We start from the raw sequence: 52424 nt of genomic DNA on the forward strand, positions 1-52424 counted from the left end.
GCTCGAAGCCGTCCGGAAGCGCGGGACCCTGCGTCGCGGCGGCGCTGTCGGCCTTGCCCGCGGCGCCGCTCTTCCCGGTGCCGCCCACCGTGAGGGCGGCGACTCCCCCGCCGATCGCCGCGACCGCGACGGCCGCCGCGAGCACGGGCCGCCATCGGCCGCGCAGACGACGGCCGAGCAAGGTGCCGGCGGCCCCCTTCCCCGAGCCGTCCGTGGCGGCCGGCGTGGGTGTCGCGAGATGGTGCTGGGTGATCATGTCGCGGGTACGGCCCGGGCCGGCCCCGCTCTCGCCGGCCCCGCCCAGATCGGCCGGCAAATCGCGCAGCAGCACGAGGAGTTCGTCCGCCGAGGGGCGCCCCTCGGGATCCTTGTCCAGGCACGACTCGACGACCACACGCAGAGCCGTGGGCACGGCGCCCAGCGACGGTTCCTCGTGCACCACCTGATACGCCGTCATGTAGGGGCTGTCCGCGTCGAACGGCCCGTGGCCCGTCACCGAGTAGACGAGCAGCGTCCCGAGCGAGAAGACGTCGGACGGCGGCCCCACACCACGCGGCGCCTGCAACTGCTCCGGCGACATGAAGGGCGGCGTGCCGATGACCCGCCCCGTCATCGTCAGTGTCTGCTGGTCGGCGGCGCGCGAGATGCCGAAGTCGATGACGCGCGGGCCCTCGGGCGAGAGAACGACGTTGGAGGGCTTGAGGTCACGGTGGACGACCCCGACCCGGTGGATGTCGCGCAGCGCCTCCGCCAGCCCGATGGCGAGCCTCCTCAGTTCCGCTCCGTCCAGCGGGCCGTCCGCGGCGATGCGCTGGGCGAGTGTCTGGCCCTCGATGTAGGCCGTCGCCATCCATGGCTGCTCGGCCTCGGGGGCGGCGTCGACCACGGCGGCGGTGAACGCGCCGCTGACCCGCCGCGCCGCTGCCACCTCCTGCCGGAAGCGGATGCGGAACTCGTCGTCCCCGGCGAACTGCTGGTGGATCAGTTTGATCGCGACCGGTCGTCCCGAACTCGTACGGGCCAGAAAGACCGTGCCCATGCCGCCCGAGCCGAGCCTCGCCTCGAGTGGATAGCCGCCGATCTCGACGGGATCGCCTCCGCGCAGCGACACTCTTCCCGACCTCCCGTCCCCCGTGCGCCTGTGCCACCACGGGCCTGCCTGTCTGTCCTGCACACAAACTAGTCGCAGGGTGGTACGACAGGGCGAGGCGGGTGACGAACGGGCGGTCCGGGCGGCTCGGTTCCGCACGGACGCACAGCCCCGCTCCCGGTACGTGCCGGGCCCCGGGCCCTCAGGGTACGAGGAGCGCCGAACCCTGCTGTGAGCCCTGTCGACAGGTGAGGATCTGCGGCATCATCATGCCGAAGCTGATCCACAGGCCCGGTCCGTCCGGCCCGGCGGAACCGCACCCCGCCCTGACCACGAGGCCACGAAGCCACGACCGGGCAGGCGGTGGACCTGCGGAACGAGGAAGGTCCCGTGAACCACGTGTCCGACGCCCCGCTCTTCCGTGACCCCGTGTACGACGGCGCCGCCGACCCCGTCGCGGTCTGGAACCGCCGGCGCCGCGAGTGGTGGCTGGTGTACACGAACCGCCGTACCACCGCCCCCGGCCCCGGTGTCGCCTGGGTGCACGGCACCGATCTCGGTGTGGCCGCGTCGGCGGACGGCGGCCGCACCTGGACGTACCGGGGCACCCTCACCGGCCTGGAGACCGAGCCGGGCAGGAACACCTTCTGGGCACCGGAGTTCATCTGGCACGACGGGCTCTACCACCTGTACGTGAGCTACCTCCCCGGCGTGCCCGGCTCCTGGACCGGCTCCGCCCGGATCCGTCACTACACCAGCCCCGACCTGCTGGAGTGGCGGCATCACGGCGCCCTGGACCTCGGCTCCGACCGGGTCATCGACGCGTGTGTGTACCCGCTGCCGGGCGGCGGCTGGCGCATGTGGTTCAAGGACGAGTCCCGGGGCTCACTCACCTACGCCGCCGACAGCCCCGACCTGTACCGGTGGCGGCCCATCGGCCCCGCGGTCGTGCACCGGCCGCACGAGGGCCCCAATGTCTTCGAACTCGGCGGCTCCTACTGGATGCTGGTCGACGAGTGGCGCGGCCAGGGCGTGCTACGTTCGGATGACCTGGCCACCTGGGAACACCGGGGAATGATCCTGGACAGGCCGGGCAGCCGGCCCGACGACGGGACCGTCGGACTCCACGCCGACGTGGTCGTCCAGGACGAAACGGCCTACGTCTTCTACTTCACCCACCCGGGCCGCGTCGGCACCGCCGAGGACGACGACACCTACGCCACCCGCCGCTCCTCGCTCCAGGTCGCCGCCGCGCGGGTCGTCGACGGCACGCTGCACTGCGACCGTGACGAGCCGGTGCGACTCGGCCTGGCCCCCGGCGAGCGGTGATCCGTGGCTCCGGCGTCGCAGGACGTCTCCGGGACCGCCCCGCCGTCCGATCGCAGGTGCGTGGCGGGAGGACGTCCGCCGTCGAAGGACACGGTCGGCCGGCCGTGCGGGTTCACTTCCCCGTCGGCCCACGCGAGGCGGTCGAGTCCGCCAGCCGTTGCCCGAGAAGGTCCAGTCCGTACCGGAGCCGACGGAAGTAGGTGGCCCGGCTCATGTGGAGCCGCCGTGCCAGCTGTTGATGGGTCTGCCGGCGCCCGAGGTAGTAGTGCAGGAGGATCTGCCCGGCTTCGGCGTCTTCGAGTGCGTCGCTGTCCGCAAGGGTGGCCACCCCGTCCCGCAGTGCCTTCCGCAGGTCCTCCGCCGTCTGCGTGCCCGGGGAGCGCAGCAGCGGGCTGTGTGCCAGCCAGGCGAGGTCGGAGAGGTGCGCGAGGGCCTGTCCCACATCGCGGCCGGTGGCCGAGGGGCCGCCCGGCCCCGGCACGAGGGCGAGCCGTTCCACCCACTCGGTGATCGCGTCCTGTCCGAAGTCCTGGCTGTAGATCTCGGGTTTCCGGCCGCACCGGTAGACGTCGTCGGTGGTGGTGCCGTGCTGGTGGAAACGTAAGTTCGTCAGGAGCTGCTGGTAGCGCGGGCTGGGCGTGGAGACCGTCAGCAGCAGGCTGTTGGCCATGACGTGGTGCAGCAGGTCCCGCAGCAACCGTGCGTGCAGTCCGCGCTCCGGGCAGTACGCGGCCCCCAGGACCAGGGACCGGGTCCGCTGCCCGCCCATCAGCCGGTCGGTGTGCTGCTGGAGCAGGGGTTCCATGCTGCCGACGGTGCGGTCGGCGACGCTGACCAGGCCCATGACGCCCACGGCCCGGCCGTCGCGGTCCCGGGCCATCCGGAAGCCGGCGGGATCGTCGTGCAGCCACCGCTCCACCAGGCGTTCCGTGCGCCGGGTGTCCATGCCTCCCTGGCGGGCCCACTGGTGCATCAGCCCGCCGATGTCATCGGCGTCGCCCGGGGTCGCGGTCTGGATCGCGCCGTCGCCGGCGCTCGCCGGGAACAGCGTCTCGCGTACGACGGTGTCGTCGATGAGAGCCATGGTTCCCTCGGCGAGCCGCCCCCTGCGGGCGACGCTCGCCTCCGCGGCCAGCTGCCGCCTCCGATGGGTGTGCGCCCGGGACCGTAAACCGTGGTGGGCGGCGGGCTGCCGCCACCGGTGGGCCTGTTCGAACACGGCGCGGAACGGTTCCTGGACGGTCAGACCGAGTTCCGTGCGGGTCACGAGGCTGAGCCCGCCCAGCGTTTCGAAGAGCTCCCGGCTCTCTTCGAGGAGTTCCCGGTCCCCGCCCCAGACGGTGGCGAGCTTGTCCAGGGCGCGCTGCCACCCGGGGGTGAGCCGCTCGCGCGAGAGCCGCTCGGTGATCTCCTGCACGACCTGGTCAGCCACGGCCCCGGGGACTTCCGGCGAGGCGCCCGCGTGCAGGGCCCGGCAGGCCGCGCAGGCGATCAGCGGGTTACCGCCTGCCATGCGGACGACCAGGTCTCTTGCCGCCGGGGCGGCCAGTTGAGCGCCGGCCGCCAGCCGGGCGATACGGTCGTCGGACCACGGTGCGGTCTCGATGACGGCCGCTCCCGAGAGCGTCCAGCCGGGCTGGGCCAGTAAGGAACGCCGGCTCACCACGAGCAGGGGCACGGCGGGAGCTTCGCGCGGGAGCCGCGCGTGCTCCAGCGCCGCGAGGGCCTCCGGGCCGTCGGCGCCGTCCAGCACGAGCGGCCGGGTGGTGGACTCGGCGAGCGCCGCCCGCACGGCGTCCGGGGCGTCGCCGCGGGACAGGTCCAGCACGGATGCCGGCGAAAGACGGGACACCAGCCAGGACTTGCCGCTCCCGAGCGGCCCCGTCAGGTTGACCAGCCGGTGGCGGTCCATCGCCACGCGCAGCACATCGGATGTCGCCAGAGCCGGTGCACCGGCCGCCGCCTCGGTCATGAGGTCTCCCACCACGCTTCCCGCGGGCCCGTCGTCGATCACGGCGACACCCTATTGACCGGGCTTCGCGGCGAGAAGACCGCACACCGGATCGGCCTCTGAGACTCCTGTGAGACCGCTGTGGGACTCCACCGCCCCGGGGCGCTGGCTAGCGTGGGTCGGTGATCGCACCGGCGACCGGACCGGACCCTCAGGGAGGCCATATGAGCACCAACAGCATGCACGTACTCGGTCTGACCAGCACCGAGGAGGACGTCTACCGCCACTTCCTGCGGAACCCCGGGACACCGGACGGTGAGGTCCCCGGGGCTTCACCGGGCGAACGGGCGAGCGGAGTGCGGGCCGTCGCGCGGCTCCGGGAACTGCGCCTGCTGCACGGGGACGACGCGAGCACCTGGGCCGTGGACCCCGTCGTCGCCGTGCCCCGGCTGGCCGGGGAGCAGCTGGACACGGCGCACCGGACGATGCGTCAGCTCGTCGACATACGGCCGATCCTGCGGTCCCTGCGGCACGAGAGACCGGTGCTCGGGACCGCCGCTCCGGGAACTGGCGCCGCCACCCTGTTACGGCTGGAGGGTCTGCGGGAGGTACGCACCCGGGTGGGCCAACTGGCCTTCGGCGCACGGTCGGAGGTGCTCACGGCCGACCCCTGCGACGCGTCGACGCCGGAGAGCGCGGGCTATGCCCGGCACCTCGACCTGGGGCGGCTGAGCAGGACGGTGCGGGTACGCGTCCTCGTGCGGGTGACGGCGCTCGCGGACGCCGGGAGTCTCGACCGGATGCGGCACCTGCACGCCGGCGGGGCGGCCATCAGGGTCGCGGACGAACTGTCCGAGACGGTCCTCGTCTACGACCGGCACGCGGCGCTGGTGCCCATCGACGCCCGCGACACCGGGCGCGGCGCCCTGTACACCGAGGAGAGCGGGCTGGTGAGCAGCCTGGTCGGCCTTTTCGAGCGGTTGTGGGCCACCGCGACCGACTTCGCCGACCTGGTGGCGGCGGACACGGGGCAGGTCGCCCGGCTCACCGACACCCAGCGCCGGGTGCTCACCGCCATGTGCGCCGTCAGCAAGGACGAGACGGGCGCCCGTCAGGCCCGCATGTCCCTCCGCACCTACCGGCGGCACATCTCCGACGTGCTGAGTCTGCTGGGCGCCGTCAACAGGGCCCAGGCCGCGCTGCTCGCGCGTGAGCGCGGCTGGGTGTGAGCGTGCCGCCCCGGGCCGGACGACCGTCCGGGACGGCTCTCGCGGAGCCCGTCCGCCGGACGGTCCGCAGGTCGGCCCGGACCGCCTGCCGCAGGACCCGTCCCGCCGGCGCGGTCGCGCGTGACCGCCGACGACGGCCGTACGACCTGGCCCGTGCCCGCGGCTCCTCCGTGAGGCCTCACCCGGCGGCCGCTCCGTCCCGGTCGGCGTCGCCGGCCCCTGCCCCGGTCCGCTCCAGCGACGGCACCCGCAGGCCGAACTCCCGGCGCAGGGCGGTCCGGGCGGCCAGCAGGCCGCACATCCCGTGCACGCCGGGGCCGGGCGGGGTCGCGGCGGAGCAGAGGTAGACCCCCGGCAACGGGGTGCGGTACGGGTCCCAGCGGGCGACGGGCCGGAGGACGGACTGCCGCAGGCCGAGGGCCCCCGTCGCGATGTCCCCGCCGACGTAGTTGGGGTTGTAGCGGGCCAACTCAGCCCCGGAAACGCCGCGTTCGGCAACCACGGTGTCGGTGAAGCCGGGGGCGTACCGCTCGATCGCCGCCCGCACCAGCGGGAGCGGGTCGCGGGTGGAGCCGTGCGGGAGGTGCGCGTACGCCCACACCGGACGGCGCCCGGGGAGGGCGCGCCCCGGGTCGGCGACCGCCGGGTCCACCACCAGCACGAAGGGCCGTTCGCCCGACGTGCCCCGGGCGTTGGCCGTCTCCTGCCGGAAGACCTCCCGCGCCGTCCCTCCGAGGTGCACGGTCACCGCCCGGCCGACACCGGGGGCGGACCAGGGGATCGGTTCCGAGACGAGGAAGTCGGCCTTGCCGGCCGCCGGACCGTAGCGGTAGCGGCGCAGCGCCCGGGCGTAGCGAGGGGGCAGCCGGTCCCCGGCCAGGGATGCCAGCGCGGTGGGAGAGAGGTCCAGGAGGACCGCCCGGACACTGTCCAGTTCCCTCAGGTCGGTGATCTCCCGGCCGGTGTGCAGGACACCGCCGTGCGCCCGGATGTCGGCGGCCAGGGCGTCCGCGATGCTCCGGCTGCCGCCGCGCGGTACCGGCCAGCCCGGTCCGTGGGCGAGTTGTGCGAGCAGCAGCCCGACGGCGGCGCCGGGCAGCGACGGCAGCGGGCCGGTCAGGTGCGCGGCGGCACCGGCCAGCAGCGCCCGGGCCTCCTCGCCGCGAAAGGCGAGCGGCCCGAGCCGGGTCCCGTGGAGCAGGACCCGGCTCAGCAGGGCCGGGGCGGCCCGGAGCCCCGGAGGTCGCCTCAGGTCGGACAGGAGCAGCCCGGCCAGGTCCGTCCCGTGCGCCAGCAGGGGTTCCATCAGCCGGCGCCAGCGCGGTCCGTCCGGCCCGAGCCCGGCGCAGGTCGCGTCGAGGTCGTGCCAGGCCAGGGCGGCCCGCCCGTCGTCGAGGGGGTGGGCGTAGCTGATCTCCGGGCGGAGCATGTCCACCCGCTCGGCGAGGCCGAACTCCCTGAAGAACGGGGAGGACATGCCCATCGGATGCACCGCCGAGCAGATGTCGTGGACCACGCCGGAGCCGAACAGGTCGGCTCCGCGGAGCCCGCCTCCCAGGGTGCCGGCGGCCTCGTACACCTCCACACGCAGCCCGGCCCGGGCCAGGACGGCCGCGGCGGCGAGGCCGTTCGGACCGCTGCCGACGACGGCCGCGTCAGCTCCGCTCACCGGGGGCGGCCCGAGCCGTCGGCGGACGGCCGGCCCTCGCGGGGGCCGGGCGGGCGGTGCCGGGCCCCCGGCGGCACGGGTCGGTCGGGTGCGGGGATCATCCGGCCACCCCCGCGGTGGGCTGCCCGGACGGTACGCCGGTGGCCGCCTCGGCCGCGGCCTCGGCACGGGCGCCGTCCGCGAACTGCGCGGCGGCCAGCCGGCCGTAGAGGGCGTCGTCCCGGATGAGTTGCGGGTGGGTGCCGACGGCGCGCACCCGGCCGTCGTCGAGGACCACGATGCGGTCGGCCTCGACCACGGTGGAGATGCGGTGCGCGATGGCGACGACCGCACAGCGGCGGGCGATGCGCCTCAGGCTGTCGCGCAGGGCCGCCTCCGCCTCCGAGTCGAGGTGGGCGGTGGCCTCGTCGAGGAGGATCACGGCGGGCTTCTGCAGCAGCGCCCGGGCCACGCAGAGCCGCTGCCGCTGGCCGCCTGAGAGGCCGACGCCGTGGTCGCCGAGGGGTGTGTCCAGGCCCTCGGGGAGGGCGGCGACCACGTCGGTGAGCCCGGCGAGTTCGACCGCCTCCTCGATGTCGGCCTCGGTGGCGTCGGGTGCGGCGTAGACGATGTTCTCCCGCAGGGTGCCGCGCATCGCGGCGCTGTCCTGCTGAACGTAGCCGACACCGCTGCGGATCTCGGCGGGTGACAGGTGCGCGATGTCCCTGCCGTCCAGGAGCACTGCTCCCCTTCCGGGGCGGTAGAACCGCTCGATGAGCTGGAAGACCGTGGTCTTGCCCGCCCCGGAGACACCGACCAGTGCGGTGAGCCCGCGCCGGGGGACGGTGAAGGAGACCGCGTCCAGGACGGGCCGGTCACCGTAGCCGAAGCGGACGTCGCGGAACTCGACGGCCGGGTGTCCGCCCTCCGGAGCGGCCGGCGCCAAGTCCCGCGCCCGGCCGGGGGCGTCGGGTTCGGGTCCGGGGTCCGCCGTGGGAGCGGGGGCGTCCTCCTGCGGGATGCCGGCCAGTTCGTCGACGCGCTGCACGGCGGCCCGCCCCTGCTGGTAGGTGCCGAGCGAGAGGAACACGAGGACCAGCGGGGAGACGAGGTAGAAGAGGTACATCGTGAAGGCCGTGAAGTCGGCGACGCTCAGGGAGCCGGTCGCCACCCTGGCCATGCCTACGCCCATCACAGCGGCCAGCGAGGCCTGCAGGCCGACGTTCAGGACCGGCGAGAACAGGGCGTTGAGCACGGTGACCCGGTTGCCGGACCGGCGGACCTTGTCCGCGCGCGCCGCGAGCCGGTCCTCCTCGCGGCCCTCGGCGCCGGCGGCCTTGACGGTGGTCAGGGCGGCGAGCACCCGCTGGAGGTCCGCGCCGAACTCGCCGGTGTCCGCGCGGTTGACCAGGGCCGCACGGCGCAGCCCGCGGGCGACCCCGATGGAGGCGACGCTGGCGACACCGAGGCAGCCGACGGTCACCAGCAGCAGCCAGACGTCGATCAGGGCCATCATCACCACGCCGCCGAGCACGATCAGCCCGTTGAGGAGGATCTGCGCGAGGCTCTGGGTGAGCGCGATCTTCATCAGCGCGGTGTCGCCCACCAGCCGGGTGTGCACATCGCCCTGCCGCTGGGTGTTGAGGTACGAGAGGTCGGCGCGCAGCACCCTGCCCGAGAGCAGGACCCGGGCGTCGCGGACGATGTTCTCGCCGGCCCGGCCGATGAGGCATCCCTGGGTCGCGGAGAGCGCGGCGTCCGCCACGAACAGGACGGCCAGCAGGGTGATGAAGAAGGCGACCGGTTCGTGCCGGCCGACCGCCTCGATGAGATGCGCGACGAGCTTCGGCTGCACGAGGGTGGAGGCCACGCCGAGGATCCCGAGCAGCACCCCGCCCGTCAGGAGTCGGGTCTGGGCACGGGTGAGCTCCGCGACAAGGCCGCGCGGCGCAGCCGTGGTGCCGGTCACGACTGCTCCGTACGGTCGGCGCGGACGAACCGGCTGATGTGGACGGGGCTCTGGGCGGCGATGAACGGCCCGCCCGACCAGTCGCCGTGCAGGCTGACCCGTTCGAGTCCGGCCTCGGCCGCGTAGGCCTCGATGTCCTCCGGGGTGGTGAGCCGCGTGATCTCGGTGCCTATACGGGTGCCGCCCGGCTCGTGCAGCAGGTGCGAGGTGTGCCAGAGCCCCTGTTCGGCGAGGAGCGTGGAGTAGGTCTGGAGCCCGGTCCCGGGCGCGGGGTAGGGCGCGAAGAACGAGGTGCGGCTGAGTCCCTCGTGCAGAGTGTGGACGAAGCCCGGGTTGTGGGTCTCCACCACGAGGGTTCCCCCCGGCGCGAGGTGCCGCGCGGCCCCGGCGACGGCGTCGCGCTGTCCCGACGGGTCGAGGACCAGCGACATCGTGCCGCAGACGCAGTAGACGAGTCCGTGGCGTTCGCCGTCGTCGTAGGTGCGGATGTCGCCGTGCACGGGGGTCACGGCCACTCCGGACTTCTCCACGGCGATCCGCAGCTGTTCGAGCATCTCCGGGGACGAGTCCACTCCGACGACCTCGCCGGTGAGACGCGCGAGCGGTACGGCGATACGGCCCGTGCCCACACCGAGTTCGAGGGCGGAGCCGCCGGGATGCCAGGCGGCCAGCGTCGAGGCTGTGCGGTCGGCGGAGCCGTCCTGGGGGAAGAGCCGGTCGTAGAAGTCGGCGAAGACCCTGCCGTAGCCGATGTCCGCGATCGCGGGGGCGGCGGTGTCCGACGGTGCGGTCGCGGTGCTCATGCCTGCTCGCTTTCTGCCGCCGGAGCGGACGGGTTGCGCATCGGGGTGTAGGGGGAGACGAAGATGATCTCCGGCTCCTCGGAGTCGTCGTAACCGGCGTTGCGGACCAGCGTGAACTGGAAACCCTTGATGCCGGTGGCGCCCGAACGTTCGATGCCGGCCTGGAAATAGGCGCTCAGGATGCGGTATCCGGGCAGGGCGCGGGCCGTCGTGAACCCCTTGTCGAGGTGACGCATCACTTCGGTGCCCAGGTCGAAGACGGCCTTCTCGCTCCGGCGCTCGGGGAACCAGACGATCTGGTGGGCCCTGCGCCCCGCGATGACCTCCACCGGCGCCCAGTCGGAGGTCTCTCCGGCCTCGCCGAGGGTGCGGCAGTAGAACTGCAGGTCGTGCTGGGCAGGAGTCGGCGCGAAGAAGCGCCAGTTCGGGAAGAGCGTGGAGAACACGTCGAGCCGGGCGAGCCTGCTGAACGTCGGCTGGGGGTGCTGGGTGCAGAGGGTCCCCACCAGCAGCAGGCCGGCGAGCAGCCGTACATTGCCGTCCGTGCCACCGAAGTGACGGGCGAGCAGGCGGCGGGCCTGGGCGGCGGGAGCGGTGCTGCTCATCGGTCCCCCTCCTGACCGGCCGTGGCGGAGGGCCGTACTTCGGTGTCGGAAGGCGGCACGGCCGTGGTGTCGCCGAGGAAGGCCACGAGACGGCGGGCGGCCTCGCAGGCGAGCTGCGGGTCGGTCAGGATGCCGTCGTGGTCGGCGGCCTCGATGACGGTGCTGCGGACGGTCCGGCCGGCGAGGTGCGCGTCGGCGAGGTCCTTGTGCAGGAGCAGGTGGTCGGGGTCGCGGTCGACGGTGTGCTGGGCGGACAGCACCAGCGCGTGGGCGTCCAGCCGGGGCAGGGGGCCCTCGAAGGACCGGAAGTCCCTTTCTGCGGCCCGCCATTCACGCAGCGCGGCGGTCCACACGCGGTGGTCGGTGTACTCGGCCATCGCCCTGCTCCGCACCGGGGCGGGCAGGTTCCGGATCCAGCCGGGGGTCTGCATGAGCACGCCGAGGCCCGTCCGCAGGCTGACGGACGTGGAACGGATCATCTCCTCGACGTGCCGGGCGTTCGCGCCCTGCTGGCTGGACCGGTCGAGCTGCTGGGGGTGGGAGCTGTCCACGTAGACGACGGAGTGCACCCGCTCGCCGAGCCGCACGGCCGCCCGCCGGGCGAGCTCACCGCCCAGGGAGTGCCCGACCAGCGAGACCTGGCGTCCCTCCGGGACGGCTGCCTCGATCAGATCGACCAGGTCGTCCACCGATTCACCCAGGTGGTACGGCGTCGGGGCGTGCCGTCTGCTCGCCCCGTAGCCCGCCCGGCTGTAGGCCAGCCACTGGCGTCCGTCGGCGTTGAGCGCCCTGGCGTACCAGCTGAAGTGGGCGGGCAGGGCGCCGAGTCCGTGCACGAGGACGGCCACCGGGCCCTCGCCCGTCCGGCTGACGGTGCCGTCGTGGGCCAGCTCGTTGCCGTGGCGGGTGGTGACCGTGGCGCCGAACACGTGATCGGTGGCTCGCAGCCTGCGGTGGGCAGCCACCGCGGCCGCCGTGGCCGCGGCGCCGGCCATGAGCAGTGCCACGGCCGCCGGCATACGGTCGTCCCGTCCGGCGGCGGCGGGGTGGCTGCGGGGCGTGCTGGTGTACGCGACCATCGGATGCATCGCGGTGAAAGCCGGAATGAACCTCCCCAGTCCCATGACGGAGCCGTTGGCGACGTGGAAGGCGGCGACGCCGGCGATCACCGGGCGTGTCAGCAGACCACCCTTGAGGTACAGCACCGGGAACAGGCATTCCATGGCCAGCACACCGTGGGCCAGGGCCCGTGCGGAACGGGGGTGACGCCGGGTCAGCCGCCACACCTTCTCGTGCCCGTAGGTCCTGGTGCGCATGACACCGCTCAGGGCGGAGCCGTTGCGCCAGTCCTTCCCGAGGAGCTTGATCCAGCCGGAGACGACGTACGACAGGTTGGACTGGAGTGCCACGTACCACACCAGGGCGTCCTGGGCGGCGGGCGAGGGGGCGAGCCGGGCCAGGCCGGTCGCGGTCTGCACCAGGTTGGACGCCTGGTCGGAGCCGTCCGTGCCGTAACGGTGGGTGGGATAGAGCAGGGCACCGCTGAGACCGAGGAAGAGATTGGCCGCTCCGCGCGCCCGGTTGTCGCCCGGCAGCAGGAGAGCGGCGCTCGCGGCCACCCGGGCGGCGTGCAGGGACCGGCTGGTCCGCTCGTCGGCGACGAAGTCGAGCAGCTTGCGCAGCGGTCTGCCGTAGTGGGCGACCCCGTACCGGGCGAGCGCCCAGTCGTTCAGTCCGCCCGGCCGTTTCTGGTCCGGGGTGGTGAGGTGCTCGAGGCTGGACAGCAGGGAGGTGACCGCCGCGATCCGTTCGGAGGCGCCGATGGCCTGGCTGCGGGAGACGGGCAGGGGACCGGTGAGAGCCGAGAGCGCCGCCCGGGCGGTGGGCCCGGAGGCTCTGAGCTTGGCGAAGCGAGCGAGCATGGAAGGTACTCCTGGGCGGAAGTCGGGCAGGGCCGGCCGGTGGCCCCTCCGCCGGGCGGGCGGAGGGGCGTTCGGCGTGCGCCTGCCCGGATACGGATGCGCTCCGGTGCGGGAGGCCGGTGTCCGGCCGTCCCCGTCCGGTCCCGGCCGGAGCGGCGTGCCGCTCCGGCCGGGACCGAACGTCTGTGTCAGGAGGGGACGGAGACGTCGATGGGGGGCTCGAGGGGCCCGCCGTCCCGCCCGGCCACGAACGCGTTCACCAGGGCCACGCCGATGATCACGCCCGACACCACGGCTGGCGTGGCCATGACAGGCGTTTGGGTGGTGATGACCCGGCCCTGCGGGTCGTCGACCTTGATGTCGGTGAGGGCACCGGGTCTTGTCAGGAAGGAAACGTCGTTCATCTGGCTCTCCTTGTCCGTGTTCCGGTTGGGGTGGGGGCCGCGATTACTGCTCGACGGGCGACGTGTCGCCGATCGCGTCGCAGACCGCCACACCGGCCACGAAGCCGGCGGCAAACACCGCCGCCGCGAGCACGGGCGTGGCCGCGACGGGGGCCGTGCCCGTGGCGGTGCAACCGGGGTCCTTCTCGGTCAGGGGGCGTGCTGCGGCCGGGACGGCCTGGAAAACGGCAGCGTTCATGGACTTCCTCCTAGGGTGTGAATGTGTGTGGGGCGGTGTCGCGGGGTTGTTCAGAGCTGCGGCTCGTGAGTGCCGCCGTCAGAGGCGAACACCACAAAGGAGAAGTCCGACACGACGACCACCACCGAGGCGATCGGGCTCGCGGCCGGACCGGTGTACCCGGCGTCGCTCTCGGACAGGGCACGCATCGTGACCGCGGTGGCGGGGCAGACGGAGGCCGTCGCCCACCGGGCGCCGGTCACAGCGAGGGTTCGGTGGTGCTGCCGATGATCGCTCCGGCCGCGTAGGCGACGACCACAGCGGCGGCGACCGTCACGATCACCTGGGTTGCGGCGATCGGCGCGGCACCGCCGAAGGTCTGCCCCTCGGCTCTCTCGTCGAGCGGACCGACGGCGGCCCAGCCCGGTGTTCTGGCCTGCTGCATGTTCCCTCCTCTGTCAGCCTGGACGGCACCCGGAGGCTCCCGCCACAGGTCCGTACGGCAGCGCGGCCCCCCGGACCCCGAGGGGCCCGGCCGGGCGGCGTTCCGTCTGTGCCGTCAACGATGGCGGGGCCACCGGCCCGGGGGAAGGCCGCCGGCTGGCACGAGGCTGCAGGGCCGCCCGCAGGATGGTGCAGTCGTCGCCTGCGCGGTTTGGGAAGGACGGGAACGGCGCATGAACGGTGGTCGAGCACATCCTGTACGGGCCTGCGATCGATGCCGTGGTGGCCGGCCGGCTCCACAGGAGTCGGCCGCCCCACGGACCGTGTCCCATGGCGTGAGCCGGACAAGTCGTCCGCAGCGGCAGAGGCCGGCTGCGGGAGGGAGGAAGGCCGAGTAGCCGCGAGGGGGCGTTCGCGGCGGTGTTCGAGGCGGCAGCGGCCGGGCGGGGGCCCGCCGGACGCGCTGGGGGCTGCCGGTACCACCGCCGCCCGCCGGCCCGTACACGCTTTCGCGCGACGGGACCGGCAAGGGCTCAGCCTCCGGGACAGGACCCCGGCGCGTGGGTCAGGCGCGGACCAGCGGGGTGTCGACCAGGTGCTCGGCGAGGAACCACGCCTGGAGCTCTCCGGTCCTGATCACCTGCGAGACCAGCAGGTCGTTGGTGCCGTCGTCGCCGAGTCCGGCCGCCCGCGCGGCAGCGTCGTGCGCCGCCGCCAGAATCGTCTCGTGGGCCTCCAGCAGCCGCGACAGCATCGCGGGAACCTCCTCCACACCGTCCGGTGGCCGCGGGACCGAGGTGATCTCCGCGACGTGCCGCGGATCGCCCACCGCCACCCCGCCGAGCGTCTGCACGCGCTCCGCCAGGGCGTCCACGATGTCCAGCTGCTCCCCCGCGTGCTTGTCCAGCACCAGGTGGAGCTGGTAGAAGGTCGCGCCGCGCATCAGCCAGTGGTGCTTCTTGTACAGGCCGTAGAGGATCTGGGTGTCCGCCAGAAGCTGGTTGAGGCGCTGGCAGGAGTAAATGCGCGCCTCGTACGACAGGCCGATCGGGAACTGCTTGACCGTCCCGAACTCCTGGACCACCTCCCCCTTCTGGTGCAACAGGGGCTGGCTGCCGCCGACGGCGGAGTGGGGGGTGGTGGTCATGGTGTGCCTCCTGCGGGGCGTGGTGACGTACGTACCCGGTCGACGCTAGGTGCTCGCGGACGCCCCTGGTTGACCGGCAGCGCACGCCGCGATGACCGTCCGCGCACAGCGCGGCGCCGCCGTTTTTGGGCATGCCGACGCCGTGCGCACGGACCCCGGTGGGGGTGCGTGCGCACGGCGTCGGGTGGCGGGCGGCCGGATCGCGGCTGCCCGGCAGGACACGGCCGGAGGGTCAGCCCGTCGCGCGGACCGCGTCGAGGACGAGCTGCGCGACGGCCTTCGGCTGCGACACCGCGACGGCGTGCGAGGCGCCCTCCAGCTCGACGACGGTCGCTCCGGCCCGTTCGGCGCCGAAGCGCTCGACCTCGGGGTTGATGGCGTTGTCCGCGCCGGCCACCAGGGCCCAGGACGGCTTGGTCCTCCACGCGGCGGCCGGCGCCGTCTCGGTGAAGACGCCCGCCGAGAGCGGGCGCTGGGAGACGGCGAGGACCTTGGTGACGGCTTCCGGGACGTCGGCGGCGAAGATCTCCGGGAACGCCTCGGCGTTGATGGTGACCTCTACCCCCGGCTCCGAGCCCGGTACCGGATAGGCGCCCTCGCTCAGGTTGCTCACCAGCGGCGAGAGCGGGAACCGGCCCTGCAGTTCGCCCAGGCTCTCCCCCTCTTCGAGCACGTACGCCGCCACGTAGACGAGACCGACCACGTTCTCCGCGGTGCCCGCCACGGTGATCAGCGCGCCACCGTAGGAGTGGCCCACCAGCACGACGGGGCCGTCGATCCGGGAGACCACGGAGGCGATGTAGGCGGAGTCCGCCGCCAGTCCGCGCAGCGGGTTCGGCGGCGCGACCACGGGCACCCCGTGGTTCTGCAGCTCCGTGACGACCCCGGACCAACTGCCGGCGTCGGCGAAGGCTCCGTGGACGAGGACGACCGTCGGGGACGGCTGAGTGGTCATGTGTGTTCTTCTCCTCGGTGAGAGCGGGTGGGTCCGGCCGCGTCAGCGGCCGGCGAGGGCGGTGCGCAGGGTGCCGACCGCCAGGTCGATCGCAGCCTGGGCGCCATAGGTCCCGCGCAGGGCGTCGAGCATCACGAAGTCGTGGATGACGCCCTGGACACGCACGGCGGTGACCGGGACGCCCGCGGCGCGCAGCTTGGCCGCGTACGCCTCGCCCTCGTCGCGCAGCACGTCCGCCTCGCCGGTGATGACCAGCGCCGGCGGCAGGCCGGTGAGCTGCTCGGTGGTCGCCCGCAGCGGCGACGCGGTGATCTGCGCGCGCTCGCTCTCGTCGGTCGTGTACTGGTCCCAGAACCACTGCATGCCGTCGCGGCGCAGGAAGTAGCCGGTGGCGAACTGGTGGTACGAACCGGTGTCGAAGGAGGCGTCGGTGACCGGGTAGAACAACACCTGCTGGACCAGCGGGAGATCGCCCCGCTCCTTGGCCATCAGGGTCAGCGCGGCGGCCATGTTGCCGCCGACCGAGTCGCCCACGACGGCCAGCCGGCCGGCGTCCAGATCCTTCGACGCGCCCTGCTCGACGACCCACCGGGCGACCGTGTAGTTCTGCTCGATGGCCACCGGATAGCGGGCCTCGGGAGAGAGCGCGTACTCCGGGAAGACCACGGCTGCGTTCGCTCCGACGGCGAGTTCGCGCACCAGCCGGTCGTGGGTGTGGGCGTTGCCGAACACCCAGCCGGCGCCGTGGATGTAGAAGATGACCGGCAGCCGGCCCCCGGCTCCGGCCGGCCGCACGATCCGCGCCCGGACGCTGCCCGTGGGCCCGCCGGAGACGGTGATCCACTCCTCGTCCACGGCGGGCTTCTCGATGTCGCCCGACTGCACCTCGTCCACGGCCTTGCGGCCCTCGGCGGGCGCCAGGTCGAAGAGGTACGGGGGGTTGGCGGTGGCCTCGGCGAAGGCGGCCGCCGCCGGCTCCAGTACGGGCGCCACGGGTTGCACGGCGTCGGACATGTGCGTCTCCTGAATGTTCTCGGGGGGTGATCGTTCCTTCGGAACTGCGGGGGTCGATCTGGTCGGCCCGCTCGGTCCCGGCCCCACCGTACGAGCGGCCGGCCGGGGCGACTTGTCCCGTCACGCACCGCTTCTGCACTCCCCGTGCACCAGGTGAGCCGCACCGCTCAGCGGGCCCCGTCGACGGCTGCCGGTTCCGGGCACGGGCGGCCCGCCGACGCGGCGGCCTCCGTGCCGCCACCGCCCGCACCGGGACCCGCGCCCCGCAGACTGCGCCACTCACGCGGGGAGACCCCGAAGGTGTCGCGGAAAGCACGGCTGAAGTGGGCGGGATTGACGAACCCCCAGCGCTGTGCGACCGAGGCCACGGTGGGCGCCGGTCTCCCGCCGCGCGCCAGCACCCGCGCGCACTCCTCCAGCCGGCGCCGCTGGATCAGCTTGCGCACGGTGATGTCCTCGTCCTCGAAGAGCCGGTGCAGGTACCGCACCGAGATGTGATGGGCCCTGGCCACCGCCTCCGGCGAGAGCCCCGGGTCCGCGAGATGCCGGTCGATGTGGTCGCGCACCCGCGTCACCAGGGGGCCGGGCGCACCCTCCCGGTCGGACTCCGCGAGCCGGGTGCGCTCGGCCACGAGGGTCACCAGAAGATCGACGACGCCCGCGCCCAGCCGGCCGGCGACCGCCTGCCCGGCTCCGGCGGGCGCCGTGAGGAACGGTGTCAGCGCGGCGCCGAACCCGGTCACCGTGCCGGTGACCAGCCGCGCGTCCCCGTCCGGCAGCGGGAGGGTGCGGTGCGGCACGTGCACGACATGGGTCGAGAAGGGCTCCGGATAGTCCAGCGAGAACGGCCGAGCGGTGTCGTACACGACGAGGTCGCCCGCGCCCGCCACGGACCGCCGGCCGTCCTGGACCAGGGTCACCGACCCCGACGTCTGGACGCCCAATGCCACGAAGTCGCCACTGTGTTGCCGTTCACCGGCCGGGAGCGCGATGTGGCGCGCCGTGCGGGAGGCCCGCAGCGCGCCGGCCTCGACGGTGGTCACCCGCAGATGCCCGAGCGACCCACTGGTGACCCGCATGCCGAACGGTTCCCCGTCGTGCGGGGTGACCGACATCGGGCCCAGTACCCGGGCCAGGGCGCCGCTCCCGCTCGCCGTGCCGTCCCCCTCGGCCCCCGCACCTCTCGCCGTCACCAGGTTCACCTGGTTCCCCTCTCCGTCGCACTGTGGAGGCGGAGAACCCGTCCGGGACCCGTCGTCCGGCCCGCGGCTTACGCGGACCGGGCCACCTCCCCTGTCGAGGGCCGGACGCCACGTTCCTGCGCGGACGACCCGCCGGGAACCCGCCCCGGCCGGTACCAGGGGCGGCATCGTCGCGGCCCCTGTTCTCCGCCGTGTCCAGCCAATCAGGGGCGAATCCCCCGCTCCAGGCAGAAGACAGGCAGAAACGCGCGGACGGGGTGGCGCGGGACGCACCGGGCCGACCGGGCGACGGGGGGCGTCGGGGCCCTTGGGGCGTACGCATCAGGCCCTGATGGTGAAGCGGCTCGGCGCGTGAGGACTCGTTCCCGGCAGTACGTGCCCGGCCGCACCCTCCTGTGGGGCCCCGGGAGAACGGTGCCCCTGCGCGCGGAAAGGTCCGGCGGCCGTGCGCATGCCGCGGACGGCCGCCGGGCAGGGCTCAGGCGGCGCCCAGCTCCTCCAGACGAGCGCGGGCCTCGGCCATGGTGCGCCGGTCGGCGTCCGGACCGAGGGCGAGCAGGCGGGAGTAAACCTCGCGGGCCTCCTCCGGGCGTCCGGCGTCGAGCAGGACCCCGCCCAGGTCGATCATCCTGCGGCTCTCCAGCGAGGTGTTGTCCGTCTCGCGGCAGACCCGCAGTGCTGTCCACAACTGGTCCACGGCCTCTTCCCAGCGCAGCAGCCGGGCATACGTCATTCCCATGTTGGAGTGCAGTTCGAGCCGGGTGATGTCGGCGATGTGCGGTTCCACACGGTCACCCGCCTCCTCCAGGAAGGCGTACGTGCGCCGGTAGGCCGCCAGTGCCTCCTCGGGCAGGCCCCGTGCCATCAGGCTGAGGGCATGGCCGTGCATGCACTGGAGGCTGCCGTGCACGTCTCCCGCGGCGTCGAAGAGTTGGGCGGCCCGGCCCATGTCGTCGCCGGACGACGCGTGGTCGCCGATCTTGCGGTGGGCCCAGGCGCGGTACTGGTGTGCCCATGCCTCCTGCAACGGATCACCCGCGCGTCGCGCTGCTGCCAGTCCTTGGCCGGCGCGGGCGACCGCGTCGTGGAAACGGCCCTCGCAGACGATCAACGCCCAGGCGTGGTAGTTGATCTGCGTGGCTTCCAGCCGCGGATCCTTCATCGCCCCGGCGCCGGCGGCGGCGGTGGCGAAGACCTCCGTCCAGTGCCCCCAGGAGATCCACTGGTCGGAGAACCAGTGCAGCGCCTCCGCCACCTCCACCACCGTGGCGTGCCGGCCCTGCGCCGCGGCCGTGCGCAGCGCCGCCAGCCAGTTGGCCCCCTCGGCCTTCAGCCATCCGCGTGCCCGGTCCGCCGACGACAGGTCGACCTCGCTCTGCCAGCCGGCCGGAGGAGCCCCGTGGTCGGGCTCGAACCAGCGGCCCGCCACGACCGCCGTCCGCAGCAGCCAGTCGTCCAGCGCGGCTGCCGCCCGGGCCGAGTCCTCGGCGCTCTCCTCCGCCGACAGCCGGGTACGGGCGTACAGGCGCAGCAGGTCGTGCAGCCGGTACCGGTCGCCGTCGGCGCCCAGCAGCCCGGCCTCGACGAGCTCCTCCAACGTGTCCTCCGCGTCGAAGAGTTCCTGTCCGGTGAGCTGCGCGGCGGCCGCGGCTCCGGTGTCCGGGCCCGGCACCAGGGCGAGCCGCCGGAACATCCCGGCCGCCGTCGGCGTCAGTTGGCGGTAGGAGAGGTAGAAGGCGGCGGACACGCGCAGGTCCCCGGCCGTCAAGGCGTCCAGCCGCCGGTCCTCCAACGCGAGGCGGTCGGCGAGCCGGCCCACCGACCAGCCCGTACGGGTGGCGAGCCAGTTGCCCGCCACCCGCAGCGCCAGGGGCAGAGGCCCGCAGAGCCGGGCGACGTCGGCGAGGGGCCCGGGGTCGGCCGCCGCCCGGTCCCGGCCCACCAGCCCGGCGAGGAAACCGGCGGCCTCCGCCGGGGTCAGTTCGCCCAGCGGCAGCCGGTGCACGCTCTCGAGACCCGTGAGCATGCGCCGGCTCGTCACCACGACCATCCCCGCGCCGCTGCCCGGCAGCAGCGGGCGGACCTGACTCTCGTCGCGCGCGTTGTCCAGCACCAGCAGGCAGCGCCGCTCGGCCAGCAGCCGCCGGTACAGGCCGGGTTGGTTCTGCGGACCGGCCTTGGCCAGTTCGCGGTCGGACACCTGGAGCGCCTTGAGCACGGTGAGCATCAGCTCGGCAGGCCGCGGCGGCTCGTCGTCCATGCCCCGGAGGTCCACCACGAGCTGCCCGTCGGGGAACCGGCCGGCCAGTTCCCGGGCCGCGTGCAAGGCCAGTGTGGTCTTGCCGGTGCCGGGCGGCCCGGAGACCGCCACGGTCATCGGCGGCGCGGCCGGCCGCTGCGCGCCGTCCCCGGCCCGGCCGCTGCTCCGGGCGGTGGCCGAGTCCGCCAGCGCGCGGAGCGCGTCCAGCTCCTGTGCCCGGCCCACGAAGTCGTCGATCCCACGCGGGAAGGCCTGCACCCCGGCCGGGCTGTAGCCGGTGCTGCGTCCCGCGCGGGCGGTCGCCAGCAGCCGTTCGCGGTCCGTCTCGCCCAGCCCCAGGCCGTCCGCGAGCGCCGCCACCGTCCGTCGCTGCGGCGCGGCACGCCGTCCACGCTCCAGGTCCCCTATCCCCCGCACGCTGACCCCGGACGCCTCGGCCAGCCCTTCCAGGGTCAGGGAAGCGGCGATCCTCAGCTCGCGCAGCGCGGCCCCGAACCCTCCATGGTCGTCGGTCACTCGTACTCCTCGTTCCCCGTGCCCCTCGGCACCCCGGAGCACGGTCACCCGAAGTCTAGAGAATGCCGGACCGCAGGTCACAGGCGGTGCGGGCGCTGCCTTGCCGCTCGCTCGACGCTGTTGTGGTCTTGCTTCGGTTTCGGCGGCGGTTCAGCACCCCGATGAGATCGGCGAGGTCGGCGGCACCGGCCGGGTCATCCGCGTAGCGGGTCGTCTGAAGGGGGCCGACCTCAGGAAGGACGATGTCCTCCCGCGCCAGGACATGGACCAGGGTCAACATCGCGGATCGGGCATTGCCATCGGTGAAGGGGTGGAAGAACGCCACATCGAGGTACGCGCGTGCCGCGCGTGCCGCCGGCGGGAGGTCCGGCTCGGTCGCCTCGCGCAGACAGGAGTCGAAATCGGCCCGTGTGCGGGAGGTCAGACCGTAGCGCTCGCGGCCGGCCTTCGCATAGGCGTCGCTCACGCGGAACGGTGCCTCTGTCACAGCGAGGACTTCGCGCTGCCAGCGGGCCAGCAGGGCGAAGTCCAGCGGGGTCCGGCGTGCGGCGTCTTCCAGGGCCAGCGCGTGTGCGGAGAGCAGGCGTTCGGCGCGAAACGGGTCGCGCCGGCGCACTGGTCCCTCGCACCAGCACCGGAACCCATCGCGGTCGGCCGGGACCCGCTGCAGGGCCGGTGCGTGTTGCCAGTCGGCCTCGCGGCGCACACGCAGCCAGACCGACAGGCTGTCAGTAGCGGTCATGGAGCTCCTCGAGCGCCGCCCTCTCACGGTGGTCCTGGTACGGGGCGTGGCCGGTGAGGCCGACGGCGAGGTCCTCGCCGACGGATTCGATCAGCGCCCGCTCCGGGCAGACCCAGCTCTCGAACCGGCCACCGATCGCGTTCTCCACTGCTTGCGCGGCTTCGGCCCGGTCCATGCCGGTACTGGTGAGGAACCAGCCCAGGACCATCGAGGTCTGGCCACGCCAGGCATTGTCCGCGCACGAGTCCAGCGTGTAGGTCACAAGCCGTACGCAAGCCCGCTCCAGGTGCCAGCTGCGATCCTCGGGTGAGGCGTCCGGCGGCGGCGCCAGCTCGGCGAAGAGCTGGGCCGTCCGCTCCAGCCACTCCCGCCACTCCAGCAGCGCGGCCACGGCTCGTGCTGCGGTCTCGTCGGGGGTCGTCACCGAGCTCGGCCCGCTGACCCAGCTACCGATCGGCCCGCCGTGGTGGCAGCACCAGTTCCATCCCCAGGCCCAGGTCCCGTACCGCTCCCGAAGAACCGCGTTCACCTGACTCTCACACCAGTGTTCACCCTGCCAGCTGCCGGCCCTGCCGGAGAGCACGGGTGGCACCCACTCCCGGACCAGCGAGCGCAGCGGTGCTTCCTCGGCCTCGTCCCAGGCGAACGGGTGACGGACCGGGTCGAATTCGTCCCAGTTGTGAAGGTCCTCGTAGGTGATGCGAGGCACACGGTTGTCGGGCAGGGGCAGGGTGTCACGGTTGTACGTCAGGGCTGGCCACTCCTCTTGTCCCATGTGATCGACCCATCAGTCTTGTTCGAAGCCCCTGGGCCCGCGAACGGTTTTCCGGACGGCGCCCGCTTGTCCGGCATGCTGCCGCCGCCTGCTCGTCGCCGGCGAGACGACAGTCGACGTTCGGGAGCCGGTCGCGTCGTAGGAGTGACCAGATACCCGTTGGACGGTGGGCCGGATGCCGGGGTGGGCGAGTACGCGAAGGGCCCCGGCGCTTTCGCGTCGGGGCCCTGATGAGAGGGGTGCGCCGATCCGGAACGGCGCACCGCCGGATGGGTTTCGGCGGTTTGCCGCCCCTCTCTAGACGAGCGTCATGGCGTAGATCTCGACGCGGGAGTCGTCCGGCAGCGAGACCGAACGGACCGTCTTGCCCCCATCGAGCTCGGCGGCCGTACCGAAGAGCCGAATGGACGGCCCGTCGACACCGCTGCCCCGCTTGATGCGGTGCGGCATGTCGAGGAGGACCGTGCTGCCGTTCGGCGCGGAGCCCGCCCAGTCGCCGAACGTCACCGGTGCCTCCGTGCTGCTGCCGTCCGTGTAGTGCACGGTCAGGGTGGTGGTCACAGGACCGTTGTGGGCCGAGCCGACCAGCCGCAGCGCACTGTGCTGTCCGGCGGGCAGCAGGAGGGCCTGCCCGCTTGCTTCGAGGAAGTTGTTCGCCGTGCCGGTGGGGTCCGGCGCGTCGTACGTCACCCCGTCCCAGGTGACCGGCCCCGCCTTGGGCAGCAGGTCGCCGTCATAGCTCCAGCCATGCCCGTCGAAGTCGCCCTCGTCGGAGTTCGCCACCGTGGCCGTGCCGTCGTGGCCGAGGTCTGCGCGCAGGTCCACTGCGCACTGCCCGTTCGCCTCACTCGCGCAGGTCGTGGCGGCTCCCACCGTGACGGTGGCCTTGCGGGTGACCGAGTTCGTCCCTCGGCCCGTGACCTTCACCTCCACCGGGTAGGACCCGGCCGCGACGCCCTGGGGCACGGTGATGTCGAGCGACACCTTCTTCTGGACCGGGAGGTGACCGGAATCGATCACCAGTGGTGAACGCTGTGCCGTCGTGGCCTTCCAGCCGCTGGGCACCTTCGCCGTGACCGACACGTTCAGCTTGCCGGGAGCCTGCCCGAGGACGTCCAGCGTGAACTTCGCGGTCTGCGCTGCGTCACCCGTGGGGACGACCGCCGAGGCGGGACGCAGTGACGCGTCGACGTGCTTGCGGCTGTCGAGGGCCGCCTGGTTGACGGAGGGCGGCTGAGCGTCCTTGCCCGTGCCCCAGGAGGAGGGAGAGGTCCCGAGCCGGTGGGCAAGGGTTCCGCCGTGCGCGAGCTTGTTCCAGCTCAGCCAGGTCTGGGGTACGCCCCGGCCGTTCAGGGCCACGCTCTGCACGTACCGCTTCGTGTCGCTCGCTCCGGGTGCTTCGATCCTCAGTGTGCCGCCCTGGCCCTTGGTGCCGGACGCCTTGGGATAGCTGCCGATCCGGACGGTCGCCGATTCGAACTGCGGGCTGGACACGGCCAGGAAGTCGCCGCCGCTCATCGTCGGGTAGAGGCCGAGGGAGGAGAAGACGTACCAGGCCGACATGGTGCCCAGGTCGTCGTTGCCCGTCATCCCGTCCGGCCCGTTGGTGAACAGCGTCATCGCGGCACGCACCACGGTCGCGGTCTTCGCCGGGGCGCCGACCCAGTTGTACATGTACGGGGCGTGCAGGTCCGGCTCGTTGTTCGGGTTGTACGTCGGCTTGCCGTAGTAGTCGTACGGCTGCGAGATCCAGTCGTTCCGGGCGGTGCCCGCCGGGTCGGTGAGCAGCTTGTCGTGGACGAAGAAGGAGTCGAGCCGCTTCTCGGTGGCGGTCCGGCCGCCCATCAGGCTGACGAGGCCGGCCGGGTCCTGCGGTACGAGCCACTGGTACTGGTACGCGCCGCCCTCATGGAACTGGTGGGCCGCCTCGACCGGGTCGTAGGGCGTGAGCCAGGTGCCGTCGGCCGTCCGGGGCCGGAACTGCTGGATCGAGGAGTCCCACAGGTTCCGGTACCACTGGCCGCGCGCGGCGAACATCTTGGCGTCCGACTTGTGTCCGAGCCGGTCGGCCATCAGCGCGAGCGCCGCATCGGCGGCGGAGTACTCCATCGTGGCCGACGCCGGGTGCTTGCAGTCGTTGTCGCCGCCCTTGTCCGCGCAGTCCTTGCCGAGCTCGAGACCTGACGGGATGTAGCCGCGCTCGGTGTAGTGGTCCGATCCCGAGCGTCCGTTGTACGGCGAGTCGGCGGGCGGGGTGCTGGTCGCGTTCTTCTTCAGCAACGCGTAGGTCTCCGCCTCGTGTCCGGCGAGCAGACCCTTTGACCAGGCCTCCACGAGGAAGGGCGTGACCGGGTCACCGGTCATGATGTTGGTCTCGCTGTTGGCGAGCGCCCAGCGGGGCAGCCAGCCGCCGTCCCGGCCGGCCGCGACGACCGACAGCGCGACGTCCCGGGCGACCTTCGGCTCCAGCATCTGCAGAAGCTGGTTCTGCGGCCGGTAGGTGTCCCAGAGCGAGAAGTTCTGATACGGCGTGTAGTCCTTTGCCGTGTGGGTCTTGTTGTCGAACCCCTGGTACCTGCCGTCGACGTCACCGGCGAGGTTCGGGTGCAACTGGCTGTGGTAGAGCGCGGTGTAGAAGGCCTTCTGCCGGTCCGCCGTGCCTCCGCCGACCCGGATGGAATCCAGTTGCTTCTTCCAGGTGTCCTGCAACGCCTTGCGCGTGGCGTCGAAGTCGAAGGACTCCTTGGTCTCCGCGGCCAGGTTCTTACGGGCGCCCTCCACACCGGTGTAGGACAGCCCCACCTTCAGGACGGCGTCCCGGTCGGTGGTCGCGTCGAAGGTCACCCAGGCTCCGTTGGCGCCGCTTCCCTCCGCGTCGCGGGTATCGGGCCTGGGGGCCTCGCCGTCCCACGTCCCGTGGGCCTTGAAGGGCCGGTCGAAGGTGGCGCTGAAGTACACCGTGTGCTCGTCGTGTCCGGCACAGAAGCCCCCGGCGTGCACCCGGCCCTCGATGGTGCGGTCACCGACGACGTGCACCTCGGAGTCCAGCACGGACTGGTTGGCCTTGCCCGTGTTGAAGAGGACGTTGGCCGAACCGGTGGAGGGGAAGGTGTAGCGCTGCCACCCGGTGCGCTCGGTGGCGGTGAGTTCCGCGTCGACGTCGTACTTCTTCAGCCCCACCCGGTAGTAGCCGGGACTGGCCTGCTCGTCGTCGTGGCTGTACGGGGAGCGGTAGGCGTTCGGGTCCACGGAGTCGACCGCGCCCGTGGTCGGCATGATGGGCAGCTCGCCCATGACGCCGCAGCCGACGCCGGACAGGTGCGTCTGGCTGAATCCGTAGATCGAGTCCTGCTTGTAGTCGTAGCCGCCCTGGCCGCCGGTGTCCGGACTGACCTGGACCATGCCGAACGGCGCGCTCGCTCCGGGGAAGGTGTTGCCGAAGTTCTGGGTTCCGACGAACGGATTGACCAGATCGATCGGTTCCGCGCCCGCGGCGGCGGCGGGCGCGGCGATGCCGACCACTCCACCACTCACGAGTACGGCGGCCATCAGACCGGCTGTCATACCGGAAGCACGGGGACGGGACGGTCTGAAAGCAAACCGCATGGGGTATTTCCCTTCGAGTCCTGCTCAACTGACAACGTTGTCACTCTGTTCGTTCGCACCATAATCTCCGGCCGCCCCGGATGTCACTGGGTGAGCACGGGCAAATTCTGACGCGCTGCATCGATTCTCCGGAGCGGGGCGTCGACAAGCGACCTGCCTGCCGCGGCGCGCGGTCTGCGGGGCGGATGCGCAGGTTGACCCGGTCTTCGTTCGGGACGAAGAGGTCGCGGGTTCGAATCCCGCCGTTCCGAGAGCTGCAATACGGTCAGAGGGCCCAGTGTGCAAGCTGCACCGGGCCCTCTGGCGTTGCCGCGTGACAACCGCTCGCGATCGCCCTCGAAGAGGCGTGCATGACCACGCCCCCCTTGAATCACAGGACGGAGCTGCTTCCTGTAGACCTCTTCAGCAACGGAACGGTCACCTGGCCTGGCTCCGGCGCCGAAACCCCCCGATCTTCCGCGCGGACCGTCAGTGCACGGCGTCGAGCCGGGCTCGCTGATCAACCGTCAGTTCCAGGTCCACCGCGCCCAGGTTCTCCTCCAGCTGCGCCAGGGACGACGCCCCGGCCAGCGGGATGACCGGCAGCTCGCCGCCGATCTGCCAGGAGAGGACGACCTGGTTGACGGTGGCGCCGGTCTCCCGGGCGACGGAACGCAGCTCGGCGAGCCGGGCCGGGGTGCCCGGGTGGTCGTAGTCCGGGGACAGCGGCTTGTCCTCGCGTACGTACGCACCGGCGAGCAGCGGGGAGTAGGCGACGAGGGTCAGGGCCGGCTCAGCCCGCAGGTAGCCGAACAGTTCGGGGCCGGCGTGGCCGAGGCTGCCGTCCGGGAAGAGGTCGCTCGGCACGTCGAACCGGGGGCGCAGGTGGCTGTGCTGGTACTGGAGCACCTCGTATCCGGGCAGTCCGGCCGCGGCGGCCAGCGCCCGGGCCCGTTCGACCCGCCACATCGCCTGGTTGCTGGCACCGAGGAGTCCGACCGTGCCCTCCGCGACCAGGGCGCCGAATCCCTCGACGGTCTCCTGCTGCGGAACGGAGTGGTCGTCGATGTGCGCGTACAACAGGTCCAGCTTGTCGACACCCAGCCGTTCCCGGCTGGCCTCGGCCGCTTCGCGGATCACCTTGGCCGACAGCCCCTCGGGGTTGTCGATGAAGCCGGTACCGGGAGCCAGGGGGCGGGCGCCGAGCTTGGTGGCGATGACGATCTCGTCACCGACGCCCCGGCTGCGCCGCCACCGGCCCAGGACGTTCTCGCTGTGACCACCCTGTCCCCCGTCGGTCCAGAAGGCGTAGTTGTCGGACGTGTCGATGAAGTTCCCGCCCGCTTCGACGTAGCGGTCGAGAAGGGCGAACGAGGTCTTCTCGTCGGTGAGCGAACCGAACAGCATCGCGCCGAGCGCGAGCACGCTCACCTCACGCCGGTGGGCCGGGTCGGTGCCTATGGTGCGGAATTTCATGGTTGTCCTCCCCTTCGAGCCCGGCCGTCCGGGCTCGAAGGGGAGTCTGCATTTTGAAGTGCACTCCAGGTCAAGCGTTCCGGGCTGTTCACCGGCGGCCACAGCGATGTACGTCATGCCGTCGTGAGCCTGGAGCACTATCTGACCGACCTGACGGTAGGCATGTGGCTGGGAGGTACTGGCGCCTCGACGCTCTCAGCTGCCTGTGGATGTCCGTGTGCCCCGGCGTCAACCGAGCCGTCGCCGAGGCGGAGACGCACCTTGGTCAGGACACCTTTCGACCCCCCTGGCGGGCACCGGCTCAGTGCCCGTCGAACTTGCGTCGGATGTAGGTGAGGTCATCGAGGAGGTCGGCCGAGGTGAAGCGGCGTTCCCTGCGTAGTCGGGAAAGCTTGGGGAGAGGGAGGGACCCGGTCTCGGCCCAGTGGAGGCGGCCGTCGGGGGCTATGTAGCTCCTGGTCCGGCCTCCGTTGTCCGGGTGCAGGCAGTACGGGATGTCCAGGTATCCCTTCCGGAAGGCCAGCAGCAAGGCCCGTCCCAGGTCAGGGGAGAGGTTCAGGACCGCGTCGACCAGCGTCGCCGCCTCTTCGTACGTCGGGGAGTCGGCGGGTTCGTCCCTGTCGGGCGGGGCGACACGGGCTGCCGTCCGCGAGGCGTGTTCCAGAGCGCGCACGTTCTCATCGATCGTGGGGATGCGCTGGGATTCGGCGGCCGTCTTGACTATCAGACGCTGGGCGCCTGCGGTGATGGCCAGTTCCGCGGCCTCGCCGAGGATGCGGTACGCACCGTCCCGCGTCTCGGGGTAGACGCCCATGTAGGCATACACCACGACATGCCAATCGATGGCGGGCAGCAGTTCTCCGCACAGTCTGCGCAGGGCGGCGATGGCCTCGCGGTCCTGCTCCTGGTTCGTCTGCTGGGCGTAGCTGACGGAGACGCTGCGGATTCCGTGCTGGACGAAGAACAGAGCCTCCAGCACACTGATGGCCACGAGCTGGCTCGGGGGGCACAGCTGACCGAGCATGCAGCCGCCGAACGTCTCGAGGTGTGGTTCCAGTCCGGTGTCGCGGAGCTCTGCCAGGAGTTCGCAGCTCACCCCCCAGTTGCGGACGGACTCGGACAACGGCGTGCGACCGTAGGGCAGGCAGTACGAGACGGGGCCGCCCTCCGAGGCTTCCAGGCGTACGGCGAGCAGGGCGCGGAAGATGTCGACCGGGTTCGCCGAGCCGTGCCGGACCTGCACCGGGAAGTCCTCGTTCCGGATGCCCGAGAGCACCTGGGTGGTGGTCTCGGCGGAGTGGCTCACCAGGGGGTAGCCGTTGAGGTCGATCCCCTTGCGCAGCGCACTCTCGGCGGCGGCCAGATGACCCACCCGGGTGTGGGAGTCGACCGTGATGGTGCCGACGCTGCGTCCGAGGGCCCCGCGCGTCGCGGCCAGCCCTGCGCGCATCGTCGCCGGGTCGCTGAAGCCCATCCGGGGTTGCACGACGAGCCGGTCACGCGCCGCGCCCGCCTGGACGAACGCCCCGAAGCTCGATGCCGGCCGATCGCTCACCGGACGCCCTGTACCAGGTCCAGGTCCAGGCCCAGTTCCAGGCGCGGGTCCACGTCCAGGTCCGGATCCGGCACCGTCAGCGAGGCGGCGAAGCGCCGCAGGGCGGTGGCCGGGTCGGTATCGTCCTCGAAGACCTCGTCGAAGCCCGCAGCGCGGAGCTCCTGCGCGCGGGCGCCGTCCGCTCCCTTCACGCCGAGCTTTCCACCGATCACCACCGGCATGCCGGCCAGCGCGCGGTCGGCCCGCAGTTTCCTGATGACCCGCAACCCGTCCTGGGACCCGTGCCCGTTGACACTGCTCACCACGACAAACGTGGGCCGGATGGCCATGCAGCGCTCCGCCACCACGTCGTCGGGTGCACAGGGGCCGAGATTCACCACGTGGTAACCCATCTCCTCCAGCAGCAACTGGAGGAAGACCAGGTTCCAGGTGTGGGAGTCCGAGGCCGTCGTCGTCACAAGGACCGTCTGCCGCGCGCGTGTCCGTTCGTCAGCCATGGGACTGCGCCACCTCCCGGTAGGTTCGTACGTGCTCGATGCGCGAGACGGAGAGAACCTCTCCGCCCTGTACGACCGCCTCGCCAGGGGCAGGCCTGCCCAGGAACATCACCAGGCTGGCGGTGGGGCCGTAGGCACCGGTGTTGGGGATGGCGACCAGGTCGCCTGGGCGCAGGCCGGCCGGGACCTCGATCTCTCGCCCGAGGATGTCGCCCGGGGTGCACAGCGGGCCGGCCAGTGACGCGCGCTGTGTCTCCTCGCCCCGGGATTCGACCCGCACCGACACCGGCAGGATACGCCCGAGGCCCGACATCCCTCCGAAGGTGTTGATTCCGGCGTCGAGGACGACGAAGGTCCGTCCACGGCTCACCTTGATGTTGCTGACCGAGGCCAGCAGGGTGCCGCAGTCGCCCACCAGATAGCGGCCGGACTCGACAGCCAGCCGTGGGGCGCCCTGCCGCCAGCGCGGGAAGTGGACGTCAAGGGCGGATTCCAGTTCCGCGCGCAGCTTCGGATACGCGGCCCGCTCGCCGTGCTGTCCGTACGGGGCCGCGAAGCCGCCTCCGATGTCGAGGAGCCGCAGGGGGATGCCCAGCTCCCGTTCGATCCGCGAGGCAACTTCGACTGTGTGCCGGAACTCGCCGATCAGCGCCGCCTCATCGGCCGCGTTGCTCTGGGAGAACAGATGGAGGCCGGCGACGGACGTGCCCGGCACCGAGAGCAGCCGGGGGGCCAGGTCCGCGATCGTCTCGCTGTCGATGCCGAACTGGGTGGGCTTGCCCGTCATCCTGACGCCGCTGGCGGCGCTGGCCGTGACGCTGTTGATCCGTAGCAGACAGTCGGCGACGGCCCCCCGGGCCAGTGCGGCCGTGCCTATGTGCTCCAGGTCGGTGAGTGATTCGGCGGAGAAGAGCCGTACGCCGTGGCCGATCGCCTCGGTCAGTTCGTCCGCCGTCTTGCCGGGGCCGGTGTAGAGCATGTCCTCGGGGGCGTGCCCGGCTTCCAGGGCGGCGGCCAGCTCCCCGGTCGAACTGATCTCGGCCCGGCAGCCGCGCCCGTCGCCGGGGCGCAGCGCGCGTACGAGCTCCGGATGCGGATTGGCCTTGAGGGCGTAGAAGACGTCGCAGGCGTCGGGCAGCCAGCCGAAGAGGTCGCGCCGAGCGGCGTCGAGCCGGTCGAGGTCGTAGACGTACAGCGGAGTGCCGTGGATTCGTGCCAGTTCGTCGAGCGAGGTGTACGGGCTCACTCGGCCCCTCCCTGGAGCAGCGCCGTCAGGGCGCGGCGTGAGTTCTTGCCGTGCAGGGTGAGGGGGAATTCGCTGAGGACGCGGCAGATCGTGGGGACCTTCGGGAGTTCGAGGCGCACGGTGAGTTCGGCGGTGACCTCGTGGGGGCTGAGGTCGCTCTCGACGAACAGCGCGAGTCCGTGGCCGTCGCCGGGCGGCAGTACGGCCGCGGCACGGACACCGGGTATGTCCATGGCCGCGCTCTCGATCTCGACGGTGCTCATGCGGAAGCCCTTGTGCTTGAACATGTCGTCGCGGCGGCCCGCGAAGTACAGGTACCCGTCGGCGTCGAGATGTCCGTAGTCGCCTGTGTGCAGCAGCGGCTCACCGCTGTGCGGGTCTCGGCGGAAGGATCTTGCGGTGTCCTCGGGGTTGCGCCAGTAGCCGGCCATCACGTGCGGGCCCGAGGCGACGATCTCGCCGGTTTCCCCGGTGGGCACCGGGTTGCCGTCGGGGTCCAGGATGAGCAGCCGGGTGCCCGGCAGCGGCAGGCCGACGGATTCAGGGCGTTCCCCGTCCTCGGCGGGGGGCATGATCGTGATGCGCTTGGCCTCGGTCTGGCCGTACTGCCGGACCACTCGGCAGCCCGGGAAGTACTCGCGCAGGGCGTCGATGGTGGCCTGGGGCAGGGCGGCGCCGGTGTTGGTGAACATCCTCACCGTGGGAACGGGCGCGGTGTCCCGGCCGGCCAGCCGGGTGATCATGGCGGCAAGCGAGGGGACGATCGGGACGACGGTCACTCCGGTCTCACGCATGCGCTTGAGGAGGACCCAGTCGGACTCTCCGTCGGCCAGGACGATCTCGCAGCGCGCGATGCAGGTCATCAGTACCTTGAAGAGGCCGTAGTCCCAGGACATGGGGAAGCGGCAGAAGACGACGTCGTCGGGCCGGTAGCCGAGCCCCTCGGTCAGTGCGCGGGAGGCGAAGGCCACCTGCGCCTGGGGACACATCACCGCCTTCGGGGCCGCGGTGCTTCCGGAGGTGTAGATCAGTACGGCCAGGTCTTCGGCGCGCACGTGGTCCGGCTGCTCCGGCTCGGCCGGCTGCTGTCCGGAATGCGCGCCGCCCTCAGTGGCCTTCGGCCACACGTCGGCCAGGTCGTGAACGGGCGCGGAGCTGATCCGCCGCAGCACCGGGGCCTGTTCGGCGTCGGTGATGACGAGTGCGGGTTCCGCGTCGCCGAGGACCGACGTGAGGTGGAACTCCTTCATGGCGGGGTTCAGCGGGATGAAGACGGCGCCGGTCCGTGAGGTGCCGTAGAACATGGCGGCCAGTTCACGGCTGCTGTGCAGCTGGACCAGGACCCGGTCCCCGCGGCGGATACCCTGGCCGCGCAGCCAGGCCGCGAACCCCCTGCTCGCCGCGTCGAGTTCGCGGTAGGTCCAGCTGCCGGTGGCGTCCCGGATCGCCGCACCCTCGGGCACCTCGGCGACGGCGGCGTCCAGCAGGGAGTGGATGGTGCTGCTCGTGGTCTGGCTGTTCAAGCTCTGTTCCCCGTTCACCTTGCGTGGGTGGTGGTCATGACGAGCAGGTCCCGCAAGGCGCGGCGGTCGACCTTCCCGTTGGTGTTCAGTGGCAGGTCCGTCAGCACGGTCAGCGTGCTGGGGACCATGTACTCGGGCAGGCGGGCGCGCAGTACGGCGAGCACGTCCGCCGGGTCGACGCCTTCCCCGGTGCAGGCGGCCGCCAGCCGTGTGTCGCCGCGGGGGCCGGAGAGGGTCAGCGCGATGGCGTCGCCGACCAGCGGGTGGGCGCGCAGCTCGCTCTCCACCTCTCCGAGTTCGAGGCGGTAGCCGCGCACCTTGACCTGGTGGTCGAGACGTCCCAGGTGGACCAGGCCGTCCTCGCTGTGGCGGACCCGGTCCCCTGTGCGGTACCAGAGCGCGGCGTCCGGCTGTCCCGGAGCGTCGACGGGGACAGCCCTCGCGTCCCCGGTCGCGTACCGGAGGAAGCGTGCTCTGTTGTCTGCGGGGTCGAGGTAGCCGGGAAAGCGCTGGACGCCCCGCACGCACAGCTCGCCCTCGTCCGCGGGACGGCCCTCGTCGTCGACGACGAGCTGCTCCAGGCCGGGACAGAGTTCCCCGATCGGTACGGTCCCCCCGGCCGGCGGCTGCCGGTCCGGGTCGTCCGGCAGACGGTACTGGGTGCAGCTCAGGGTCAGTTCGGTCGGCCCGTACAGGTTCTCCACCACGCTGCCTGGCGCGGCGGCGCGCCAGGCCGTGGCCTGGGCCGTGGTCAGCGGCTCGCCGCAGAAAAGGCTCCAGCGCAGGGTGGGCATGCTGCCGGGCCCCAGTCCGCGCAGCCGCTGGGCGAGCGAGATCACGGAGGGGACGGAGAACCAGTGGGTGATGCGTTCTCGGGAGACGAAGCGGGTGGGGGCCGAAAGGTCGCCCCCGCCGGGCACGACGAGGGTCGCCCCCGCTCCCCAGGCAGCGAACAGGTCGAAGACCGAGAGGTCGAAGGTGAGGTCGAAGGTCTGGGAGAGCCGGTCGCCGACGCCGACGCCGTAGCGGCTGATCACGTGGTCCAGGTAGGCCGCGATACTGCGCTGCTGGATCGGCACGCCCTTCGGGGTGCCGGTCGACCCTGAGGTGAACAGGATGTAGCAGATGTCCTCGGGGCCGGTTGCCGCGACCGGTGCATCGGCGGCGGGGGGCCCGGCAGGCGGGGCGGTGAGGTCAGGTGCCAGCACCGGGACGGGCAGGTCGGCGTCGGCGTACCGCGGTTCCGTCAGTACGCAGTCCAGCGCGGCAGCGGATGCCACCGCGGCAGTGCGGGACAAGGGGAAGTCCGGGTGGAGCGGCACCACGGTGGCGCCGAGCCGCTGGACGGCGAGGTATCCGGCGTACGCGGTCAGGGTGCGCAGGGCGAGCAGGCCCACCCGGCGAGGTGTCCGACCGTCCGCGGCGGTGACGAGTGCGGTGGCCAGGCGCGCGGCAAGCGCGTCCAGTTCGGTGTACGTGAGGCGGGCACCGTCGAGTTCGAGTGCCACGGCGTCGGGGTGCTGCCGGACCGACGCGGCGAACCGACCGTACAGTCCCTCGTCAGGCGTCACGGCCCGCTCCCCTCTCTCGCGTGCGTGCGGGTTCCGGATCCTGTGCGGCTGCCGCCTCCAACTGTTCCACCCTGGTGAGCACCTGGGCGAACGCCTTCTGGACGGCACCAGCACGGAACCGGCCGCGCTCCGCCGAGGCGATGCCGAAGCGCACGGCCTGCGGCAGTGCGCCCCAGGCGGCGGACGCGTCGGCCGCACCGGACACGGCTGCCAGCCGGAAGCGCTGGTGCCGGGCAGCGGTCCAGATGTCGTCGGCGTACCGCGCCAGTTCGCCGGGGTCGGCGCACACCCGGTCGGCGACGCTGCGCAGCGCGGGCAGCAGGCCGTGCACCCAGGTCCCCTCGGGGGCGGCCTGCGGTGCGGCTTCGGCGAATTCGAGCCAGCGGTATCCGCTGTACGGGGGCAGGGCGACGGCGTCGCCGAGGGCGTGGCGGTCGCGGCTGACGGCCTGGGGCGTCAGCCCGCCGAGTGGGGTCAGGACGCTCCGCAGTTCCCGGTCGTCCAGGATTCCGGCGTACGGCGTCTGGCTGCCATGGGGGGTGAGGGCGTCGAAGGCGTCGGTGACGGACCACTTGCCCTCGGTGTGGCGGCTCACCACCACCCAGTGCGGGGTCTCGACCGCCTCGTACATCGGCGACCAGGGCAGGTGGCGGGTGTTGGCGACGGCGAGGAGGCGGCCGTGGCGCGCCAGTTCCGTGTCGAAGGCGGTGTGCGTGGTGTCCCAGTCGTCCGCGCCCCGGTAGGCAAGTCCGCGTCCCTGTTCGTCGATGTCCACGCGGGCGTGGTGCGAGAACGCCAGAACGCCGTCCGGGGAGTCGGTGCGCAGCGACAGCCGGACGGACCGCGCGAGCCTGCCCCTGATGCCGGGCGTGCGGGGTTCGAGGTAGGCCACCAGGCTCGCGGTGTAGCAGCTCAGCTCCGTCCGGCCTGGGGTCGATGCGGGAGGCTCACTCACTCTGGTCTCCTGGTGCTGTCGTTCGTAGGTCTGTTCCGGAAGGCGCCATGAAGGCGCAGCTCAGCGGGATCGGGGACCGATCGCGCATGGTGACCCACCGGTAGGGGCCCCAGGCGCCGTGCCGGGTGTACGGGATGACGTCGGCGGACCAGACGCCGCCCGCGAGCCCGGTGCCCGCTGCCTTGACGCAGGCTTCCCGCACGGTCCACATCCAGGCCAGCTCCGTGGCCCGGGACTCCAGGGGCAGTTGCGCCAGTTCCCCGGCGTGGTCCTTCGCGCAGCGGCGCATCAGGGAGGGGCTCACGTCGGCGGGTGGGTGCTGGACGTCCACGCCGACGGCGTGGTCGAGCCCGGCGCAGGCGGCGACGGCGTCCGCGTCGTGGCTGATGCTGATGCCGATGCGGGGCCAGTCGGGAAGTAGTGGCCGGCCCTGCGGCGTGTATGCGACGGGGGCGTGGCGGGCTTCGGGGAAGTGGGCCGCCAGAAGCCGGCGCAGCGCCCGCCGGCCGGCGAGGTACTCAGTGGCCCGCCAGTCGGGCATGGACCGGGCCGGTTCCAGGTCCTGCCGGGTGAGGCCCCGGGGTCCCGCGTCGGGGGTCCCGCCGACGTCCAGGGTGACCCAGATGCCGGGGGCGGCCTCGGCTTCCAGTCGGGTCTTCTCCTGGCTCCTGTCCGGGGCGTTCATGGCGTCAGCCCGGCCAGTACGTGGTCGAGGCGCTCGGCGGTGGTGTCGAGTACGACCTCGGTGGTGCCGCCGCCGATGCCGAACACCGCTGCCTCGGAGCGCAGTTGCTGGATGCCGCCTCGGCCGAAGCCGTCCGCTCCCTGCAACTGACCGCATTCGCTCAGCACGCGTTCCACGGTGGTGCCGGAGAGCGCCTTGAGTACCGCCGCGGCGGTGCCGTCCCGGTCGGTGGCTATGCGTTCGCGGGACTGCATCCAGAGCGCGTGCAGAGCGCTGACCTGCACGGCGCACGCCGCGAGGCGCTGCCGCACGGAGGGTGACTGCCGCAGCGGGACACCGTCGAGCAGCCGGTCGTCGAGACGGTGTGCCGTGTCGCTGACGACCCGGCGGCACAGCTCGACGGCCCACGCGGCCGAGGCGAGGCGCTCGACGGCCAGGTGACGGGCGAACAGGGCGAGCCCTCGGCCCGGACGGCCCAGGAGGTATGCACGTGGCAGGGTGACCGAGGAGAGCTGGATGTCACCGACGCCGGAGCCCTGGAAGAGGTCGGTGTCCGCCGGGCTCACGGTGACGCCAGAGGCGTCGAGAGGGACCAGCACCCAGGTGAAGCTGGTGAAGTGGCGGCCGGGGCGGTGCCGGGCGAGCACGAGGGCGTGGTCGGCGGTCAGGGCGGAGGTGACCCAGCGTTTCACACCGTCGAGGAGCAGGTCGCCGTCCTGGTCGCCGAGGTCCACGGTGGTGCCCAGCGCGGCGAGGTCGGAGCCGGCTGCCGCCGCGTCGGTGGCGGCGAGCGCGAGCAGCGCCTCACCTTCGAGGGAGGCGCGCAGGACGCGCCGGGTGACCGGGGTGGCTGCGGCGTCGGCGAGGAGTGGCAGCGCCGTGGCCAGTTGGACCAGGAGGGCGAGGACGGTGCCCTGCGGGCCGCGCGCGTCGGCTTCGGCGAGTACCCGCCGCAGCAGGAGCGGATCGAGGCGGCCGGTGGGCTCCTTCCCGTACAGCTCGGTGAGGGTGCCGGAGACGGCGAGAGCCGACAGGACCTCCCGTACGCCGTCCCGTGGCGGGGCGGGCAGTTCAGGCAAGGTTCACCTCCGGGTCGAGCAGGGCGAGCTTGCCGTCGGCGAGGTGCAGCCGGTCGTTGTTGTAGTTGAGCGCCGCCGACCGCAGGTCCCGCAGGGCCCGTTCGAGGCCGGTGGGCGAACCCTTGAGGTAACCGTGGCGCAGGCCGACCGCGTCGACGAGGTCCTCGATGGTCCGGTGGCATTCCTCGGAGGCGGTGATTTTGAGGGCGTTGACCAGCATCTGGTACTTGGGCCGGGACAGGTCGTCGCCCTCGTCGGCGGTGCGGGACAGCGTGGCCGCGGTGTGGCGGAGCAGAGCGTGCACGGTGTCCAGACGCTGCCTGGCGCGGGAGAGCCTGGTCAGGAGCAGCTCGGAGTCGAGGTCGGTGCTCTTGCGGCCGGCGGGGCTGCGCAGCATGCGCAGCACTCGCGACAGGGCGCCCGCGGCCGTGCCCAGCCAGCTCGCGGCCCAACCGAGGTGGGCCAGCGGACCGAAGGTGTCCAGCACGATCTTGCGGAACTGGCCGTGCTCGCCGACGACCTGGTGTTCCGGCAGCCGGCCGGTCAGCCGCATGGCCACGCTGTGGCTGGCCCGCATGCCGAGTGGGTCCCAGTCGCCGGAGATCTCGATGTCGAGCTGGTCGCGGTGCGCGTAGACGAGGGAGACCTCGTGCGGTGAGCGGGCGGTGGGGCTGAGCATGGTGATCAGGAAGCCGTCCGCGTGGGCGCCACCGGTGACGATGGGTGCGAAGCGGTCGATGACCAGCTGTCCCGGCTCGGCGGTGAGCTCCGAGGCCGCCGTCAGCAGGTGGCCTCCCTTGCCGGCCTCGGTGGTAACGGAAGCCAGGTAGAGCTGTCCCGCGGCGATCCGGGGAAGCAGTTCACCGGCGAGCCGGGGGCTCGCGTGGCGGACTATGCCGACGACCTGCTGGCAGTGCATGGTGAAGATCATGGCCACCGACATGTCGACCCTGCCGAGCGCGATGCCGGCGTCCAGGATCTCGTCCACACCGCCGCCCATGCCGCCGTGGGCGGCGGGCACGGTGAGGCCGAGCAGCCCGGTGTCGCGCAGCGCGTCGAGGACGGCGACCGGGAACTCGGCGGCCTCGTCGCAGCGGCCGGCCTCCTTCTCCGCCACCTCGCGGACCCGGCCGAGGGCCTCGGTCAGCGCCGTACCGCTGAAGCCGCTCACACCGAGTCCGCCGCGCCGGCGGGCATCGCGCTGGCGGCCGCGTTCCACAGACTGCCCGCGGTGGTGAACGTCTCCTCCGTGAGGGCCTCGTCCGGCAGCTGCACCCCGAAGGTGTCCTCCAGCGCGAACATCAGCTCGATGGCCTGCATGGAATCGAGCCCCAGCTGCCGAAGCTCCGTCTCGGGAGTGATCTCCCGGTCTCCGAGAAATGGCAGGAACGGCTTGAGCATCTCGACAAAGCGCGCGTCCATGACGATCAATTCCCTCTCGTTGTAACGTCGTTCTTCACATCGCCGAGTGCGCGCCGCACCAGCGCGGACAGGCTGTCAATGTGCTGGAGGTTCTCCGGCACCAGATCGGCCGGCTCGAACTCGACGGCGAACCGGTCCTCGAGGGCCTCCACGATCTCGACCATGCGAAGGGAATTGAATTCCCGATGCACCGTCAGCTCTCCTGCCGCCAGAGCTTCCTGGGTGATTCCCAGTACCGAGGAAACGGTCTGACGGACCGTGCCGCGCACTCCGAGGACCTCGGTGTCCCCGCGCAGAGTCACTGCCGCCCGCTCCATGAGGCCGCCGGGCTCGGCCCGGCCGCGGTCGACGCGGCGGAACGCCAGGTAGGCATGCTCGACGAGGCTGTCCCAGCTTCCGAGGTGCAGCCGTACCGTCTCGCTGAGCTCCACCCCTCCGAGTTCCGCGACGTACAGGGCATGCAGCCACCTCGATCGTGCGAGCAGCCAGGTCTCCAGGGTGAACGCTTCGAGCGCCGCCCGTCGGTCGGGGTGTTCGGCATAGCCGCGCAGGTAGTCCGCGGCGCTGACGGAGCCGGGAGGGCAGGAGGGTTCGGGCGGGGGGCCGAGCGGGCTGGGGGCGAGCCTTACGCTCTCGGCTCCTTCGGGCAGCGCCTCGATCAGCGCGACGAATTCGGGCCTGGAGTACGTCCGTCGCAACGGGCGGGCGGGGCCCCACCGGGTGTCGTTGTGATAGGCGTCGCTGATGACGAGGCCGTCGCCGTCCGGCTCGGCCAGGAAGCTGTGTTCCACGTGCTTGGTTCCGTGGTACGGCACCCAGGGCAGGTGGTAAGCGTCGGCGATCAGGTAGACCGGGGCGTCGACGTCCACCCTCGACCCGGGAGCGTGCCGACGGCGTTGCGCCACGGCGAGGCCCAGCAGTTCCGCGGCGTCTTCCAGGTGCTGGTCCAGCGTGGGCTCCACGGTGAGCAGACCGGTGGGCGGGCTCTCCGGCGCGGGTCGCGGCGCGAAGCGGAGCGGGGCGCCGAGCCGCAGGTGGGTGGCCGCACCGTGGTGCCGGTCGGCGAGCAGCGCGAGATTGGCCTGCAGGCAGTCCAGCCGGTGCGCGTGCGCGGGGAAGTCGTTCACCGGGACCCGGCCTCCTCGGCCCCGTCGCACGCCAGGACGATGAGGTCGTGGACGGTCTTGTACGAGCGGCCGGCGAAGAGGTCGTCCGGGAGGCCGGTGCTGAGCTCGTCCTCCAGGCGCGTGAGGATGCCGAGCAGCGCCATGGACGAAATCTTCAGCAGTTCGCCGTCCAGTGGTTCGCCGTCGGCCAGTTCGGACGGCTGGAGGGCGAGCCCGCGTTCGGCGATTACCACACGCTTGACTTCGCCGGCGATGCTGTCCCGGTCGGGCTTCACTTCTCGGTCGACCTTCCTTCGTATGTACTCGGCCCCGATCGTGAGGCAGTGCGAGGGGCGGCATGGTGCCGGTCAGCGGGCCACCCCGGCCCGCGTGGTGCGGATGTGTTCGGAGATGACCCGGATCACTTCCGCAGCCTGCGAGTTGAGGTAGAAGTGCCCGCCGGGGAACACGGTCTTCGTGAACGGTCCGGTGGTGTGCTCGGACCAGGAGCTCGCTTCCTCGTCCGTCACCTGCGGGTCGGTGTCACCGATGAGGGAGAGCACCGGACAGGTCAGTGGCGGCCCCGGCCGGTACGCGTAGCTCTCCACCACCCGGTAGTCGCCACGGATGGCGGGCAGGATCATCTTGAGCAGTTCCTCGTCGGCCAGCAGCCGGTCGTCGGTGCCACTCAGCTGCCGGATCTCGTCCATCAGGCCCTGATCGTCGCGCAGGTGCACCGGAGCGTGCTGCGGCCGGGTGCGGGAGGGCGCGCGGCGGCCCGAGGCGATGACTCCGAGCGGCACCGTGCCCGCGTTCTCCAGCAGCCGGGCGGCTTCGAACGCCACCATGGCGCCCATGCTGTGCCCGAAGAGGGTGACCGGCCGGTCCAGCCAGGGGGCCAGGGCTTCGACCACTCCGCGGGCGAGCTCGTCGACCGAGGCGGCGCACGGTTCGAGACGCCGGTCCTGGCGCCCCGGGTACTGGACGGACAGGACGTCGGTCTCCGGTGACATCGCCCTGGCCACGGGCAGGAAGAACGATGCGGAGCCTCCGGCGTGCGGAAGGCACACGAGCCGCGTCGGCGCGTCCGGCGCCGGCGCGTACCGGTGGATCCACGCTCCGGTGTCTACGCCTCCCACGCGGGCCGCTCCCCGATCGTGAGCACACAGGCGGAGCAGACCCAGCCCGGGCCCTGGGAGGTCATCAGGACGTGGTCGCCGGGCACCAGCTCACCGGTGCGTACGGCGTGCTCCAGCGTGATGAAGATATCGGCTCCGCCGGCGTGGCCGACCGAACTGCCGTACTCCCAGACCAGCCGGTCCATGGGAATGCCGAGGGGGCGCATGAGCGCGTGCTCGGTCATCCTCTTGTCCACGTTGATGGAGATGACCTTGGAAATCTCGTCGGTGGTCAGCCCCGCGTCGACAACGGCCTCGTTGATGATGCCGAGATCGAATTTTCCGAAGGTCTCGAAGAGCTCGGAGAATTCCATGACGTTATCGACGAAATACTGCGACCGCTCCCCCATGTTGAAATACTTCCGGTCCCCGCCATCGGGCGGCAGAAGTGATTCCTCACCACGGTGCCACTGCTCCAGACTGTGCAGCGTTCCGGAATTCAGGGACCGCACCTCAGCAAATCCGCCACGACCGTTCACCACGGCCGCCACGGCACCGTCCGAGAAAATGGAAGAGGTGCCGAAATCGCCCCACCGGTTGATGAGCGGGGTGCTGAAATTCGTCGCGGTGGTGATCAATACGTTGTTCCGCCGCGCCACGCCGGTGATCTGGCCGATCGCGGCCTCCAGGCCGCCGAGCATGCTGTTGCATCCCTGCTGCACGTCGAGCGACGGGATTTCCCGGGCGCCGAGCTCACGCAGTACGTAGGCAGGCGCGTACGCCCCCTCCGGAACCTGGTAATAGACGCTGCCGTGGACGTGGTAGTCGATCGCGTCCAGGTGCGCCGACGAGCGCGCGACGGCGCTGCGAGCCGCGAGGACGGCCATGTCGGCGGCCGGCACGTCACCGGCCACGTGCGTGCCCTTCAGGCCCGCCGCGGCGAACTCGCCGCGCGCGTAATCGCTTGCGCCTTCCGCCTCGGCGGAGGCCACCCATTCAGGGAGGTGCACCCCGAGCGAATCTATATAGACACCATTTATTTTCATGACGAAAACCTCCCCTGCTTCCGCATTTACAACGCCCACCTAAATGCAATGAGGATCACCTTGTCAAGTCGATTCGACATCGACCCCACACCCCGCCGGAGTGACGTACATCACGGCGAAATCAGGACGGTTTTTCCGCTATCCATATACCCATGCGCATTTCCGATGAAGGAGGAACGGTGACACCTCGTATTGATGCCGGCGCCGAGGTCGACGAGAACGCGACGGTGGGTGACGGGACGACCGTCTGGGGCCTGGCCCACATACGGGAGGACGCGGTGGTGGGCCGTGGCTGCACCATCGGCCGCGGTGTCTACATCGGTCCCGGGGCGACGATCGGGGACCACTGCAAGGTCCAGAACCACGCCTTGGTCTACGAGCCCGCCCAGGTGGAGGACGGGGTGTTCATCGGCCCCGCCGCAGTGCTCACCAACGACCCGCATCCGCGCGCCCTCACCCCTGACGGCGTCGCGAAGGGACCGCAGGACTGGACGCCGGTCGGGGTGACCGTCCGGCACGGCGCCTCGATCGGCGCCCGGGCGGTGTGCGTGGCTCCCGTGACCGTCGGACGCTGGGCCCTGGTCGCCGCTGGCTCCGTGGTGACCCGTGACGTGCCGGACTACGCCCTGGTGGCGGGCTCGCCGGCCCGCCGGGTCAAGTGGGTGGGGCGCGCCGGCGTACCTCTGGAGGGCAAGGGGGACGGCCGCTTCCGCTGCCCGGTCACGGGCGAGGGGTACACCGAGACCACCACGGACGCGACGGCCCCGGTGGGGGCGGTTGTGCTGCACAGGGACGATGACCTCTCGTGACGGGGGCGTGCGTGGGCACTGTCAGGACAGCGAGTTCAGGCAGGCCAGGAGGGTGCGGCCCTGCACGCTGACGTATTGGTCGTGCCGCAGCAGCGCGTTCAGCTGCGGCACGCTGAACCACGCGAAATCCGGTGGCGGGCGCTCGGGCAGGCCGTCGTCCGCCTCGACGATCAGGTGACGGGAGACCGCGTTCAGGAACCGTCCGCCTTCCTCCGACAGGACGGTGTCGTACAGGACTCTGGCCGGATCGGCGTTCAGAACGTAGTCGAGCAGCGGCGGCCGGTCGGCGGGGTCGTAGTTCTCCGGCACGCACTGCACGGTGGGGCCGAGTTCAACCGCGCTCCGGAAGCCGGGCTCCGCGCGTGCCCGCATCAGCACGTGCGGCACTCCGCCCGCCCGCCGCACGACCGACGCGACCACGCCCGGCCCACGCGGCGCGAACAGCGGCTGGTGCCAGCCGGACACCTCCCGGTTGCCGGCCCGGACGGAGACGGCCACCACCCCGAAGTAGCGGCCGTCCTCCCGGGCGATCTCCGTCGGGCCGCGGTGCCAGCCCTCCGACTCGGTGTCGCGCAGCGGAATCCTGGTGACGTCGATCTCACGTTCACTGCGCTGCCCGGTGAGCCAGCCCATCAGCTCAGCGGTCGGCATCAGGGCGCCGGCCTCCTGCCCCGCACGAGGCAGCAGGGGGGCGAGACAGGACAGCGCCGAACGCGCATCCATGTTGACCAGATTGTCCCGCTTGAGCAGGTCGTTGATCTGCCCCAGGGTGAGCCAGCAGAAGTCGTCGGCCGGCGGGACCTCGGTCTGCGCGTCGACCTCCACGATCATGTTGCGGTTGCACTTGCGGTAGAACCAGGTGCCGTGCTCGGACTGCAGGACGTCGGTGACCACCCGGCCCCGGCCCGGCCCCGCGAAGTACTCCAAGTACCGGACCCGCGCTCCTCGGTGCACTCCCGTGAAGTTGCTGCGCGTGGCCTGCACGGTGGGCGACAGCTGGAGCAGGTTCGGATTGCCGGGCTCCATCTTCGCCTGCATCAGGAAGTGCGGCACCCCGTCGAAATCCTTCATCAGGATGCCGAGGATGCCGATCTCGGGCTGCCGGATGATGGGCTGCCGCCACTGGCGCACCGGGCCGTCGGCGGACCGTACCGCCAGCCCCTCGACGCTGAAGAATCGCCCGCTGCGGTGCACCAGGTTGCCCGTGGCGTCGTCGAAGCTCCAGCCCTCCGCCGCTGCGAAGGGGACCTGCTCAACCCGGAAGGGGTGCGCCTCCCGGCGCTCGTCGAACCACGCGTCGAACGCGTCCAGAGGCAGCAGGACTCCCCGCCGTTCACGCTCCGAGGCCGCCAGCCGGCCCGGCAGTGCGGCGTCCTCGCAGTTGTGCAGCAGCCCGTCCGGGTGCGCCAGAACCGCCGTCACGCCGCCGCTCCCCGGTCCGCGGTGGCCTGATCCCACCGGTCGGGGTGCGCGCGGTACCACGCCACTGTCTCGCCGAGGCCTTGCTCGAAGTCCACGGCCGGGGCGTAGCCGAGTTCGTCGCGGATCTTGCTGTCGTCCAGCGAGTAGCGCAGGTCGTGACCTTTGCGGTCGGTCACGTGGCGCACCATCTCCGCCGTGGCGCCCGTCAGTTCGAGCAGCAGTTCGGTTATCTGACGGTTGGTCCGCTCGCCGCCGCCACCTATGTTGTAGATCTCGCCGCCGCGCCCCTTGCTGAGGACGAGGTGGACGGCCTCGCAGTGGTCGGTGACGTGCAGCCATTCGCGGACGTGGGAGCCGTCCCCGTACAGCGGCACGGTCTCGCCGTTGAGCAGCCTGGTGGTGAAGAGCGGGATGAGCTTCTCGACGTGCTGGTAGGGGCCGTAGTTGTTGGAGCAGCGGGTGATCGACACGTCGAGGCCGTGGGTGCGCGCGTAGGAGCGGGCCATCAGGTCGCTTCCGGCCTTGGACGCGGCGTAGGGCGAGTTGGGGGCCAGGGGCCAGTCCTCGGTCCAGGAGCCGGAGGAGATCGAGCCGTACACCTCGTCGGTGGAGATGTGCACCACCCGCTCGACTCCCGTGCGCAGGCACGCCTCCAGCAGGTTCTGCGTGCCGACGACGTTCGTACGGACGAAGACGGACGGGTCCGCGATGGAGCGGTCCACATGCGACTCGGCCGCGAAGTGCAGCACGGCGTCGTGTCCGGGCAGCAGCTCGTGTAACAGGTGCTGGTCGCAGATGTCGCCCTCGACGAACGTCAGCCGCTCGTGGCGGTCGGGCAGATTGGTCCGCTCGCCGGCGTAGGTCAGCTTGTCCAGGACGGTGACGGAGGCGTCCTCGTACCCCGGGTAGCGGCCATCGAGCAGGGCGCGGACGTAGCAGGAGCCGATGAAGCCGGCGCCGCCGGTCACCAGGAGCTTCACGCCGCCACCTCCACCCGGGCGTGGTCCCCGACGATCAGGCGGTGGGAGGCGTCGGCGTCCGCCGACGTGATGCTGGCCTCCCGGCCGATGACCGAGCCGCGGATGGATCTGACGCCCTGCACGGTCGCGCGGTCCAGCACGATCGTGTCGCTGAGCTGGGCCTCGCGCAGCAGGCAGTCCTCGCCGATGGAGGTGTGCGGGCCGATGGAGCTGCCTTCAATCAGCGCACCGGCGCCGACGACCGCAGGGCCGGTGATCCGGGAGCGGACGATGCGGGCGCCCGCCTCCACCACCACCGTCCCGATCAGTTCGCTCTCCGCGTCGACCTCGCCGTCCACGGCAGGCTTGAGCCGGTCGAGGAGTTCGCGGTTGCAGGCCAGGACGTCCTCGATGCGGCCGGCGTCCTTCCAGTAGCCGGTGTAGGTGCGGGCCTGTACATCTGCCCCGCTCGCCACCAGCCACTGGATCGCGTCGGTGATCTCCAGCTCACCGCGGGTACTTGCCTCGACCGCGGCCACGGCCTGGTGGATGACCGGTGTGAAGAAGTAGACACCGACGAGCGCCAGATCGCTGACCGGGTTCTCCGGCTTCTCCACGAGGCGGAGCACACGTCCGGTCCGGTCCACCTCGGCGACGCCGAACTCACGCGGGTCGGCGACCTGGTGGACCACCAGTTGGGCGGCCGGGCGGTGGGCGCGGAACTCACGGGCCATCTCGACGACGCCCTCGGTGAGGAGGTTGTCGCCCAGGTACATGACGAAGTCGTCGTCGCCAAGGAAGTCGCGGGAGATGGCGACGCAGTGCGCGAGGCCGCGCGGAGCGTCCTGCTGGATGTAGGTGAGTCGTACGCCCAGCTCGGAGCCGTCCCCGAGGGCTTCGGCGATCTTCTCGGGGCGGTCTCCGACCACGATGCCGATCTCGGTCACGTCGAGGGACTTGAGCGCCTCGACGACATGAACCAGGACTGGCTTGTTGGCGAGCGGGATCAGTTGCTTGGGCGTGGAGTGGCTGAACGGCCTCAGCCGCAGCCCCATACCTCCGGACAACACCAGCGCTTTCACCGGTGACTCCTTCTCAGAGGGTCGTGAGGACGTCGCGCAGGGCACCGATCACGGTGCTCTGGAGGTCCGCGGGCAGCGACGGGTACATGGGCAGCGAGAAGATCTCCTGGGCCAGCTGCTCGGTGACCGGGAGGGACCCCTTGCCGTATCCGAGGTGTGCGAAGCCGGTCATGGTGTGCACAGGCCAGGGGTAGCTGATGTTGAGCGAGATGTCGTGCTCGTTCTTGAGCCGCTCGATGATCTGGTCACGCTGGGGGTGCCGGACCACGTACACGTAGTAGACGTGGTCGTTCCCGGGGCTGACCTGGGGCAGGAGCAGGCCGCCGGGGCCTGAGAGGTCGGCCAGCTCCTCCTCGTAGCGATGGGCGACGGCACGGCGCCCCTCGACGTAGGTGTCCAGGCGGGTGAGCTTCCGCCGCAGGATCTCCGCCTGCACCTCGTCCAGACGGCTGTTGTGGCCGGGGGTCTGGACGACGTAGTAGACCTTGTCCATCCCGTAGTAGCGGAGCCTCCGCAGAGCCGCGTCCACCTCTCCGTCGTCGGTGAGGACCGCGCCGCCGTCCCCGTAAGCGCCCAGGACCTTGGTCGGGTAGAAGGAGAAGGCGGCCGCGTCCCCCATCGATCCGGCGGCCCTGCCGTGGTGGTGGGCGCCGTGTGCCTGCGCGCAGTCCTCGACGAGGGCGAGGCCGTGCTCGGCGGCGAGGGCCTCCAGGGGGGCCATGTCCACGCACTGGCCGTACAGGTGCACCGGCAGCAGGGCTTTGGTGCGGGGGGTGACGGCTGCGGCGACCTGGTCCGTGTCCATCAGGAAGTCGTCGGCCCTGACATCGACGAAGACGGGGGTGGCGCCGACTCCGTCGATGGCGAGGACGGTGGGGGCCGCCGTGTTGGACACGGTGATCACCTCGTCTCCGGGGCCCACACCGACCGCCTGGAGGGCCAGCTTGACCGCATTGGTGCCGTTGTCCACGCCGACGCAGTGGCGTACGCCGTGATACGCGGCGAACTCCTCCTCGAAGCCGCGGACACTCGCGCCCAGCACCAGCTGGCCCGAGCTGAAGACTGTCTCGACCGCGTCGAGGATGTCCTTGCGTTCCTGGTCGTACTCCGGCAGATAGTCCCAGACATACGTGGTCATGGGTGGTTCAGCCTCCAAGCCGTGGTGAAAGGTTGACTTTCGTGAACGGTGCTCTCAGGCCGCCGCGTTGCCCCAGTCCTCGATGAGGTCGCAGGCCGTCTCGACGCCCCGGTCGGCGCGCACGCGCTCACCGGTCGCAGCGGCTCTCCCGGCCAGTCCGGGGTCGCCGACGACGGCGGCTACGGCCTCCCGCAGCCTCTCGGGCGTCATCTTCTGGAACGGCACCGGCGGGACGGACAGGCCGAGTTCGGCGAGCCGGTCCGCCCAGTACGGGCCGTCCGCCCAGCACGGCAGAGTCAGATGCGGCACTCCGGCGCGCAGCACGTCGGCCGTCGTACCGAACGAGGCCCCGTGGATGACGGCGGCCACCTTCGGGAAGAGCCAGCCGTAGTCGACCTCCTGGACCCGGAACACGTCGTCGGATGCCGTACCTTCCGGACCACCGACCACGATGAGCCGTCGACCGGCACCACGCACCGCGTCGCGTACGAGAGCGAAGGTCTCCTCGCCGTACACCGGCCAGGCACTGCCGAGCGCCAGTACCAGCGGCTTCGAGCCGCTGTCGACGAAGTCCGCCAGACCGGCGGGAGGTTCCTCGTCCGGGCGCTCCCGGACCCAGTACCCGGTGACGTGCGCATGTGCGGGCCAGTCGGCCGGCGGGGGCATGAAGGCCGGGCTGTAGGGATAGAGGATGGGCTGCTCGACGCCGAGCCGGCCGACGGGCGACTTCTTCACGGGCGGCAGACCGCGGCGGGCGCGGACCACGTTCACCGCCGGACGCTGCCAGGCCCACTCCATCTGCGCGGACAGGGTGTGGGTGAGCTTGGTGTACGCCCGCCCCAGCGGCAGATCCGGGGTCTTGTACGCGCGGAACTCACTCGTCTCCGTGATCGGCCACCAGGAGACGGTGCCCCAGGGGAGGCCGGGGCCGGCGTAGCCGCAGCCGCGCGCGATCAGGGAAGTAAGGAGGAAGTCGGCGCCCTCCGCGGCCTCCTGCATCTTCTCCAGGGAGTTCGCGACCTCGTCCGTGGTGGGCCGTTCCATCGCCATCGCCGTACGTATCGACGACGAGCTCTTACGGATCGCCTTGATGACGGCGGGCGCCGCGAAATAGTCGGCGCTGTTGCCGGGTATCTCCCGGAAGTCCAGGCCCGCCTGTTCCACCATCGACTTGAAGTCCACCGACGTGGCCACGGACACCTCGTGCCCGCGGTCGCGCAGCCCGATCCCCAGCGCCACGAAAGGATGGACGTCGCCTCGCGTCCCGAACGTCTGCAATGAAACCTTCATCGGACCCTCTGCAAGTTCTTCTGGTACCACTGGACTGTGTCGGCTATGCCGCTCTTCAGCGATCTCGGGGTGAAATCGACCACGCTGTGGAATCTTTCGAGGTCGAGAGCCCTGCGGGCAGCTCCCACGGGCTTGTCCGGGTCGAAACGGACCCCATTCGTCCGCCCGGTGGCCTCAGCCAGGAGATAGGCCAGATCGCGGATGGAAACGGACTCCTGCGTACCGATGTTGAGAGTCTCGTACACCCCCGACTGCACCATACACAAAATCGCGCGCACGAGATCGCTCACGTGTATGAACGTTCGGGTTTGGCTGCCGTCGCCCCAGATCTCGACGTCCTCCCCGGACGCCAGCTTCATCAGCATGTTCGGTATGACGTGATTGGTGGCTGTGCCGAAATCATCCCGCGGGCCGTACACATTGGTGGGGCGAGGCGTGTAGATCCTCATGCCGAACTGTTCGCGGTAGAGAGCCGCCGCCACCTCTGTGAACATCTTGGACATTCGGTAGCCATTCGGAGAGAACTCCATATGGCGACGATGGTCGTCCTCCTCCCGCATGGGCTTCTCGCTCTCGTACGAGTAGATCTCGGCCGAGCTGATGAGCACCACGTCCCGCATTTCGCAGTATCGGGCCAGCTTCAGCACATTGGAGACCATGCGGATGTTTTCGTCGAACATCCGGCCCGATTGCTCCAGTAGGAATTGCATGTTTCCGTCGAGAGTGGCGCAGTTGATGACGGCGTCGATACGGGGCACCGTCTCGGCGGCGACCAGCAACGCGTCGTAGTCGAGGATGTCGGCACACATGGTCGACAGCGCCTCCGAGACGGGGAACTCGGCCCGCACCTCCGGCTTGTCGCGGCGGTACACGCACAGGACTCTTGCGCCCCGGCCGAGCAGCGCCTCGACGACGTGCGAGCCTATGAAGCCGAGCCCGCCGGTGACCAGGACCGTCCGGTCGGCCCAGTAGTCCGGTGCCATGTCAGCGTCGCCCCAGGTACGCCTCGATCTCGTCGGCACCCCGGCTCGCACCGCCTGCCGCACGGACCCGCTCCGCCGTGGCGGCCACCCGCTGCCGGATCTCCGGGTCCTCGGCTGCCTTGAGCACGGCCTCGCGAAGGGCCTCGGGGGTGGCCTCCTGCCGGGCGATCCGGACACCGAGGCCCAGGTCCGCGATCCGGCGCGCGGTGAAGTCCAGCTCCACCGACTGCGGGACGGCCACCAGGGGCGTTCCGGCGGCGAGCGACTCCATCGTGCTGCGGATGCCCGCGTGCGTCACGAAGACCTGGGCGTGCTCCAGCACGGCGAGCTGCGGCACCTGCCGGTGTACCTCGAAGTTGCGGGGCAGGTCACCGAGGTCCGCCGGGTCGACGTGGTCGCCGGTCGCCATGACCACGTGCCAGGGCAGGTCCGCGAACGCCTCGGCGCATGCCCGGTAGAAGTCCGGTCGCTCGTTGAACAGGGTCCCGAGTGCGATCAGCAGCACGGGCGAGCCGTCCTGCGGCGGGGTCCACGCCGGCCGGGCCGCGGAGTCCGGGAGGCTCGGACCGACGAACACGTACCGGTCGTCGAAGGTCTCGACGGCGGGCTGGAAGTCCGCGGCGACACAGACCAGGTTGAGGTCCTCCGACGCCGCGAGGAAGTCACCGGGGCCCGGTGCGGGCAGACCGTGACCGGCCCTGAACTCGACGAGTTTCATACCGAACTCGACCAGCGCAGGATGCTGCGGGTCGATGGCGGGGAATTCCTCCGAAAGTGCCTGCAGTACGGAGAAGTGCTCGTTCGACGCGAGCAGGGGAATGATCTGCGCGGCCGGCTTCCCCCATTTTTCGGAGAGAGCCCGGGCCCCGAAGTTCATGAGCGTGTCGTACAGCACGAGATCGGGCAGATCAGCGGCGAGCTCACGCTCGGCTGCGGTCGCGACCGCGATGTTCTCCCGAAGAAGCTGGAGCGGTCCCTCCACCATCTCCTCGGCCGATATCTCCGCCGCCACACTGCGATTGGCGGGCCAGACCGACTCGTACGGGACGGCCTTGGCTCCCGCTGCCGAAACCGCTCCCGCGAACTGGTCCGTCGTGACGTAAGTGATCCGGTGTCCTCGGCCCAACAAGTCGGCGACCACCGCGAGTGTGGGATTCACATGCCCCTGGTACGGGGCACCGAAAACAGCTATGTGCTTCTTCAATGGAAGAACTCCAGTTCACCATGCACGAACGAAAAAGGAGAGTATTTCTGAACTACCTGTCGATGCCTGTCGGAAGCCTCAGGCTATTTCATCGATCCATTTCTCGACAATGCCTGCCGTGATTTCGGCGTGCTCTTCCACGATGCCGAAGTGGTCACTCGCCACTTCCCTGGCAGTGTGGTCCAGCTTCCAGTCGATGTGCAGCACGTGTGCGTCTTCCGGGGCTCCCGACGAGGACGGCATCGCCTCGGTGGCACGAACCAGCAGAGTGGGCGTCTTGATGGGTTCAGGCCGCCAGGCACCGAGAATCCGGTGATATCCGCCCATGGCGCTGAGCCGGGTGTCGTTCATGATTCCGCCGCCCAGTTTCGCCTCGCGGTCGAAGACCACACCCAGCATCGCCACCCCGACCTCGTTGTTGGCCTCGTCGTCATCCGGCCAGGGCACGTCGAGCAGCACCAGGCCCCTGGGCGGGGTTCCGAGGCTCTCCAGATGTGCCGTGACGGCGTGGGCGATCTGGCCGCCGGCTGAGTGGCCCACCAAGACGAACGGATCGTCGCCGGAGGACCGCAGCAGCACTTGGGCGTGGAGCGCGACGAGCGCCTCCATGTCGGCGGGAATGCTCTCGCCGTCCACATACCCGGGCTGCGGCACCACCGTCACGTCACGCCGGTCGCGGAAGTGTTCGGCGAGACGGGCGTACTGCTGAGGGCCGGCCGTCGCCACAACGGCCGGGAGGCAGAAAAGCCTGGGACGCGCCTCCCCCACGGCCAGCCGCACCGGCTCCGGAAGGTGCTCGGCGGCCGTCGCGCTGTCGAAAGCGTGCCGAAGGCCCGACGCGGCCATGATCAGCTCGTTACCCGCTGAGTGCTGCCCGGCGGCGTGCGCCTGCCGGAACATCGCCTCGATGGCTCCGGCTCCGTCCTCGCTCGTGCCCGTTGTGCCGGCGGTTCGCGGGCCGTCGGAGGTGTCGGAGGCACCGGCGCCGGTCAGTTGCTTCCGCAGGTAGGCGACGGCGGACGTCGGATTCGTGTACTCGAAGAGAAACCCCGTCGGCAGGCGGAGCCCGGTCCGCGCACCGAGCCTGTTGCGCAGGTCCACCGACATGAGCGAGTTGAAGCCCTGCTCGAAGAATCCACGGTGGAGCTCAACGGTCTCGGGCGCGGTGTGCCCCAGGACCACGGCTGTCTCGGCACGCATCAGGTCGGACAGAACACGGATCTGTTCCGCCTCCTCGAGCCCGGCCAGCCGCCGCCGGAGGTCCGGTTCACCGGTCGCACCGGCCGATACTGCGGTACGCCGGGTCGCGCCCCGGCGCGCGGCCGGCCGTCCGGACCTCTCCTCGGAGCCCAGGACGTCACCCCTGGGTTCGACGGCGTCCGCCGGGGTCAGCGCGAGCGCATCGACCGATGCCACAGGGACACCGGTCATGTCAGCGAGGGCGGCCGAGTACACACCTGGCCGTCCGGTGGCGCTGATCCGGACACGTAGCGTCGCGGCACCGACGGCATGCAGTGAGACGCCCTGCCAGGACGAGGGAAGCCACGACCGGTCTGTGTCCTCCCCTGCGTTGGCAAGGACCCGAGCGGCGTCCAAGGCAGCGTCGAGCAGCGCCGGATGCAGGCCGTAGCGTGCCGCTTCCCCTTGCTGGTCGCCGGCTTCGGGCAGGCTCACCTCGGCGAACATGTCGCCGTCGGCCCCCTGCCAAAGGCCGTCGAGGTCCTCGGCCTCCACCGCGGTGGCTCCCGCCGGCGGCCAGGACACCAGGTCCCAGGCCGGCACAGCCTCGTCACCACTGGCCAGCACCCCTGTGGCATGGCACACCCACGGGGCATCGGAAGGGCCTGCTTCCGTCCGTGAGTGGACGCTGAACTTGCGGCGCCCCGTCCGATCCGGCTCCGCCGCCCTCACCCGGAGCTGGACACCGCCCTGCGCGGACAGCATGAGCGGTGCACGGACCGTCAGCTCGTCCACGACATTGCAGCCGACGTCGTCGCCCGCCCGCAGGGCCATTTCCACGAACGCCGTCACCGGCAGCACGGCCCCCCCGTCCCCGTCCTGCCGGGGCAGCCACCTGTGCGCCTGCGCCGACAGCCGCCCGGTGAGCACGATGCCGTCGGAGCCGGGCAGCTCGATCGCGGCCCCGAGGAAGGGGTGGTCTGCGGACAGCAGACCCACCGAGGCCATGTCACCAGTGACGGCGGCGCCGCTCTCCAGCCAGTAGCGGCGGCGTTGGAAGGCATACGTCGGCAGATCCACCCATGACGCACCCGTCCCCACGAACGCCTGAGACCAGTCCACCTCCACACCCTGCACCCACGCCTCGGCCAACGACGTGAAGAACCGGTCCAGGCCCCCGTCATCACGACGCAACGTCCCCACCACGACCGCAGCGTCCGCCTGCTCCTGCACACTCATCACCAGCACCGGATGCGCACTGACCTCGACGAA

45 protein-coding genes (1 of these 45 only partly in view) are annotated in these 52424 nt (G+C 71.3%); 3 read left to right on the forward strand and 42 right to left on the reverse strand.

Features of this window, described 5'->3' with window-relative positions; translation table 11 throughout:
- Positions 1 to 1111, reverse strand: the beginning of a protein-coding gene (locus ACWCQM_RS35000) for a protein kinase domain-containing protein (RefSeq protein ID WP_450919104.1). It extends 1115 nt beyond the left edge of the window; 1111 of the gene's 2226 nt are visible here — the first part of the coding sequence; its start codon is at positions 1109 to 1111; its stop codon lies off the left edge, out of view.
- 369 nt (positions 1112 to 1480) lie between these two features.
- Here ACWCQM_RS35000 and ACWCQM_RS35005 point away from each other — a divergent pair, with 369 nt between their 5' ends.
- Positions 1481 to 2419: a glycosyl hydrolase gene (locus ACWCQM_RS35005; RefSeq protein ID WP_450919105.1), complete on the forward strand. Its 939-nt coding sequence runs from the start codon at positions 1481 to 1483 to the stop codon at positions 2417 to 2419.
- A gap of 112 nt (positions 2420 to 2531) precedes the next feature.
- On the opposite strand, the gene ACWCQM_RS35010 is transcribed toward ACWCQM_RS35005, so the two are convergent.
- Positions 2532 to 4433, reverse strand: a complete 1902-nt coding sequence (locus tag ACWCQM_RS35010; RefSeq protein ID WP_450919106.1) for a hypothetical protein — start codon at positions 4431 to 4433, stop codon at positions 2532 to 2534.
- A 161-nt stretch (positions 4434 to 4594) separates the two neighbouring features.
- Here ACWCQM_RS35010 and ACWCQM_RS35015 point away from each other — a divergent pair, with 161 nt between their 5' ends.
- Entirely contained in the window at positions 4595 to 5599 is a 1005-nt protein-coding gene (locus tag ACWCQM_RS35015; protein WP_450919107.1) for a helix-turn-helix transcriptional regulator, read from the forward strand.
- A 178-nt stretch (positions 5600 to 5777) separates the two neighbouring features.
- Here ACWCQM_RS35015 and ACWCQM_RS35020 read toward each other — a convergent pair whose 3' ends face one another.
- From ACWCQM_RS35020 to ACWCQM_RS35175, 32 genes are all read right to left on the reverse strand, one after another.
- Positions 5778 to 7268, reverse strand: a complete 1491-nt coding sequence (locus ACWCQM_RS35020; protein ID WP_450919108.1) for a phytoene desaturase family protein — start codon at positions 7266 to 7268, stop codon at positions 5778 to 5780.
- Between the two features lie 97 nt (positions 7269 to 7365).
- The gene (locus ACWCQM_RS35025) at positions 7366 to 9216 is read right to left on the reverse strand and encodes an ABC transporter ATP-binding protein (protein ID WP_450919109.1); all 1851 of its coding nucleotides are present in this window, start codon (positions 9214 to 9216) and stop codon (positions 7366 to 7368) included.
- Positions 9213 to 10019 carry a class I SAM-dependent methyltransferase gene (locus ACWCQM_RS35030; RefSeq protein WP_450919110.1) on the reverse strand — a complete coding sequence of 269 codons (807 nt, stop codon included), beginning with the start codon at positions 10017 to 10019 and terminating at the stop codon, positions 9213 to 9215. Before ACWCQM_RS35030 ends, ACWCQM_RS35025 begins: the two co-directional genes overlap by 4 nt.
- Positions 10016 to 10624, reverse strand: a complete 609-nt coding sequence (locus ACWCQM_RS35035; RefSeq protein ID WP_450919111.1) for a hypothetical protein — start codon at positions 10622 to 10624, stop codon at positions 10016 to 10018. Before ACWCQM_RS35035 ends, ACWCQM_RS35030 begins: the two co-directional genes overlap by 4 nt.
- Positions 10621 to 12546: an alpha/beta fold hydrolase gene (locus tag ACWCQM_RS35040; RefSeq protein WP_450919112.1), complete on the reverse strand. Its 1926-nt coding sequence runs from the start codon at positions 12544 to 12546 to the stop codon at positions 10621 to 10623. Before ACWCQM_RS35040 ends, ACWCQM_RS35035 begins: the two co-directional genes overlap by 4 nt.
- 188 nt (positions 12547 to 12734) lie before the next feature.
- The gene (locus ACWCQM_RS35045) at positions 12735 to 12950 is read right to left on the reverse strand and encodes a hypothetical protein (RefSeq protein ID WP_267077176.1); all 216 of its coding nucleotides are present in this window, start codon (positions 12948 to 12950) and stop codon (positions 12735 to 12737) included.
- A 43-nt stretch (positions 12951 to 12993) separates the two neighbouring features.
- Positions 12994 to 13188 (reverse strand): hypothetical protein, encoded by a 195-nt coding sequence (locus ACWCQM_RS35050; RefSeq protein WP_267077175.1) that lies wholly within the window; start codon positions 13186 to 13188, stop codon positions 12994 to 12996.
- A gap of 50 nt (positions 13189 to 13238) precedes the next feature.
- Positions 13239 to 13430: a hypothetical protein gene (locus ACWCQM_RS35055; protein WP_450919113.1), complete on the reverse strand. Its 192-nt coding sequence runs from the start codon at positions 13428 to 13430 to the stop codon at positions 13239 to 13241.
- The gene (locus ACWCQM_RS35060) at positions 13427 to 13612 is read right to left on the reverse strand and encodes a hypothetical protein (RefSeq protein WP_267077173.1); all 186 of its coding nucleotides are present in this window, start codon (positions 13610 to 13612) and stop codon (positions 13427 to 13429) included. The genes ACWCQM_RS35055 and ACWCQM_RS35060 overlap by 4 nt, the downstream gene beginning before the upstream one ends.
- Positions 13613 to 14176: 564 nt before the next feature.
- Positions 14177 to 14758, reverse strand: a complete 582-nt coding sequence (locus ACWCQM_RS35065) for a Dps family protein (protein ID WP_450919114.1) — start codon at positions 14756 to 14758, stop codon at positions 14177 to 14179.
- 232 nt (positions 14759 to 14990) lie between these two features.
- Positions 14991 to 15713, reverse strand: a complete 723-nt coding sequence (locus ACWCQM_RS35070; protein WP_450919115.1) for an alpha/beta fold hydrolase — start codon at positions 15711 to 15713, stop codon at positions 14991 to 14993.
- 42 nt (positions 15714 to 15755) lie between these two features.
- Complete coding sequence (locus ACWCQM_RS35075; RefSeq protein WP_450919116.1) at positions 15756 to 16727, reverse strand: alpha/beta hydrolase; 972 nt, start codon at positions 16725 to 16727, stop codon at positions 15756 to 15758.
- 167 nt (positions 16728 to 16894) lie between these two features.
- Positions 16895 to 17920 (reverse strand): helix-turn-helix domain-containing protein, encoded by a 1026-nt coding sequence (locus ACWCQM_RS35080; RefSeq protein ID WP_450919117.1) that lies wholly within the window; start codon positions 17918 to 17920, stop codon positions 16895 to 16897.
- Positions 17921 to 18407: 487 nt separating this feature from the next.
- The gene (locus tag ACWCQM_RS35085) at positions 18408 to 20705 is read right to left on the reverse strand and encodes an ATP-binding protein (protein WP_450919118.1); all 2298 of its coding nucleotides are present in this window, start codon (positions 20703 to 20705) and stop codon (positions 18408 to 18410) included.
- Positions 20706 to 20760: 55 nt separating this feature from the next.
- Positions 20761 to 21447, reverse strand: a complete 687-nt coding sequence (locus ACWCQM_RS35090) for a Fic family protein (protein WP_450919119.1) — start codon at positions 21445 to 21447, stop codon at positions 20761 to 20763.
- Positions 21434 to 22222: a hypothetical protein gene (locus ACWCQM_RS35095; RefSeq protein ID WP_450919120.1), complete on the reverse strand. Its 789-nt coding sequence runs from the start codon at positions 22220 to 22222 to the stop codon at positions 21434 to 21436. Before ACWCQM_RS35095 ends, ACWCQM_RS35090 begins: the two co-directional genes overlap by 14 nt.
- Before the next feature lie 297 nt (positions 22223 to 22519).
- Positions 22520 to 25786: a GH92 family glycosyl hydrolase gene (locus ACWCQM_RS35100; RefSeq protein ID WP_450919121.1), complete on the reverse strand. Its 3267-nt coding sequence runs from the start codon at positions 25784 to 25786 to the stop codon at positions 22520 to 22522.
- 510 nt (positions 25787 to 26296) lie between these two features.
- Positions 26297 to 27283: an aldo/keto reductase gene (locus ACWCQM_RS35105; protein WP_450919122.1), complete on the reverse strand. Its 987-nt coding sequence runs from the start codon at positions 27281 to 27283 to the stop codon at positions 26297 to 26299.
- A 301-nt stretch (positions 27284 to 27584) separates the two neighbouring features.
- Positions 27585 to 28838: a methylaspartate mutase gene (locus tag ACWCQM_RS35110; protein WP_450919123.1), complete on the reverse strand. Its 1254-nt coding sequence runs from the start codon at positions 28836 to 28838 to the stop codon at positions 27585 to 27587.
- Positions 28835 to 29335, reverse strand: a complete 501-nt coding sequence (locus tag ACWCQM_RS35115) for a cobalamin B12-binding domain-containing protein (protein WP_450919124.1) — start codon at positions 29333 to 29335, stop codon at positions 28835 to 28837. The genes ACWCQM_RS35110 and ACWCQM_RS35115 overlap by 4 nt, the downstream gene beginning before the upstream one ends.
- Positions 29328 to 30581, reverse strand: coding sequence for a type III PLP-dependent enzyme (locus ACWCQM_RS35120; RefSeq protein ID WP_450919125.1), 1254 nt, complete (start codon positions 30579 to 30581; stop codon positions 29328 to 29330). Before ACWCQM_RS35120 ends, ACWCQM_RS35115 begins: the two co-directional genes overlap by 8 nt.
- The gene (locus ACWCQM_RS35125; protein ID WP_450919126.1) at positions 30578 to 32122 is read right to left on the reverse strand and encodes an AMP-binding protein; all 1545 of its coding nucleotides are present in this window, start codon (positions 32120 to 32122) and stop codon (positions 30578 to 30580) included. Before ACWCQM_RS35125 ends, ACWCQM_RS35120 begins: the two co-directional genes overlap by 4 nt.
- Positions 32119 to 33675 (reverse strand): amino acid adenylation domain-containing protein, encoded by a 1557-nt coding sequence (locus tag ACWCQM_RS35130; protein ID WP_450919127.1) that lies wholly within the window; start codon positions 33673 to 33675, stop codon positions 32119 to 32121. Before ACWCQM_RS35130 ends, ACWCQM_RS35125 begins: the two co-directional genes overlap by 4 nt.
- Positions 33665 to 34630, reverse strand: coding sequence for a hypothetical protein (locus tag ACWCQM_RS35135; RefSeq protein WP_450919128.1), 966 nt, complete (start codon positions 34628 to 34630; stop codon positions 33665 to 33667). The genes ACWCQM_RS35130 and ACWCQM_RS35135 overlap by 11 nt, the downstream gene beginning before the upstream one ends.
- Entirely contained in the window at positions 34623 to 35315 is a 693-nt protein-coding gene (locus tag ACWCQM_RS35140) for a 4'-phosphopantetheinyl transferase family protein (RefSeq protein WP_450919129.1), read from the reverse strand. The genes ACWCQM_RS35135 and ACWCQM_RS35140 overlap by 8 nt, the downstream gene beginning before the upstream one ends.
- Positions 35312 to 36394, reverse strand: a complete 1083-nt coding sequence (locus tag ACWCQM_RS35145) for an acyl-CoA dehydrogenase family protein (protein ID WP_450919130.1) — start codon at positions 36392 to 36394, stop codon at positions 35312 to 35314. Before ACWCQM_RS35145 ends, ACWCQM_RS35140 begins: the two co-directional genes overlap by 4 nt.
- The gene (locus ACWCQM_RS35150; protein ID WP_450919131.1) at positions 36387 to 37565 is read right to left on the reverse strand and encodes an acyl-CoA dehydrogenase family protein; all 1179 of its coding nucleotides are present in this window, start codon (positions 37563 to 37565) and stop codon (positions 36387 to 36389) included. Before ACWCQM_RS35150 ends, ACWCQM_RS35145 begins: the two co-directional genes overlap by 8 nt.
- A complete protein-coding gene (locus tag ACWCQM_RS35155; protein WP_450919132.1) occupies positions 37562 to 37816 on the reverse strand; it encodes an acyl carrier protein in 255 nt (84 codons plus the stop codon). The genes ACWCQM_RS35150 and ACWCQM_RS35155 overlap by 4 nt, the downstream gene beginning before the upstream one ends.
- Positions 37817 to 37821: 5 nt before the next feature.
- Positions 37822 to 38943, reverse strand: a complete 1122-nt coding sequence (locus ACWCQM_RS35160; RefSeq protein ID WP_450919133.1) for an acyl carrier protein — start codon at positions 38941 to 38943, stop codon at positions 37822 to 37824.
- Positions 38940 to 39218, reverse strand: coding sequence for an acyl carrier protein (locus ACWCQM_RS35165; RefSeq protein ID WP_450919134.1), 279 nt, complete (start codon positions 39216 to 39218; stop codon positions 38940 to 38942). Before ACWCQM_RS35165 ends, ACWCQM_RS35160 begins: the two co-directional genes overlap by 4 nt.
- A gap of 72 nt (positions 39219 to 39290) precedes the next feature.
- Positions 39291 to 40061, reverse strand: coding sequence for a thioesterase II family protein (locus ACWCQM_RS35170; RefSeq protein ID WP_450919135.1), 771 nt, complete (start codon positions 40059 to 40061; stop codon positions 39291 to 39293).
- Entirely contained in the window at positions 40049 to 41050 is a 1002-nt protein-coding gene (locus tag ACWCQM_RS35175) for a 3-oxoacyl-ACP synthase III family protein (RefSeq protein ID WP_450919136.1), read from the reverse strand. Before ACWCQM_RS35175 ends, ACWCQM_RS35170 begins: the two co-directional genes overlap by 13 nt.
- 215 nt (positions 41051 to 41265) lie before the next feature.
- Here ACWCQM_RS35175 and ACWCQM_RS35180 point away from each other — a divergent pair, with 215 nt between their 5' ends.
- Positions 41266 to 41895 (forward strand): acyltransferase, encoded by a 630-nt coding sequence (locus tag ACWCQM_RS35180; RefSeq protein ID WP_450919137.1) that lies wholly within the window; start codon positions 41266 to 41268, stop codon positions 41893 to 41895.
- A gap of 21 nt (positions 41896 to 41916) precedes the next feature.
- Here the strand turns inward: ACWCQM_RS35180 and ACWCQM_RS35185 are convergent, their stop codons facing one another.
- From ACWCQM_RS35185 to ACWCQM_RS35220, 8 genes are all read right to left on the reverse strand, one after another.
- The gene (locus ACWCQM_RS35185; RefSeq protein WP_450919138.1) at positions 41917 to 43317 is read right to left on the reverse strand and encodes an NDP-hexose 2,3-dehydratase family protein; all 1401 of its coding nucleotides are present in this window, start codon (positions 43315 to 43317) and stop codon (positions 41917 to 41919) included.
- Positions 43314 to 44297 carry a dTDP-glucose 4,6-dehydratase gene (gene rfbB, locus ACWCQM_RS35190; RefSeq protein WP_450919139.1) on the reverse strand — a complete coding sequence of 328 codons (984 nt, stop codon included), beginning with the start codon at positions 44295 to 44297 and terminating at the stop codon, positions 43314 to 43316. Before rfbB ends, ACWCQM_RS35185 begins: the two co-directional genes overlap by 4 nt.
- Entirely contained in the window at positions 44294 to 45358 is a 1065-nt protein-coding gene (locus tag ACWCQM_RS35195) for a glucose-1-phosphate thymidylyltransferase (protein WP_450919140.1), read from the reverse strand. The genes rfbB and ACWCQM_RS35195 overlap by 4 nt, the downstream gene beginning before the upstream one ends.
- A gap of 13 nt (positions 45359 to 45371) precedes the next feature.
- Positions 45372 to 46496, reverse strand: a complete 1125-nt coding sequence (locus ACWCQM_RS35200) for a DegT/DnrJ/EryC1/StrS family aminotransferase (protein WP_450919141.1) — start codon at positions 46494 to 46496, stop codon at positions 45372 to 45374.
- A 54-nt stretch (positions 46497 to 46550) separates the two neighbouring features.
- Positions 46551 to 47786 carry a glycosyltransferase gene (locus tag ACWCQM_RS35205; protein WP_450919142.1) on the reverse strand — a complete coding sequence of 412 codons (1236 nt, stop codon included), beginning with the start codon at positions 47784 to 47786 and terminating at the stop codon, positions 46551 to 46553.
- Entirely contained in the window at positions 47783 to 48769 is a 987-nt protein-coding gene (locus ACWCQM_RS35210) for an NAD-dependent epimerase/dehydratase family protein (RefSeq protein WP_450919143.1), read from the reverse strand. The genes ACWCQM_RS35205 and ACWCQM_RS35210 overlap by 4 nt, the downstream gene beginning before the upstream one ends.
- A gap of 1 nt (position 48770) precedes the next feature.
- Positions 48771 to 49973, reverse strand: a complete 1203-nt coding sequence (locus tag ACWCQM_RS35215; RefSeq protein WP_450919144.1) for a macrolide family glycosyltransferase — start codon at positions 49971 to 49973, stop codon at positions 48771 to 48773.
- 78 nt (positions 49974 to 50051) lie between these two features.
- Positions 50052 to 52424 (reverse strand): alpha/beta fold hydrolase (locus tag ACWCQM_RS35220; protein ID WP_450919145.1); only part of this gene is annotated, 2373 nt, incomplete at its 5' end.

It is taken from the genome of Streptomyces sp. NPDC002125 (assembly GCF_053593715.1).

Bases quoted from the DNA above. Each gene is read 5' to 3' on its own strand.
- ACWCQM_RS35095 (WP_450919120.1), bottom strand. From the start codon at position 22,222: ATGGGACAAGAGGAGTGGCCAGCCCTGACGTACAACCGTGACACCCTG.
- ACWCQM_RS35210 (WP_450919143.1), bottom strand. From the start codon at position 48,769: ATGGCACCGGACTACTGGGCCGACCGGACGGTCCTGGTCACCGGCGGG.
- ACWCQM_RS35050 (WP_267077175.1), bottom strand. From the start codon at position 13,188: ATGAACGCTGCCGTTTTCCAGGCCGTCCCGGCCGCAGCACGCCCCCTG.
- ACWCQM_RS35105 (WP_450919122.1), bottom strand. From the start codon at position 27,283: ATGAAATTCCGCACCATAGGCACCGACCCGGCCCACCGGCGTGAGGTG.
- ACWCQM_RS35100 (WP_450919121.1), bottom strand. From the start codon at position 25,786: ATGACAGCCGGTCTGATGGCCGCCGTACTCGTGAGTGGTGGAGTGGTC.
- ACWCQM_RS35040 (WP_450919112.1), bottom strand. From the start codon at position 12,546: ATGCTCGCTCGCTTCGCCAAGCTCAGAGCCTCCGGGCCCACCGCCCGG.
- ACWCQM_RS35030 (WP_450919110.1), bottom strand. From the start codon at position 10,019: ATGAGCACCGCGACCGCACCGTCGGACACCGCCGCCCCCGCGATCGCG.
- ACWCQM_RS35070 (WP_450919115.1), bottom strand. From the start codon at position 15,713: ATGACCACTCAGCCGTCCCCGACGGTCGTCCTCGTCCACGGAGCCTTC.
- ACWCQM_RS35035 (WP_450919111.1), bottom strand. From the start codon at position 10,624: ATGAGCAGCACCGCTCCCGCCGCCCAGGCCCGCCGCCTGCTCGCCCGT.
- ACWCQM_RS35155 (WP_450919132.1), bottom strand. From the start codon at position 37,816: ATGGACGCGCGCTTTGTCGAGATGCTCAAGCCGTTCCTGCCATTTCTC.
- ACWCQM_RS35065 (WP_450919114.1), bottom strand. From the start codon at position 14,758: ATGACCACCACCCCCCACTCCGCCGTCGGCGGCAGCCAGCCCCTGTTG.
- ACWCQM_RS35060 (WP_267077173.1), bottom strand. From the start codon at position 13,612: ATGCAGCAGGCCAGAACACCGGGCTGGGCCGCCGTCGGTCCGCTCGAC.
- ACWCQM_RS35205 (WP_450919142.1), bottom strand. From the start codon at position 47,786: ATGAAGGTTTCATTGCAGACGTTCGGGACGCGAGGCGACGTCCATCCT.
- ACWCQM_RS35090 (WP_450919119.1), bottom strand. From the start codon at position 21,447: ATGACCGCTACTGACAGCCTGTCGGTCTGGCTGCGTGTGCGCCGCGAG.
- ACWCQM_RS35075 (WP_450919116.1), bottom strand. From the start codon at position 16,727: ATGTCCGACGCCGTGCAACCCGTGGCGCCCGTACTGGAGCCGGCGGCG.
- ACWCQM_RS35115 (WP_450919124.1), bottom strand. From the start codon at position 29,335: ATGGCTGACGAACGGACACGCGCGCGGCAGACGGTCCTTGTGACGACG.
- ACWCQM_RS35045 (WP_267077176.1), bottom strand. From the start codon at position 12,950: ATGAACGACGTTTCCTTCCTGACAAGACCCGGTGCCCTCACCGACATC.
- ACWCQM_RS35015 (WP_450919107.1), top strand. From the start codon at position 4,595: ATGAGCACCAACAGCATGCACGTACTCGGTCTGACCAGCACCGAGGAG.
- ACWCQM_RS35140 (WP_450919129.1), bottom strand. From the start codon at position 35,315: ATGAACGCCCCGGACAGGAGCCAGGAGAAGACCCGACTGGAAGCCGAG.
- ACWCQM_RS35200 (WP_450919141.1), bottom strand. From the start codon at position 46,496: ATGACCACGTATGTCTGGGACTATCTGCCGGAGTACGACCAGGAACGC.